The organism is Methylobacterium sp. SD274 (assembly GCF_017355285.1).
In the GTDB taxonomy this organism is placed as follows: Bacteria; Pseudomonadota; Alphaproteobacteria; order Rhizobiales; family Beijerinckiaceae; genus Methylobacterium.
This window is the reverse complement of the sequence record NZ_JADIJP010000006.1, coordinates 168,400-224,009: the sequence shown is the minus strand read 5'-3', so window position 1 is coordinate 224,009 and position 55,610 is coordinate 168,400. Positions and strand designations below refer to the sequence as shown.

General features: G+C 65.9%; 57 protein-coding genes and 1 tRNA gene (2 of these 58 only partly in view). 27 read left to right on the top strand and 31 right to left on the bottom strand.

Annotated elements, in window-relative coordinates; all coding sequences use genetic code 11:
- From IPV08_RS08305 to IPV08_RS08260, 10 genes are all read left to right on the top strand, one after another.
- Positions 1–674, top strand: the 3' portion of a protein-coding gene (locus IPV08_RS08305) for a hypothetical protein (protein ID WP_246747858.1). It extends 73 nt beyond the left edge of the window; the window shows 674 of its 747 coding nt (coding positions 74–747); the start codon falls outside the window, past its left edge; it ends in the stop codon at positions 672–674.
- A complete protein-coding gene (locus IPV08_RS08300; RefSeq protein WP_091972204.1) occupies positions 671–913 on the top strand; it encodes a hypothetical protein in 243 nt (80 codons plus the stop codon). Before IPV08_RS08305 ends, IPV08_RS08300 begins: the two co-directional genes overlap by 4 nt.
- Entirely contained in the window at positions 910–1,128 is a 219-nt protein-coding gene (locus tag IPV08_RS08295; RefSeq protein WP_091972206.1) for a hypothetical protein, read from the top strand. Before IPV08_RS08300 ends, IPV08_RS08295 begins: the two co-directional genes overlap by 4 nt.
- Positions 1,129–1,139: 11 nt before the next feature.
- Positions 1,140–1,418, top strand: coding sequence for a hypothetical protein (locus IPV08_RS08290; protein ID WP_091972208.1), 279 nt, complete (start codon positions 1,140–1,142; stop codon positions 1,416–1,418).
- 80 nt (positions 1,419–1,498) lie between these two features.
- Positions 1,499–1,891, top strand: a complete 393-nt coding sequence (locus tag IPV08_RS08285) for a hypothetical protein (protein WP_143103755.1) — start codon at positions 1,499–1,501, stop codon at positions 1,889–1,891.
- A 30-nt stretch (positions 1,892–1,921) separates the two neighbouring features.
- Positions 1,922–2,242 carry a hypothetical protein gene (locus tag IPV08_RS08280; protein WP_143103756.1) on the top strand — a complete coding sequence of 107 codons (321 nt, stop codon included), beginning with the start codon at positions 1,922–1,924 and terminating at the stop codon, positions 2,240–2,242.
- A gap of 56 nt (positions 2,243–2,298) precedes the next feature.
- On the top strand, positions 2,299–2,502 hold the full coding sequence (locus IPV08_RS08275; protein ID WP_207411477.1) for a hypothetical protein: 204 nt from the start codon (positions 2,299–2,301) through the stop codon (positions 2,500–2,502).
- Position 2,503: 1 nt separating this feature from the next.
- Positions 2,504–2,848, top strand: a complete 345-nt coding sequence (locus tag IPV08_RS08270) for a hypothetical protein (RefSeq protein WP_091972213.1) — start codon at positions 2,504–2,506, stop codon at positions 2,846–2,848.
- Complete coding sequence (locus IPV08_RS08265; RefSeq protein ID WP_207411476.1) at positions 2,845–3,072, top strand: hypothetical protein; 228 nt, start codon at positions 2,845–2,847, stop codon at positions 3,070–3,072. The genes IPV08_RS08270 and IPV08_RS08265 overlap by 4 nt, the downstream gene beginning before the upstream one ends.
- Before the next feature lie 113 nt (positions 3,073–3,185).
- Positions 3,186–3,389, top strand: a complete 204-nt coding sequence (locus tag IPV08_RS08260) for a hypothetical protein (protein ID WP_342029857.1) — start codon at positions 3,186–3,188, stop codon at positions 3,387–3,389.
- Here the strand turns inward: IPV08_RS08260 and IPV08_RS08255 are convergent.
- The 15 genes from IPV08_RS08255 to xseA form a co-directional block, all read right to left on the bottom strand.
- Positions 3,386–3,559, bottom strand: a complete 174-nt coding sequence (locus tag IPV08_RS08255) for a hypothetical protein (RefSeq protein ID WP_177232403.1) — start codon at positions 3,557–3,559, stop codon at positions 3,386–3,388. The genes IPV08_RS08260 and IPV08_RS08255 overlap by 4 nt on opposite strands.
- 251 nt (positions 3,560–3,810) lie before the next feature.
- Positions 3,811–4,365 (bottom strand): hypothetical protein, encoded by a 555-nt coding sequence (locus IPV08_RS08250; RefSeq protein ID WP_091972219.1) that lies wholly within the window; start codon positions 4,363–4,365, stop codon positions 3,811–3,813.
- Positions 4,366–4,690: 325 nt separating this feature from the next.
- Positions 4,691–4,767: transfer RNA gene (locus IPV08_RS08245), tRNA-Met, on the bottom strand.
- Between the two features lie 116 nt (positions 4,768–4,883).
- A complete protein-coding gene (gene trpB / locus IPV08_RS08240) occupies positions 4,884–6,125 on the bottom strand; it encodes a tryptophan synthase subunit beta (protein WP_056433223.1) in 1,242 nt (413 codons plus the stop codon).
- Between the two features lie 136 nt (positions 6,126–6,261).
- Positions 6,262–6,906 carry a phosphoribosylanthranilate isomerase gene (locus IPV08_RS08235; RefSeq protein WP_207411475.1) on the bottom strand — a complete coding sequence of 215 codons (645 nt, stop codon included), beginning with the start codon at positions 6,904–6,906 and terminating at the stop codon, positions 6,262–6,264.
- Positions 6,907–6,921: 15 nt separating this feature from the next.
- Positions 6,922–7,293: a LapA family protein gene (locus IPV08_RS08230; RefSeq protein WP_207411474.1), complete on the bottom strand. Its 372-nt coding sequence runs from the start codon at positions 7,291–7,293 to the stop codon at positions 6,922–6,924.
- Between the two features lie 39 nt (positions 7,294–7,332).
- Complete coding sequence (locus IPV08_RS08225) at positions 7,333–7,653, bottom strand: integration host factor subunit beta (protein WP_056433233.1); 321 nt, start codon at positions 7,651–7,653, stop codon at positions 7,333–7,335.
- Between the two features lie 78 nt (positions 7,654–7,731).
- The gene (gene sppA, locus IPV08_RS08220) at positions 7,732–8,712 is read right to left on the bottom strand and encodes a signal peptide peptidase SppA (RefSeq protein ID WP_056433234.1); all 981 of its coding nucleotides are present in this window, start codon (positions 8,710–8,712) and stop codon (positions 7,732–7,734) included.
- Between the two features lie 433 nt (positions 8,713–9,145).
- On the bottom strand, positions 9,146–10,876 hold the full coding sequence (mqo, locus tag IPV08_RS08215) for a malate dehydrogenase (quinone) (protein WP_246747857.1): 1,731 nt from the start codon (positions 10,874–10,876) through the stop codon (positions 9,146–9,148).
- A 696-nt stretch (positions 10,877–11,572) separates the two neighbouring features.
- Entirely contained in the window at positions 11,573–13,303 is a 1,731-nt protein-coding gene (rpsA, locus tag IPV08_RS08210) for a 30S ribosomal protein S1 (RefSeq protein WP_056433243.1), read from the bottom strand.
- A 283-nt stretch (positions 13,304–13,586) separates the two neighbouring features.
- Positions 13,587–14,165 carry a hypothetical protein gene (locus IPV08_RS08205; RefSeq protein WP_207411496.1) on the bottom strand — a complete coding sequence of 193 codons (579 nt, stop codon included), beginning with the start codon at positions 14,163–14,165 and terminating at the stop codon, positions 13,587–13,589.
- A 156-nt stretch (positions 14,166–14,321) separates the two neighbouring features.
- Positions 14,322–15,032 (bottom strand): DUF1013 domain-containing protein, encoded by a 711-nt coding sequence (locus tag IPV08_RS08200; RefSeq protein ID WP_056433259.1) that lies wholly within the window; start codon positions 15,030–15,032, stop codon positions 14,322–14,324.
- A 269-nt stretch (positions 15,033–15,301) separates the two neighbouring features.
- Positions 15,302–16,246 (bottom strand): ribose-phosphate pyrophosphokinase, encoded by a 945-nt coding sequence (locus tag IPV08_RS08195; RefSeq protein WP_019903469.1) that lies wholly within the window; start codon positions 16,244–16,246, stop codon positions 15,302–15,304.
- 125 nt (positions 16,247–16,371) lie between these two features.
- A complete protein-coding gene (locus IPV08_RS08190; RefSeq protein WP_056433705.1) occupies positions 16,372–16,599 on the bottom strand; it encodes a DUF4170 domain-containing protein in 228 nt (75 codons plus the stop codon).
- Between the two features lie 271 nt (positions 16,600–16,870).
- On the bottom strand, positions 16,871–18,496 hold the full coding sequence (xseA, locus tag IPV08_RS08185) for an exodeoxyribonuclease VII large subunit (RefSeq protein WP_207411472.1): 1,626 nt from the start codon (positions 18,494–18,496) through the stop codon (positions 16,871–16,873).
- A 577-nt stretch (positions 18,497–19,073) separates the two neighbouring features.
- Between xseA and purD the strand changes: the two genes are divergently transcribed.
- A complete protein-coding gene (gene purD, locus IPV08_RS08180) occupies positions 19,074–20,357 on the top strand; it encodes a phosphoribosylamine--glycine ligase (protein WP_207411471.1) in 1,284 nt (427 codons plus the stop codon).
- A gap of 84 nt (positions 20,358–20,441) precedes the next feature.
- A complete protein-coding gene (locus tag IPV08_RS08175) occupies positions 20,442–20,612 on the top strand; it encodes a hypothetical protein (RefSeq protein ID WP_207411470.1) in 171 nt (56 codons plus the stop codon).
- A 9-nt stretch (positions 20,613–20,621) separates the two neighbouring features.
- On the opposite strand, the gene IPV08_RS08170 is transcribed toward IPV08_RS08175, so the two are convergent.
- Positions 20,622–21,632, bottom strand: a complete 1,011-nt coding sequence (locus tag IPV08_RS08170; RefSeq protein WP_207411469.1) for a glucokinase — start codon at positions 21,630–21,632, stop codon at positions 20,622–20,624.
- 126 nt (positions 21,633–21,758) lie between these two features.
- Positions 21,759–22,511, bottom strand: a complete 753-nt coding sequence (gene otsB / locus IPV08_RS08165; protein WP_056433270.1) for a trehalose-phosphatase — start codon at positions 22,509–22,511, stop codon at positions 21,759–21,761.
- 235 nt (positions 22,512–22,746) lie between these two features.
- Between otsB and IPV08_RS08160 the strand changes: the two genes are divergently transcribed.
- The 3 genes from IPV08_RS08160 (at position 22,747) to IPV08_RS08150 (ending at position 25,401) form a co-directional block, all read left to right on the top strand.
- Positions 22,747–23,241, top strand: a complete 495-nt coding sequence (locus tag IPV08_RS08160; RefSeq protein ID WP_207411468.1) for a DUF427 domain-containing protein — start codon at positions 22,747–22,749, stop codon at positions 23,239–23,241.
- A gap of 183 nt (positions 23,242–23,424) precedes the next feature.
- Entirely contained in the window at positions 23,425–24,666 is a 1,242-nt protein-coding gene (locus IPV08_RS08155; RefSeq protein ID WP_246747856.1) for a serine hydrolase domain-containing protein, read from the top strand.
- Between the two features lie 57 nt (positions 24,667–24,723).
- Complete coding sequence (locus tag IPV08_RS08150) at positions 24,724–25,401, top strand: IS1595 family transposase (protein ID WP_207411467.1); 678 nt, start codon at positions 24,724–24,726, stop codon at positions 25,399–25,401.
- An 864-nt stretch (positions 25,402–26,265) separates the two neighbouring features.
- Here IPV08_RS08150 and IPV08_RS08145 read toward each other — a convergent pair.
- From IPV08_RS08145 to gyrB, 6 genes are all read right to left on the bottom strand, one after another.
- Positions 26,266–26,517, bottom strand: a complete 252-nt coding sequence (locus tag IPV08_RS08145) for a hypothetical protein (RefSeq protein WP_207411466.1) — start codon at positions 26,515–26,517, stop codon at positions 26,266–26,268.
- Positions 26,518–26,707: 190 nt separating this feature from the next.
- Positions 26,708–28,777 (bottom strand): hypothetical protein, encoded by a 2,070-nt coding sequence (locus IPV08_RS08140; protein WP_210348279.1) that lies wholly within the window; start codon positions 28,775–28,777, stop codon positions 26,708–26,710.
- A 704-nt stretch (positions 28,778–29,481) separates the two neighbouring features.
- Positions 29,482–30,120 (bottom strand): DUF2147 domain-containing protein, encoded by a 639-nt coding sequence (locus IPV08_RS08135; RefSeq protein ID WP_207411465.1) that lies wholly within the window; start codon positions 30,118–30,120, stop codon positions 29,482–29,484.
- Positions 30,121–30,481: 361 nt separating this feature from the next.
- Positions 30,482–30,691: a hypothetical protein gene (locus IPV08_RS08130; RefSeq protein ID WP_056433285.1), complete on the bottom strand. Its 210-nt coding sequence runs from the start codon at positions 30,689–30,691 to the stop codon at positions 30,482–30,484.
- A 372-nt stretch (positions 30,692–31,063) separates the two neighbouring features.
- Positions 31,064–31,384, bottom strand: a complete 321-nt coding sequence (locus IPV08_RS08125; protein ID WP_207411464.1) for a hypothetical protein — start codon at positions 31,382–31,384, stop codon at positions 31,064–31,066.
- A gap of 24 nt (positions 31,385–31,408) precedes the next feature.
- Positions 31,409–33,871 (bottom strand): DNA topoisomerase (ATP-hydrolyzing) subunit B, encoded by a 2,463-nt coding sequence (gyrB, locus tag IPV08_RS08120; RefSeq protein WP_246747855.1) that lies wholly within the window; start codon positions 33,869–33,871, stop codon positions 31,409–31,411.
- A 250-nt stretch (positions 33,872–34,121) separates the two neighbouring features.
- Between gyrB and IPV08_RS08115 the strand changes: the two genes are divergently transcribed.
- Positions 34,122–34,490 carry a type II toxin-antitoxin system RelE/ParE family toxin gene (locus tag IPV08_RS08115; protein WP_207411463.1) on the top strand — a complete coding sequence of 123 codons (369 nt, stop codon included), beginning with the start codon at positions 34,122–34,124 and terminating at the stop codon, positions 34,488–34,490.
- Positions 34,487–34,864: an XRE family transcriptional regulator gene (locus tag IPV08_RS08110; protein ID WP_207411462.1), complete on the top strand. Its 378-nt coding sequence runs from the start codon at positions 34,487–34,489 to the stop codon at positions 34,862–34,864. Before IPV08_RS08115 ends, IPV08_RS08110 begins: the two co-directional genes overlap by 4 nt.
- 22 nt (positions 34,865–34,886) lie before the next feature.
- Here the strand turns inward: IPV08_RS08110 and IPV08_RS08105 are convergent, their stop codons facing one another.
- Positions 34,887–35,531, bottom strand: a complete 645-nt coding sequence (locus IPV08_RS08105) for an MBL fold metallo-hydrolase (protein WP_207411461.1) — start codon at positions 35,529–35,531, stop codon at positions 34,887–34,889.
- Positions 35,532–35,926: 395 nt separating this feature from the next.
- Here IPV08_RS08105 and IPV08_RS08100 point away from each other — a divergent pair, with 395 nt between their 5' ends.
- Complete coding sequence (locus IPV08_RS08100) at positions 35,927–37,561, top strand: AarF/UbiB family protein (RefSeq protein ID WP_056433296.1); 1,635 nt, start codon at positions 35,927–35,929, stop codon at positions 37,559–37,561.
- A gap of 19 nt (positions 37,562–37,580) precedes the next feature.
- On the opposite strand, the gene IPV08_RS08095 is transcribed toward IPV08_RS08100, so the two are convergent.
- On the bottom strand, positions 37,581–37,880 hold the full coding sequence (locus IPV08_RS08095; RefSeq protein WP_027173961.1) for a HigA family addiction module antitoxin: 300 nt from the start codon (positions 37,878–37,880) through the stop codon (positions 37,581–37,583).
- A gap of 19 nt (positions 37,881–37,899) precedes the next feature.
- A complete protein-coding gene (locus tag IPV08_RS08090; protein WP_207411492.1) occupies positions 37,900–38,181 on the bottom strand; it encodes a type II toxin-antitoxin system RelE/ParE family toxin in 282 nt (93 codons plus the stop codon).
- 244 nt (positions 38,182–38,425) lie between these two features.
- Here IPV08_RS08090 and IPV08_RS08085 point away from each other — a divergent pair, with 244 nt between their 5' ends.
- Together IPV08_RS08085 and IPV08_RS08080 are read left to right on the top strand one after the other, a co-directional pair.
- Complete coding sequence (locus IPV08_RS08085) at positions 38,426–41,464, top strand: transglycosylase domain-containing protein (RefSeq protein WP_207411460.1); 3,039 nt, start codon at positions 38,426–38,428, stop codon at positions 41,462–41,464.
- A 136-nt stretch (positions 41,465–41,600) separates the two neighbouring features.
- Positions 41,601–42,572 carry a hypothetical protein gene (locus IPV08_RS08080; RefSeq protein ID WP_246747864.1) on the top strand — a complete coding sequence of 324 codons (972 nt, stop codon included), beginning with the start codon at positions 41,601–41,603 and terminating at the stop codon, positions 42,570–42,572.
- A 215-nt stretch (positions 42,573–42,787) separates the two neighbouring features.
- Here the strand turns inward: IPV08_RS08080 and IPV08_RS08075 are convergent, their stop codons facing one another.
- Entirely contained in the window at positions 42,788–42,994 is a 207-nt protein-coding gene (locus IPV08_RS08075; RefSeq protein ID WP_207411458.1) for a hypothetical protein, read from the bottom strand.
- Positions 42,995–43,196: 202 nt separating this feature from the next.
- Here IPV08_RS08075 and IPV08_RS08070 point away from each other — a divergent pair, with 202 nt between their 5' ends.
- From IPV08_RS08070 to uvrA, 4 genes are all read left to right on the top strand, one after another.
- Positions 43,197–43,478, top strand: coding sequence for a hypothetical protein (locus tag IPV08_RS08070; RefSeq protein ID WP_311274099.1), 282 nt, complete (start codon positions 43,197–43,199; stop codon positions 43,476–43,478).
- Between the two features lie 279 nt (positions 43,479–43,757).
- Positions 43,758–44,558 (top strand): Crp/Fnr family transcriptional regulator, encoded by an 801-nt coding sequence (locus IPV08_RS08065; RefSeq protein ID WP_207411491.1) that lies wholly within the window; start codon positions 43,758–43,760, stop codon positions 44,556–44,558.
- A gap of 277 nt (positions 44,559–44,835) precedes the next feature.
- Complete coding sequence (locus IPV08_RS08060) at positions 44,836–46,719, top strand: PAS domain S-box protein (RefSeq protein ID WP_207411457.1); 1,884 nt, start codon at positions 44,836–44,838, stop codon at positions 46,717–46,719.
- Between the two features lie 384 nt (positions 46,720–47,103).
- Positions 47,104–50,106, top strand: a complete 3,003-nt coding sequence (gene uvrA, locus IPV08_RS08055; protein WP_207411456.1) for an excinuclease ABC subunit UvrA — start codon at positions 47,104–47,106, stop codon at positions 50,104–50,106.
- Positions 50,107–50,113: 7 nt separating this feature from the next.
- Here the strand turns inward: uvrA and IPV08_RS08050 are convergent, their stop codons facing one another.
- A complete protein-coding gene (locus IPV08_RS08050; RefSeq protein WP_207411455.1) occupies positions 50,114–50,416 on the bottom strand; it encodes a hypothetical protein in 303 nt (100 codons plus the stop codon).
- Between the two features lie 175 nt (positions 50,417–50,591).
- Here IPV08_RS08050 and IPV08_RS08045 point away from each other — a divergent pair, with 175 nt between their 5' ends.
- Together IPV08_RS08045 and IPV08_RS08040 are read left to right on the top strand one after the other, a co-directional pair.
- The gene (locus tag IPV08_RS08045) at positions 50,592–51,563 is read left to right on the top strand and encodes a transporter (RefSeq protein WP_207411454.1); all 972 of its coding nucleotides are present in this window, start codon (positions 50,592–50,594) and stop codon (positions 51,561–51,563) included.
- Between the two features lie 382 nt (positions 51,564–51,945).
- Complete coding sequence (locus IPV08_RS08040) at positions 51,946–52,458, top strand: fasciclin domain-containing protein (RefSeq protein ID WP_246747863.1); 513 nt, start codon at positions 51,946–51,948, stop codon at positions 52,456–52,458.
- A gap of 117 nt (positions 52,459–52,575) precedes the next feature.
- Here IPV08_RS08040 and hflX read toward each other — a convergent pair whose 3' ends face one another.
- Positions 52,576–53,985, bottom strand: a complete 1,410-nt coding sequence (hflX, locus tag IPV08_RS08035) for a GTPase HflX (protein ID WP_056433336.1) — start codon at positions 53,983–53,985, stop codon at positions 52,576–52,578.
- A 372-nt stretch (positions 53,986–54,357) separates the two neighbouring features.
- Here hflX and IPV08_RS08030 point away from each other — a divergent pair, with 372 nt between their 5' ends.
- The gene (locus tag IPV08_RS08030; RefSeq protein WP_156467924.1) at positions 54,358–54,942 is read left to right on the top strand and encodes a hypothetical protein; all 585 of its coding nucleotides are present in this window, start codon (positions 54,358–54,360) and stop codon (positions 54,940–54,942) included.
- Between the two features lie 88 nt (positions 54,943–55,030).
- On the opposite strand, the gene hfq is transcribed toward IPV08_RS08030, so the two are convergent.
- Together hfq and IPV08_RS08020 are read right to left on the bottom strand one after the other, a co-directional pair.
- On the bottom strand, positions 55,031–55,285 hold the full coding sequence (gene hfq / locus IPV08_RS08025; protein WP_003600267.1) for an RNA chaperone Hfq: 255 nt from the start codon (positions 55,283–55,285) through the stop codon (positions 55,031–55,033).
- A 166-nt stretch (positions 55,286–55,451) separates the two neighbouring features.
- Positions 55,452–55,610 carry the 3' portion of a sigma-54 dependent transcriptional regulator gene (locus IPV08_RS08020; protein ID WP_207411452.1) on the bottom strand. The gene runs 1,212 nt beyond the window's last position, so the window shows 159 of its 1,371 coding nt (coding positions 1,213–1,371); its start codon lies off the right edge, out of view; its stop codon occupies positions 55,452–55,454.

Genomic DNA, 55,610 nt, shown 5'->3' with positions numbered 1-55,610 from the left:
CGATCTACCCGGAGAACGTCATCGTCGTCCGGTACCCGGAGGCGAGCCTGTCGCTGCTGGCTGCCTACTTCGCCAACGGACGCGAGATGCCATCCGACGTCCTGGACATGGTCGGTTTCGTGATCGGGTTCCCCGTCGCAGCGCGCCACGCCTTCGCCAGTCTGGCGGAGATGGTCTCGACCGCGACGGACCTGCCCCGCGACCGCGAGGGCTTCGTGATCCGCTTCGCAGACGGCACCAGGGTCAAGGTCAAGGGTAACGCGTACAAGAGCATCCACGGCCTGATCAGCCGATGCACCCCTCTCGCGGTGTGGGACGTCATGGCCGCCGGCGGGGATCTCGAAGAGATGCGCCGGGACCTGCCCGAGGAGTTCTGGGCCGACTTCGACCAGATCGCCAAGATCCTGCAGGCGCGGTTCATCAGGTTGGCCGCGAGCGTCTGCCATGCCGCCGAGGATGCCGCCGGCCTCACGGACAAGGAGCTCGGCCTGCGCCTGTCCGAGGTGCCCGATCCGATCCGCCCGTTCCTGTTCCCGTTCCGGAAGGCCACCACCGACGAGACCCGGGAGAAGCTGCGGCTTGCCATGCTCCGGACGATCCGTCCGAACGGGAACGTGCTGGATGGCTACGTGCCATCTTACGCGATGGGCCGCGTCATGGATGACGCCGCATGACCCGCCGCGCGCTCCACGGCCTGCCACGCCCGGCCGCCGCCGCGTTCCGCCGGAACGTGACGCTGGCCCGTGCCGGCGAGGCTTCCCCCGAACTCGCGGCCGCCTTCGAGGCCGTGGGGGTCACCAACTTCATGCGGCCGTCCGTGACGGTGTTCGACGACGTGGCCGATGTGCTGCCCCTCATGAGAGCGGGTGAGCGCACCGAGGTCGAGGCCGCCCTGTTCGGAGGCCTGCAGTGAGCTGGGATCCATCACCCATCAAGCTGACCTACGGCGACCTCGACCGCCCCTACGAGGAGGGGGCCGCCGAGTACCAGGATCTTATGGAGAAGCAGGTGCGGCTCTGGATGCTGGAGCGGTGGCGGGCATTCCAGGCGGTCCAGGCGATGAAGGCCGCCCCCGAGGCGGAGAAGACCCCGGCGGGCGAGCTGCCGGCGGTGGCGAGCTTCTGGTGAAGGAGGGGACGATGCTCAGCACAATCGGGAAACTGGACCGGAAGGCGGGCCGCTGGGCCACGCGCGGGAAGCCCTGGCGCAAGAAGCTCGTGCTTGGGGTGTCGATCGGCATCGTCGCCGGTGGCTTCGGCGCCGTCATCCTCGGTCCGGCCTACGGCATTGCGGCCCTAGGCTGCCGGGGTGACTGGAGCGACAGCGGCCGCGAGTGGCGGTACCGCGCCGTCGGAGGCTGTCAGGTCAAGGACAAGGGCGGCTGGATCCCTGCCAGCAACGTCAGGGCGGTGGACTGAGCCATGGGCGCGATGACCACCATCCGCATGGCGATGAGCGGCCCCCCCCCGGCGCCCGGGGGGTGTTCGAGACGGCGCACGTGATCCCTGCCCCGGACGGGACGCACTCGATCGACTTCGCCACCCTCATCCCGATCGAGGGCGAACAAACCTGGGAGGCCATGTACGCCGCCTGGGGCTGCCGGTCCCTTGGATGGGACTACCGGGTCGTCTCTGACGTCTCGGATGTCTTCGAGTTCACCTTCGAGGTGAAGGGGACCAACGCCTCTGCGAAGCCAATCCTCGCGGAGATCGCCCGTCGCTACCCGAGCTTGGTCGCCGCCTTCCGCATGGTGTCCGACAGCGAGGGGTTCGCCGCCACGGGCGTCATCGCGGGCGGTGAGCTCACCTTCGCGGAGTACCCCTGGTCGGAGGCGTTCTTCGCCCTCGTCGAGGGCCACCCCTACGGCGAATGGCCTGAGGAGGCCGCCTGACATGACGACCCTCTGGCACAAGGACCGCCTGTGGCCGTCCGAGACCTCCCCCATCACGGGCGGTCCCCTCCCCGGCGCGATCCCGCCCGGCATCTACGCCGAGAGCGTCAAGGACTGGGAGCGCCTGCGGGCGAAGAGCTTCCCCCCGGGCTCGACACCATCCGCAAGGTCGGCGTCTCGAAGGTCGCCGGCATCGCCCCGGCCGCCCTCATGATGAACGTCGCCACCCCGGACCAGCTCGCCTGGCTCAAGGCCAACGAGAAGGTCGAGATCCCGGCGCCGGTCGAGCCGGCGGTGCGGCTGGCGGTGTTGGCCGGGGCGCCGTTCGCCATCCTGGGGAGGGCATCCTGATGCGCTGGGTCGAGACGGGTCCCGGAGGACGCCAGAGGTTCAGCGGCGAGAAGCCCGTGGCCCACGTCCTCACCTTTCATCCGCGAGACCTGCGCCCGGGCAAGCCCGCCTGGGAGTGGGGACTGAACCTGCCGAAGGTGCCCGGCCTCGAAATGGAGGGCACCTCGGCGACGGAGGCCGAAGCCAAGGCGGCCGTCGAGGTCGTGTGGACCGCATGGCTCGAACTGCTCGGGCTGCAACCGATCCCGGGGAGAACCTGACATGACGACCATCTGGCTCAAGGCCGCCTACACCCGCGAGGACCGCGACCCGAAGACGGGCGACTTCCTGCCCGGCGCGGTCCCCCCGGGGATCTACTGCGCCGACGAGGCGTCCTTCGAGGCCTTCAAGGAGGGCGTCCGGGCGAAGGGCAAGGTCCTCTCCCCGGGACTGGACGGCCCCGGCTACGAGGGCCTCTCGGTCCGGATCGCCACCCCCGAACAGGTCGCCCTGTTCACAGTGAGCGCCGTCGACGACCCGGGCCGACGTCCGCAGCGGCCGCCCCAGGTGGCGGGCAACCGGCAGGCGAAGCGGGCGGCCGAGGCCAAGGCACGGAGGCGGGCATGATGGATCGAGACGTCATCCACGAGGCGGGCCACCACTACGTCGTCCGAGTCCCCAAGCACCCGGGGCGTCCCGAGCGGTACGAGATCCGCCGGTCGGGGATCGTCTCGGACAAGACGCTAGTGCGCATTTCCGGACAGGACGCATCGGAAGCTGCGATCGCCTACGTCGACCGCCTCGCTCTGGCTGACCGGATCGTACGCTTGCAGAAGGCGGCTTTGGCTTGAAAAAAGCCGGGACACCAAGGCCCGAAACCCCCACGAAATGACGCGTCCAGGGATCGACTCCTCCACGAATCAGTTCTCTATCTGTTCTCATGAGCGAATCGGTGGAGCGGATCTTGGACGAGCTGGAACGGACCTACCTGGAGGCCTCGGACGGTGACGCGCGCGACGCCCTGAGGCGGGCGCTCGGGGACGCCCTGACGGAGATGGCCACCATCTCGGGACAGGTCTCCCGGGGCTTCGTGCGGGCGCAGCGACCCGCCGACCTGGCGCGAAAGCTGGGTCCGGAGCGCCGGGCGCGTGAGGCGTCCCGGGGCTAGGCGTGGTGGTCGGGATCCTTCTGAGGAGGGATCGCCCTCAGGTCAGCGAAGCACTGGTAGGGCCGCGTGAAATCCCGATCGCCGGCGCCATACATCACGCTGCGATCGACGCGGCGATCCTGCATGATGAACGCGCGGTCGGCCTGCAGCTGTGTGACGGCGTCGGCCATCGTGAGTCCCTCCACGTAAGTGTAGAGGGTGGGGCGCTCGAAGATCTCCTGCAGCCGGACCCGTCTCTCCGGAGGGGTCGGGTCCTTCCGAAGCGCGAGGTAGCAGAGGTCGTGGACTTGCTTCCAAAGCGCGTGATTTTCGGCGGAGACGAGTGGGGTCGGATGCCTGCTCATCCAGCCACGATGACAGACGCGCGTTCAGGGAGCCCTAAGCCGGTCCGTCGCATTCGACCGATCGGCCGGCACGCCCCTCACATGGCGGCATGCCGATCGCACCGGGTCCGCCCTCGCCCGTCCCGCCGCAGCGTCCCGGGTGCCCCGCAGGCCTCGCAGGTCCGGAGCGCGGCCTCCTGCGCTGGCGCCTTGATCTCCCCGACGCTGTCGAACTCAGCCTCGATCCACCGGCCGGTCGGGTAGACCTTGGCGTCGAGGCCTCCGAACTTCTCCCGCACGAGGGGCACCACGACCGACATGCCGGCGAGCCGATCCAGCAGGGCTTCCAGGAGCAGCTGCCAGCCCACGCCGACGGTGACCTCGGCGTCCCCGGCGAGCACCGGGTACCGGGCCTTCAGGTCCTCGACGTCGACCCGGCGCATCAGGATCTCGGCCTCGATCGCGGCGGCCTCCGCCTCCCGGTAGGCAGCCTCTGCCGCGGGCGCGTCCGGAGCCCCGGCGGCGGCCAGGTCCCGCGCCCGGCGGCCGAGGCTCCAGACCTCCACCGCGGCGCGGTCCTCGGGGGAAAGCCGCGCGAGGCGCTCATCGCGGGACGGGCGGGCTTCGGGCGGGAGGGTGGTGTCGTCGGGCATGCACCGAACCTCGCGCCGCCGTAGCCCGAGGGCAAGCCCGGGCGGGTGCGCAGGGAGGGCGAGTAACTCATGGGTGAGGCAGTTCGCGCCCATCCGGTGGATCTGCCTCGTATATGAGGCAATCTGGACGGGGCCCGGGCGGGGCTTGGCACTGACACCTGTGGATGGGATCGTTGGGATTGAACGCGTCCGGATCCTGAAATCGCGGCGCGAACCTCCGGAAGGATTTCAAGGGTCGCAGCCCGAGAACAGCCCGAGAACCAAAAAGCCCCGGACCAGGGGTCCAGGGCTCGAAGGCTAAGTCGCTCTAGCGACTAGGGAAACTTGGTAGCGAGGGAGAGATTTGAACTCCCGACACAAGGATTATGATTCCTCTGCTCTAACCAACTGAGCTACCCCGCCACAACAAAGGAACCCGCGCGGTGCAGGCGCCCCTGAAGAGATCGGCGGTATAAAGAAATCCGCCTTCGGGTGTCAACGGGGAGTTTGCCACTTGCGAGCTCCCCGTTGCGGTTTTCTCAGAGGCGGGTTCCTAGGATCTCGGCCACCTGCGGGATGTCCTTGTCGCCACGGCCCGAGAGATTGAGCACCATCAGGTGTTCGGCCGGCTTCGTCGGCGCGATCTCGAACACCTTGGCGAGGGCGTGAGCCGGCTCCAGGGCCGGGATGATGCCCTCCAGCATCGAGCACAGCTTGAACGCTTCCAGCGTCTCGGAATCCGTCGCCGAGAGGTAGGTGACGCGCTTGGCCTCGTGCAGCCAGGCGTGTTCGGGGCCGATGCCCGGATAGTCGAGGCCGGCCGAGATCGAGTGGGCGTCGGCGATCTGGCCGTCCTCGTTCTGCAGCAGGTAGGTCCGGTTGCCGTGGAGCACGCCCGGCTTGCCGCCGGAGAGGGAGGCGGCGTGCAGGCCCGAGGAAATGCCGTGGCCGGCGGCCTCGACCCCGTAAATCTCCACCTCGCGGTCGTCGAGGAACGGGTGGAACAACCCCATGGCGTTGGAGCCGCCGCCGATACAGGCGATGAGCGAGTCGGGCAGTCGCCCTTCCATCTCCAGCATCTGCTCCTTCGTCTCCCGGCCAATGATCGACTGGAAGTCGCGCACCATCGCCGGATAGGGGTGCGGGCCGGCCACCGTGCCGATGCAGTAGAACGTATCTGCGACGTTGGTGACCCAGTCGCGCAACGCCTCGTTCATGGCGTCCTTGAGGGTCTTGGTGCCGGATTCCACCGGGATCACCTCGGCGCCGAGCATCTTCATGCGGAAGACGTTGGGCGCTTGGCGCGCCACGTCGACGGCGCCCATGTAGACGACGCATTTCAAGCCGAAACGGGCGCAGAGGGTGGCGGTGGCGACCCCGTGCTGCCCGGCGCCCGTCTCGGCGATGATCCGGGGCTTGCCCATGCGGCGGGCCAGCATGATCTGGCCGAGCACGTTGTTCACCTTGTGCGAACCGGTATGGTTCAACTCCTCGCGCTTGAAGAAGACCTTGGCTCCGTGACCCGGGGCCGATGCCGCGCGCAGGTGCTCGGTCAGGCGCTCGGCATAGTAGAGCGGGCTCGGACGGCCGACATAATGGGTCAGATGGCCGTTCATCTCCTGCTGGAAGGACGGATCTGCCTTCGCTTCCGTATAGGCCTTCTCGAGATCGAGGATGAGCGGCATCAGCGTCTCAGCGACGAAGCGTCCGCCAAAGATGCCGAAGCGGCCGCGCTCGTCCGGTCCGTTGCGGAACGAGTTCGGAGAGGGGGCGATGGTCACGGTCAGTCGTCCTTCACGTCGTCGGCTGGCGGATCGCCGCCGGGCCTGTGCGTTCGGTATGGGGTTGCGCCAATGCCTAGACCCGTGCGGGGGGCGGCTACAATGCGGCGAACGCGTCGATTTGTGAAATCGGACGCTATTCGCCAGTCCGAACCGCCGCAATGAAGGCTCCGATGCGCTCGGAACTCTTTTCTCCCGGCCGGGTCTCGACCCCCGAAGAGACATCGACGGCGCGAAGGCCCGTCCGGCGGAGGGCCTCGGCAACATTGCCGGGAGCGAGGCCGCCGGACAGCATCGTCCCCGCCGGCAGGTCCAGCCCCGCGAGGATGTCCCAATCAAAGGCAATGCCGTTGCCGCCCGGCAGGGCCGCGTCGGGCGGAGGCTTCGCGTCGAGGAGAATGCGGTCGGCCGCTTCATAGGCGAAGAGAACGTCGAGATCCGAACGCGTCGAGACGCCGAGCGCCTTCATCACGGGGCGATTGCTGTGGGCACGGATGGCGGCGACCCGCTCCGGGGTCTCATGGCCGTGGAGTTGGATCCAATCCGGATCGACGGCCCTCAGTGCCGCATCGATCAGAGCATCGTCGGGATCGACGAGAAGGATGACCCGCTCCGCCCTGCCCTTCGCCTGTTCCGACAGCCGACCCGCAGTCTCGAAGTCGACATGACGCGGGCTCTTCGCGAAATGCACGAGGCCGATCAGGTCAGCCCCTGCCAAGAGCGCTGCGTCGAGGGCCGCAGGGGTACTGAGCCCGCAGATCTTGACGCGGATCGACGACATGACTGCGCTTGGCCTCTAGCGCGGGGCTGGGAGCGCGACGCGGCCGTCCTGGTCGGGATAACGCTCGGCCGGCGTGGGCTCGCTGGCCGCGACGCGGGATTTCAGACGCTCGGTCTCGCCCTCCAGGCGACGGATCTCGCGGCGGCGGGCGGCGCTCGTGCGCCGGGTGCCGGACTGGCCTAGCCAAGTGCCGATACCGCCGCAGAGAATGCCGATGGCGACAGACGCGAAGATCAGGACGTAGAGCGGCAATGGCAGGCTGAAGGCTGGCGTGTCCGCCGTGAACGGATCGAAGGACAGGCGGACGACCTCCCGGTTCGCCACGGCCAGGGCCACGACCACGATCGCGACGGGAAGCAGCACCAAACCCTTGAAGAAGCGGATCATCGAGACACTCCGGTCGGTAGGACGAGGCTTTGCATGGGCTCAGGATTCCTCATTCTCGGAGGGCTCCTCTGCGCCGATGCCGGCCTCGTTGAGTCGCTGGCGCATCTCCTTGCCCGTCTTGAACACGGGGATGGCCTTCTCGGAGACGGCAACGGGCTCACCGGTGCGCGGGTTGCGCCCGCGGCGCGCATCACGACGCTTGACCGAGAAAGCGCCGAAGCCGCGCAACTCGACCCGGTCGCCGCGTGACAAGGCTTCCGCGATCGTGTCGAGGATCGCCTTCACGAGGGTTTCCACGTCACGCTGGTAGAGATGCGGGTTCTGCTCTGCGATCCTGAGCACGAGCTCCGACTTGATCATGCGGCGGTCTTCCCTGACTTCATGCGGTTCCGGCACCCCTGCGGACGTGATCCAGGCAGGCGTGATTCGGCGTCGCCCTCAAGGCGCATCGGTTGAGGCCGGACGCCAGAGAGCCAGCATTCCCCCTTGCGCGATGCTCGCCGTCTCGTCGCCGACCTGACGGAGGCGCGTCGCAAGACCGCCCATGCCAAGGAGATCGGCGCCCGTGCCGAGAGCCGACCAGAGTTTGAAGTCGCTCTCGGATTTGGGCTTCCAATCACGGATGGGCAGGCCCTTGGCGACGTTGCGCTCCGCCTCGAGCCAAGTCACCGCCTGACGCTCGCCGCCGACGCTATCCACCAGCTTCAACGGAACGCTCTGGCGGCCGCTGAAGACGCGCCCGTCGGAAACGGTCGCCAGTTCCTTCTCGGAGAGTTTGCGCCGCTCGGAGACGAGGCCTTTGAACCAGGCATAGGTGTCGCCCACAACGGAGGCCAGGGCGGCCCGTGCCTCGGGCGAGGTCGGGGTGAAGCCGGATGGCTCGGCCTTCAGGGGCGACGACTTCACCGACTCGACCTTGACGCCGACCTTGTCGAGCAGCCCGGACAGATCGGGATATTGGAACAGCACGCCGATGGAGCCGACCAGGGCGGTTTCCCGAGCGACGATATGATCGGCCGCGATGGCGGCGATATAGGCGCCGGAGGCCGCCGTGCCATCGACGAAGGCGACCATCGGCTTCTTCTCGGACAGCGAGCGCAGGTTGCGGTAGAGTTCCTCAGACCCGGTGGTTGTGCCGCCCGGCGAGGAGATCGAGACGATGACGCCCTGCACCGCGCTGGCATCGCGGACGCGCTCGATCAGCTTCGTCGTCGATTCGCTGCCGGCGATGAAGCCACCGATGGAAATTCGCGCGATCTGTGGTTTCACGGCTGGGAAACCGAACCCGTCATTGCCCCGGACACGGTAGCCCACCGCACCGACGGCGACGATCAACCCGCCGATTCCCACGACGCGCCAGAGGGAGAGCTTGCGGCGCAGGCGCCGACGATCGATCAGAAGTTCGGCGTCTGCAGCCATGCGATCGTCCCGTTCCCTTAACGTTTCCGCCCGTTTCGGCCGGTTCTTCGCTCATGGGCAAGGAGGCGTGCAGCCATGGTGCACCCCTCCGCCCGTCAAGACTTGTTTCACACCCGCCGGTGGTTTGCACCAAACCTTTGGGAGCTCACACGTCCTTCCGCCGGAAGGTCGCCGAAGCCCGGGGGGACGCGAAAGCAGGGCCGTGTTCTAGCGCTCCCTTCTGCGGACCGGCAAGAGCACTCGTTGGCCGGACGCGCGGCGTCAGGACACTGCCTCGAGGGATACGGGGCCCGATGGGTGGTTTAGGATCGGTCGAAGCCGAGGCGTCGTGCCGGCGCGGCGACGGGTTTTCGCTTCGATCGTTCAACCCAAGCAAAATCCTCCGATGGCGAACGGGCGACATCGGAGGATTTCGGCGCCTGGCTTCGCTCGTTCAGGGAGCGAGGTCGTGGACCGGCTTTGTCGTGGTGGTAGGGTTGCTGTTGAGGACGGTGTTGCTGACCGGCGTCTGCTTCAGTGCCTCGACGTCGATCTGCGGAGGAGACGGCAGCTGCAACTGCTCGCTCGTATAGGCCCAGGCCTGCGCGACCCGTTCCGGATCGTCGTTCAGCTTCAATCCGTAGCTCGGGACGATCTGCCGAAGCTTCGACTGCCATTCAGGGGACGAAACCTTCGAGGCGAACACCTTCTCCAGCACCTTCAGCATGATCGGAGCGGCCGTGGACGCGCCCGGGGAGGCGCCGAGCAGCGCCGCGATGCTGCCGTCCTTCGCGCTGACGATCTCCGTGCCGAGTTTCAGAACGCCACCCTTGTCCTTGTCGCGCTTGATGATCTGCACGCGCTGGCCCGCCTGCCACAGGCGCCATTCTTCCTTCTTGGCCTTGGGGAAATACTCACGCAGGGCGGCGATGCGGTCATCGTCCGAGAGCATCAGCTGACCGGCCAGATACTCCACCAACGGATATTCATCCACGCCCACGCGAACCATCGGCCAGACGTTGCTGGTGGTCGTCGAGGAGAGGAGGTCGAAATAGGAGCCCTCCTTCAAGAACTTGGTGGAGAAGGTCGCGAAGGGACCGAACAGCAGGACGCGCTTGCCGTCGAGGACGCGCGTGTCCAGATGCGGAACGGACATCGGCGGCGAGCCGACCGAGGCCTTGCCGTAGGCCTTCGCCAGATGCTGCGTCGTCACATCGGGATTCTCATTGACGAGGAACGAGCCGCCGACGGGGAAGCCCGCGTAATCCTCGCCTTCCGGAATGCCGGATTTCTGCAGGAGATGCAGGGATCCGCCGCCAGCGCCGATGAAGACGAACTTGGCGTCGATACTCTGCTCGGACCCGTCCTTGAGGTTCCGAGAGACCACGCGCCAGGAGCCGTCGGGGTTCTTGTCGATGGTCCGGACCTCGGACGAGGCCTGCAGGTCGAAATTCGGCTGGCTCTGCAGATGCGCGACGAACTGGCGGGTGATCTCGCCGAACTCCACGTCGGTACCCAAAGAGGTCCAGGTGGCTGCGATCTTCTGCTTGGGATCGCGGCCCTCCATCATCAGGGGAACCCATTTCCGGATCTGCTCGGGATCGGTCGAATAATCCATGCCGGCGAAGAGGGGGCTCGCCTTGAGCGCGGCATGACGCTTCTCGAGAAAGGCGATGTTCTCGTCGCCCCACACGAAGCTCATATGTGGGGTGTAGTTGATGAAGGAGCGCGGGTTCTTCAGGACGCCGTTGCGAACCTGCCACGCCAGGAACTGGCGGGTGACCTGGAAGGCCTCGTTGATCTCGACGGCCTTGGCGATCTCGATCTGCCCATCTTTCTTCTCGGGCGTGTAGTTGAGCTCCGCGAGGGCGGAATGACCCGTGCCGGCGTTGTTCCAGCCGTTGGAGCTCTCCTTCGCCACGCCATCGAGACGCTCGATCATCTGGATCGACCAGTTGGGTTCGAGTTCGCGCAGCCAGACGCCGAGGGTGGCGCTCATGATGCCGCCGCCGATCAGAAGGACATCAACCTTCTTTGCTGGAGGGGCAGCGAGGACCAGGGAGCCGGGCATTGCCACGGCCGCCATTCCGGTCAGGGCCGTGCCAAGAATCTGCCTGCGGTTCAGGGCAGGCGTGGTGGAGGAAGCGCCGTTGGACGGGCTCGTATCGTTATTATCGGCGCTCATCGCCATACCTCGTTCTGCAGAACACGTCCGGAGGACCCTCATCGGACGTCTGTCCGTCCAGGGCATCGGATCGAGAGGATCGGAGGAGCGCTTCTTCCCATGGGCATTCTTGCCCGGTGTGCTGGCTTGACCAGTCTGCCGGATCGATGCCTCGCTGACCCTGGTCGGTAAAGGGATCGGCGATAGTCTTCCAGCTATTATTTATCAGTCTCGTCGAACGTTTCGGTGTTCCGATTTTCTCTCTGGAACACTTATAGAACAGGCCTCGATGCGACGTCTTGAGATGGGGCTATGTGTCCAAGGCCCGAAGAGGTCCGAATCATGGCGAGCCGGCACGAGCTTATGGCCGACCACCGCCGATGAAACGTGAGTGCTGTTTTCAGCTGATTAAAGTGCGACCCGAATGTCATACGTGGCTGCCACTGCAGACGAGTGTCCGGCACCGGCTATGTCTCGAAAAGTGGCGTGTGCAGTTCGAGCCGTTTCTTCGGTCGCCCGGTTCCTAGCCGATGGGCCGGCGGTCAACAATCTGCAGGATGCAGCAATCCGTTCAAACGTCGCGTTTTGAAACCGTCCTGTGATGAGGTCTCGTACCAAGACACGAAAACGCCCGCGCGAGAGACGATCCCGCGCGGGCGTTCCGAGACATGGCGTCCAGCTCGAACGAGCTGGACGCCATTTGTATCTGCGCGGGGCTTAGTCCTGCGCGTCGTCCTTGTCGTCGCTGGTGCGGGCCTTCTTAAAGGCAGCACCGAGGATCTCACCGAGGGAGGCGCCGGAATCGGCGGAGCCGAACTGGGCCATCGCCTCCTTCTCCTCGGCCATTTCCAGGGCCTTGATCGAGAGCTGGACCCGACGCGCCTTGCGATCGAACTGGATCACGCGGGCATCGAACTTCTCGCCGGCGGCGAAACGCTCGGGACGCTGGTCGCCACGATCGCGGGCGAGTTCGGCCCGGCGGATGAAGGTGGAGAGATCGGTGTCGACGATCTTAACTTCGACCCCCGAATCCTTCACTTCCACCACTTCGCAGGTCACGATCTGACCCTTCTTGAGTTCGCCGGCTTCCGTGAAGGGGTCGCCGCCGAGCTGCTTCACGCCGAGCGAGATGCGCTCCTTCTCGACATCGACGTCAAGAACCTGGGCGCGAAGCATGTCGCCCTTCTTGAACTCTTCGATGACCTGCTCGCCGGGGCGGTTCCAGTCGAGATCCGACAGGTGAACCATGCCGTCGACGTCGCCGTCGAGACCAATGAACAGACCGAACTCGGTCTTGTTCTTGACCTCGCCCTCGACCTCGGAGCCGACCGGATGCTGCTCGGCAAAGGCCTCCCAGGGGTTCTGGAGGGTCTGCTTGAGGCCGAGCGAGATGCGGCGCTTGACCGGATCGACCTCGAGGATCTGCACTTCCACTTCCTGCGAGGTAGAGACGATCTTGCCCGGATGGACGTTCTTCTTCGTCCAGGACATCTCGGAGACGTGGATCAGGCCTTCGATGCCCGGCTCCAGCTCCACGAAGGCACCGTAATCGGTGATGTTGGTGACACGGCCCTTGAGCTTGGCGTCGACCGGGTAGCGCTGGGCGATACCCTCCCACGGATCGGCGAGCAGCTGCTTGATGCCGAGCGAGATGCGGTGGGTCTCGTGGTTGATCTTGATGATCTTGACCTTGACCGTCTGGCCGATGGTCACGACCTCGGACGGGTGGTTCACACGACGCCATGCCATGTCGGTGACGTGGAGCAGGCCGTCGATGCCGCCGAGGTCGACGAACGCGCCGTACTCGGTGATGTTCTTGACGACGCCGTCGATGACCTGGCCTTCTTCAAGGTTGGCCACGAGCTCGGAGCGCTGCTCGGCGCGGCTCTCTTCGAGGACGGTGCGGCGCGACACGACGATGTTGCCGCGGCGACGATCCATCTTGAGGATCTGGAACGGCTGCGGGGTGCCAAGGAGGGGCGTGACGTCGCGCACGGGACGGATATCGACCTGCGAGCGCGGCAGGAAGGCCACGGCGCCATCGAGATCGACGGTGTAGCCGCCCTTGACCTGATTGAAGATCGCGCCCGTGACGCGCTCATTGGCCTCGAAGGCCTTCTCGAGCTTGACCCAGCTCTCCTCGCGGCGTGCCTTATCGCGCGAGATGACGGCCTCGCCGAGGGCGTTCTCGATGCGGTCGACATAGACCTCGACCTCGTCGCCGACGGCGAGTTCGCCTTCGCGGCCGGGGCCGTTGAATTCCTTGAGGGCGACACGGCCTTCCGTCTTGGCGCCGATGTCGATGACGGCCACGTCCTTTTCGATCGCGACGACGCGACCCTTGACGACGGACCCTTCGGTGATCTCGTGCTCGAGGAAGCTCTCCTCGAGGAGAGCCGCGAAGTCGTCGCGGCTCGGGCTACGCTGCAGGGCGTTACCAGCGGTCATTCTGTCTCCTGACAGGCCTCTCGTGCGAGGCCGGCGTCGGCGGTTCGTGTGACGGGGCACCCTCGGCGATCACCGCCCGCGGCCCCTGATGGGATCCGACAGGCTCACCCCCCGTAGGAGGGCCAACGCAATATGAAGCGATGGTCGAGGGCCATTCTCCAACGGGCCGGTGACGGGACGAGACGCCCGCGCGCAGTCGAATCCGATTGGAGGACGGCGCTCCCATACCTGATCTCGTGCGTTTCGGCAACATAACGCTTCGGATCGTTGGTGGGTGGGGCGATCAGGTGAGCATCCAGCGAGGCGTCTCGGCGTGGCGCAGCCAGATCGCGGAGGCGATCGAGAGTGCCTCGAGTGGAAGAACCACATCGCCCCGGCCCTTATCCCAGAGTTCGATGCCGGAAAATCCAACCTTGCGGATCGTAAGCCAAGCGCCGAACGGGAATGTCGCGTCGGTCCCCTCGCCAGGGCCGAAACATTCTTCGAAGGCGAGCGGATCAATCATCATCTGATCGTATTTCCGCAAATGCTCGGCCATCGAAACCTTGGATCGGAACAGGATGCGATCCCGGCTATACGACGAAAAACACGGCTCATATTCCGTCAGCGTCATCGAGAGCTTGCCGCCGATGCGTAAGTAGGGCGGGTTTGGGCCAGTCTCGTCGAAATTCAGCGGGCTCCAGCCCTCCTCGCTCATCAACGACTCCGCCAGGGTCACAGGCTCCGACGCTGCCATGCGCGAGACAACATCCCCGGTCGCCGCGTCAGGGAGTGATCCTGTCACTAGGATGTCCGGTCCGAATCCGTGGCTGCCCGGCTGGTGCTCCGCCACATCGTGTCCTGTCTCGCGAGAGGCCATTATCCGCCCCGAAAAAGTGTCCCCGTGGATCGAGGAAGATCAATATTACTCATTTTCTTATGGTTGGCGATCATGCGGTGCACCAACACGAAGAAGGGCGCTGCAACAGCAGCGCCCTTGGGATGATTCGAATGGATTGTGGTGTCGTCGAGGTAACGATTATTCCTCGTCGTCATCCTCAGTGTTGCGCATGCCCTTGAGTTTGGCGAAGACCGAATCCGCGTTGAGCTTCTCGTCGCGCTCGTTGCGATGATGCTCGTCCGCCTCTTCGTAGCTGCCTGCGGTGGACACCTCTGTGGGCAACAGGGTCGCGCCGGCATCGGTCGGCAGAACGGCCGGTCGGTCCTTGGCGGCGCGCTGAACCTCGAAATCGAGATCAATCTGCGTGCAGAGACCAAGGGTCACCGGGTCCATCGGCTGCAGCGAGCTCGAATTCCAGTGAGTGCGCTCACGGATCTGCTGGATCGTCGATTTGGTGGTGCCGACGAGGCGGATGACCTGCGCATCCTTCAACTCCGGGTGGTTGCGGAGCAGCCAGAGGATGGCGTTCGGCCGGTCCTGGCGCCGTGACAGAGGGGTGTAGCGCGGACCCTTGGTGGTGCGCTTGACCTCCGGCAACTTCACCTTCGAGACGGCAACCTTCAGCTTGTAATTAGGAGATTTCTGCGCTTTCTCGATCTCGTCGCGGGTAAGCTGACCCGTGGTGATCGGGTCGAGGCCCTTGATCCCGGCAGCGACTTCGCCGTCGGCAATACCCTTCACTTCGAGCGGGTGAAGCTTACAGAAATCGGCGATCTGCTCGAAGGCGAGCGAGGTATTCTCGACCAGCCAGACGGCGGTCGCCTTCGGCATTAGCGGACCTTGGGACATGCTCTGTGGCTCCGACGTTAGCGGGGAACGGGCGGCGCCGGGCATCGGTCCGCAGGCTCCGGATGAATCGATCCGGAAGTCCCGTCTCACGCTCTCAAAAGGGGATCAGCGTATATAGGCGGCGGCAGAAGAGCGCGCAATTGCCTTCGCGTCCAGTCACCGCCGACGGAGGACCCGCGCGACGCGAGGTCCCTGAGATTTTGGCGTCGAGCGCCGTAACTTGGCCAGCTGACGATGACCGCTGCCGTATCGGTCAGGCATCGGGCCAATCAGACGAACAAGCTCGACACACTCGATTCTGTCGCGGTCCGACCGATGGCCTCGCCGAGCAGCGGCGCGATGGTGGCCACGCGAATATTGCGGGCGAGCTTGACCGCCTGTGTCGGCTGGATCGAATCGGTAATCACCAGCTCTTTCATCCGCGAAGCCGCGATGCGGGAGACGGCGCCGCCCGAGAGCACCCCGTGGGTGATGTAGGCTGACACATCCTTGGCGCCGGCGTTCAGTAGGGCTTCTGCGGCGTTCACGAGCGTACCGCCGGAATCGACGATGTCGTCGACGAGGATGCACGAACGGCCCTCGACCTCGCCGATGATGTTCATCACTTCCGATTCACCGGGGCGCTCGCGGCGTTTGTCGACAATGGCCAGCGTCGCGTCGATGCGCTTGGCGATGGCGCGGGCGCGGACCACACCACCGACATCGGGCGAGACCACCATCCATTCCTTCGGGTCGAGACGCTCCTTGATGTCGCGCACGATCACCGGCGCGGCGAAGAGGTTGTCGGTGGGGATGTCGAAGAAGCCTTGGATCTGGCCTGCATGGAGGTCCAGTGTCATCACGCGGTCGGCGCCGGCTTCAGTGATGAGGTTGGCGACAAGCTTAGCCGAAATCGGGGTGCGGCCGGAGGTGCGCCGGTCCTGTCGAGCATAGCCGAAATAGGGGATCACCGCCGTGATGCGCCGCGCCGAGGAGCGCCGCGCCGCATCGATCATGATGAGCAGCTCCATCAGGTGGTCATTGGCGGGGAACGAGGTCGATTGAACGATGAATACGTCCTCGCCGCGGACATTCTCCTGAAGCTCGACGAAGATTTCCATGTCCGCGAAGCGACGGACCATGCATTTGGCCAGGGGAAGCTCGAGATAGGCGGAAATCGCCTCCGCAAGCGGACGGCTGGCATTTCCAGCGATGATCTTGATCGAGGACTTCATGCCGCCGTCTTCATCTCACATTTTCCAGCCGCGCCAGATACCGGCCCATCGGCGCGGCACCCATTACAACCCCCGCCCCGGCGTCACAATGCCTTCACTTATGATTGGGGGATGCCCTGCACAGATCATGGCTCCAGCAGGCGATGGAGATGGACGATGAAATAGCGCGTCTGAGCGCTGTCGACGGTGGCCTGTGCCTTCGATTTCCAGGCGCTCTGCGCGGAGGCATAGTCCGGAAAGATTCCGACGATGTCGAGCCCCTTCACGTCACGGAAGTTGACGCCGTCGAGGTTCTCGAGCTCGCCGCCGAAGACGAGGTGTAGCTTCTGTCCGCTGTCGATCGTGGTGGTCATCGTCTCTCCTTGGCCAGCCTGCGCAGGGCCGATACGGGCGGTGCTGAGGTCGTGTTTCGACGCGCCGCCATGCATTTCAACCGTTTCTGAGGAAAATCCCTCCGTTGGCGGCTTTGCTCCCCAGCGGCGAGACTTCAGCGGATGCCTTTAGCGGTGTTCTCGACGGCTTGCGAGCCACGGCGGGCCAAGACGCATCGCTCGCGCCAAGGTTCACGGCCATGCCATGCGTCTGCGGCAGGACTTGTTCGACAGGACCTACGGCGTGATCGGGTCATAGCTCGAACAGGGATTGCTGCGGCGGTGTTTCCACCGTTTTCCGCGACTGCCGTTTACGCTTCGGAGGCTCTGCTCCTCCCGGCGTCGGAGCATCCGAAGCCTCCGTCCGGGCGAGAAGCGTGCCGTCGGCGAATTCGAGGCTCAGGCGCTGGCCCGACATAGCCGATGCGGCGGCGCGGACCGGTGCTCCCTCCTCGTCGCGCACGAGGGCAAAGCCTCGGGCAAGAACCGCGCGGTAGCTCAATGACCCGAGGAGCGATGCGAAACTGGCGAGCCGGTCGGCGCGCCGCTCGATCAGGCGATTGGCTGCCTGTCCCAGGCGAGCGTCGAGCGCGCCGAGCCGCTCCTTTCGGCGAACAGCCTCCGAGCGAGCACGCACGAGGGTCTGCTCGCGGGCGACCACGAGGCGGCGGCCGAGATAGGCTAGGGCCTCTCCTTTGCGCGCCGCATAGTTCCGCAGGGCCGAGTGGGGACGATCGGCCACCAGGGCGAGCCGACCACGCGCCTGAGTCAGGCGCAATTCCGGCGGATGACGCCCGAGCCTGTCGAGCAGGCGGCCGAAACGAACCCGGTAATCGCGTGCATTGCCAGCGAGCGCCGGCATAAGCCGGGCCTCGGCAAGGTCGAGGCGTTGGCGTTTTGCCGACAGGAACGCATCCGCGCCCGGCATGGCGCGGAGAAGCGCGCGCAGGTCTGAACCCTCACGGTCGAGCCTGCGCTGGACGGCTTCGCGTTGACGATGACCAAGGTCGCGGATCTCGGCGATGAGATCCGCGCGAACGGGAACGGCCATCTCGGCAGCTCCGGTGGGAGTCGGCGCACGTCGGTCCGAGACGAAATCGATGAGGGTGGTATCGGTCTCGTGGCCTACCGCCGAGATCAGGGGAATGGCGCTTTCCGCGGCGGCACGGACCACGATTTCCTCATTGAACGCCCAGAGATCTTCGATCGAGCCGCCACCTCTGGCGACGATGAGCACGTCCGGCCGTGGGATGGCGCCGTTCGAGAGAAGCGCATTGAAGCCGCGGATGGCGGTCGCGATTTCCTCGGCCGCGCCCTCCCCCTGGACGCGTACGGGCCAGACGAGGACCGGCCTCGAAAAGCGGTCTTCCAGCCGGTGAAGAATGTCCCGAATGACGGCGCCGGTCGGCGAGGTCACGACCCCGACGACCCGGGGTAAGTAGGGAATCGCGCGCTTGCGCTCGGCCGCGAACAGCCCCTCCGCCGAGAGGACACGCTTGCGCTCCTCCAGCAAGGCCATCCAGGCACCGATCCCCGCCGGCTCGAGGGTCTCGACGACGATCTGGTAGGAGGACTTACCGGCGAAGGTGGTGATGCGGCCGGTGGCGACCACCTCCAAGCCTTCCTGCGGCCGTTGGCGCAGGCGGTTGAAAGTCCCCTTCCACACCACCGCGTCGATCCTGGCGGTCCCGTCCTTCAGCGAGAAATAGGCGTGGCCCGAGCCATGCTGGCCGCGATAGCCGGAAATCTCGCCGCGCAGCCGGACATGACCGAACGCGTCCTCGAGCGTTCGCTTCAGGGCCGAGGCGAGATCCCCCACCGACCATTCGGGAGCATTGGAGATCGGCGGAGACGTTGATGGAGGAGGAACGAGGGCCATGTCGCGGCGGACGCTAGGCTCGGCACGGACGCGGGTAAACCCCGGAGCGAGCAGGCAGCGTCAGAAGATCAGGGCCAGGAGTAGGATGCCCGACAGCACCGGCGCGACACCAATAGCCACGGCCCAAGGCCAAAACGCCGGAATATGGGATGGACGATTGTCATTGGCAGCCTTGACGGTGACACGACCGCTTTGAAGAAACTGCGACAAACGCACTCCCGACCCCGGCGTCGGGGCCATTGGCGGGGAAGCGGAGTGGCGACATCCTGGCATGACGATATTCAACTCGGGGACAGCCGGCATCGTTCCTCCGATTATCATCGATCATATGCGGTTGGGGAATGAATTTCGTGCGTGCCAAGCATCCTCGAAATCACGGGAATCCGCGACCGGGACCGTGGCCGGGATTTTCCATCCCCTGCTTTTCGGGGGAAACGCCATGCCGGGATGCTTAGGGGGCGGCGCTGCGAGGCCGGGACAATGCTATGGTGGAGAGCCATTCGGCGCATTGTGCAGGCTCTTGTCCATACCGGTTCGGCATCTCGCCATGCCTTCCTTGTCCTTCGAAGCGTGACTTATGAACATCCTCCTCATCGGCTCCGGCGGACGCGAACATGCGCTGGCTTATGCGATCGCCAAAAGTCCGCTTTGCACCCGCCTGTTCACGGCTCCGGGCAATCCGGGGACGGCGGAATATGGCGAGAACCGTCCCGATCTCGCTGTCGCCGATCATGAGGCGGTGAAGAAGTTCTGCGAGACCGCCGGGATCGGCCTCGTGGTGGTCGGGCCGGAAGCGCCGCTGGTTGCGGGCTTAGTCGACGATCTCCAGGCGGCCGGTATCCGTGCCTTCGGACCCACCAAGGCCGCGGCGCAGCTCGAAGGCTCGAAGGGATTCACCAAGGATCTGTGCACGGAACGCGGCATCCCCACCGCCGCCTTCGCCCGGTTCACCGATCAAGATGCCGCCCTCGCCTATCTGGCGCAATCCGGTGCGCCCATCGTGGTGAAGGCCGATGGGCTCGCTGCCGGCAAGGGCGTCGTGGTGGCGGAGACCTTGGATCAGGCGGAGAACGCTGTCCGCTCCATGCTCGGCGAGCCGGGCGCCGAGATCGTCATCGAGGAGTGCCTGTTCGGTGAGGAGGCGAGCTTCTTTGCCCTCTGCGACGGGACGAACGCCGTGCCGATCGGAACGGCGCAGGACCATAAGCGCGTCTTCGACGGGGATCGCGGCCCGAATACCGGCGGCATGGGCGCCTATTCCCCGGCCACTATCCTGACGCCCGCCCTCGAACGGGAGGTGATGGAGACGATCATCGCCCCGACCCTGGCGGGAATGCGCGAGCGCGGGACGCCCTTCACCGGCATCCTCTATGCCGGGCTGATGCTGACGGCCGATGGCCCTAAGCTCATCGAGTACAACACCCGCTTCGGCGACCCCGAGGCGCAGGTGCTGATGCCCCGTCTCGCTTCCGATCTGGTGCCGGCCCTGCTCGCCGCCTGCGAGGGCGACGTCACCGGCATCGCGCTGCAATTCGATGCCCATCGCGCCGCACTGACCGTCGTGATGGCGGCGGCCGGCTACCCCGGCGCGGTGATGCGCGGTTCGACGATCCGGGGGATCGCCGAAGCCGGCGCCAACAACGCGGTCATCGTGTTTCAGGCCGGCACGCGGGCGGAGAATGGCCATATCGTCGCCGATGGCGGCCGGGTGCTGGCTGTGACGGCCACTGGCGACAGCATGATGGAGGCCCAGGCCCGCGCCTATGCGGCGGTGTCGCGGATCGATTGGCCCGAGGGCTTCTGCCGCCGGGACATCGGCCGGCGGGCCGTGGCCCGCGAAGTGGCGGGGGATGGCATCTGACGAAGCCGCGCCCTTGAAATTCCGGGCGCCCGCTCATCTTGCACGGTGACGGCCGGTATCGCGCCGGCGCGGAGGAATCGACCGATGGGCTACGTCTCGAAGACCGTGATGGAAGAGGGCAAGTCCGCCAAGATCGCCGGCCAAGCGGATGCATCCAACCCCTACCCCGCCGGATCGCAGAACAGCGCCGACTGGCTCGAAGGCTACACCTACGACGAGGCGGAGCAGAACGTCGACAACGAGTCGGACGAGTAGCCGCCCGGATCAGTCCTCGGTCCAGACCTGCCCGTGATACACGAACACCTCGGGCCGGTTGGCCAGGGCGGCGAGACCGGAAAAGGCTGGATCCTGGACGGAAATCACGCTGGTGGGGATCGCCTCCATCTGCGTGACGAAGGGCGGCTTGTGCTCAAAGGACCGCCGGAAATCGCCCTTTTTCAGGATGGGCAGGATTCGCGGGGCGATGCCGCCGCCGATATAGACGCCGCCCGTGGCGAGGAAGGTCAGGGCGAGGTCGCCGCAGACTCGGCCGAGCAGCTTGGCGAACAGTGTGACGGCCTCGGCCGCAACCGGGTCGCTGCCGTCGATACCCGTATCGGTCACTTTGGCGGGCTCGGCGTCCACCGCCTCTTGGCCGGTGCGGGCGAGATGGATGGCCTTGTAGAGCCGCGCGAGGCCGGGTCCCGAGAGCAGCGCCTCCACCGTCACCCGCCCCTCGATACGCTCTACATGCCGCCAGATCTCTTCCTCGGCCGCATCTGTGGGGCCGAAATCGACGTGGCCGGCCTCGGTGGAGACGATGGCGAGACGGTCTGCGTAGGGGATGACGGCCGCCGCGCCGAAGCCGGTGCCGGGGCCGAGGACGAGCCTCGTCCCCTGGTCGCCCTTCAGCCCGCCATCACGATAGGGGCCGATTGGCGTCAGGTCGGTGGGGGCGATATCCACGGCGCCGGCGGCGACGGGGACGTAATCGTTGACGACCACCGCCCGCGAGAGGCCGAAATCCCGGCCGATCCGCGCGCCTTCGATGACCCAGTTCGCATTGGTGAGACGGACGGCGGGGCCATCGATCCGGGCGGCGACCGCCAGGATCGTCGAGCGCGGCGCCGGTCCGTCATACTTTTCGAGAACGGAGCCGATCGCGGCGCTCGGGTCGGGGAAGGCGTTGGTCGGGACATGGCCGACGATCTCCGCCCCGGCGCCCGCCTCCGGCACGAGTGCGAAGCGGGCATTGGTGCCGCCGATATCGCCGACGAGGACCGGGAACTCGAACATGCGTGCGGTTGTCCTTCGCGCTGGAATCCGGGATTTCACATCTCGCCCGCCCTCGATGCGGGTGCGGGGCGTCACGGTCTGGTCTGCGGCACCGGCCCCGATGCGGGATCGCGGCCGGTCGCGCCCTCAGGCGGGCGGCAGGGCGTCGGGATCGATCGGCGCGCCATCGGCCCAGGCATAGATCAGCGCGCGCACCGCATCGGGATCGGTGAGGCGCCGCGTGGCGATGGTGTCGCTGCCGCCGATGCGGACGCTCACCCCACCCTCCTCGTTGACCACGGCGAAGGCCTTCTCATCGGTGAGGTCGTCGCCCAGAAACATCGCACGGCGGCCCGCATAGGGCGGCGCCTCGGACAGGGCGCGGATGGCATGGCCCTTGGTCGCGGAAGCCGGGACGATCTCGCCGACCGCCTTGCCCAGCTGCAGCCGATAGGCGTCACCGAGATCGGCCGCGGCCGCCTTCACGGCCTCCTCCGCCTGCGCGGCATCGGTGGGCGTGGCGAGGCGCCAATGCACCGCGACGGAGGCGCCCTTGTCCTCGATCAGCACGGATTCGAGGTCGCGCACGGCGTCCTTGAGCCCCGTGATGCGGGCGCGCAGGGCAGGATGATCCTCGGCGCTGCCTCCCGACACCACCCCGTCGACCCGCCGCTCGACCCCGTGAAGGCCCGCCACATCGAACCTGGCGGGCGAGAGGAAGTCGTCGATCACCGCGATGGGGCGGCCGGTGACGATGGCGAGCGCCCCGCCGAGCCGGTCCCGCAGGCGCAGGAGCGCTGGCGCGAGCTCCGGGGGCACCACCACCTGGTCCGGGCGCGGAGCGATCTCCACGAGGGTGCCGTCGAAATCGAGAAAGAGGGCGAAATCCGTCACAGGCATTGTCCCAGGGTGTCTGGCTCGGGATGGCCGGCTCACCGAGACGGCCGATCCATCGGAGCGGCCGAATTTCTATCATCCGCGTCGCGAGCCGGGCTAGCATGGCCCGCGCCACGCGCAAACGCCGTGTCTCGAATATCGCCTGCGCGCCGGCCCCCATCGCGAAAACGGTCTCCCGTTTCCGGAAGGGTGTTCTCCCGGTAACCCATTGATACGCTTTCGAAGTTGGATGATTCCGATGCACCCCACCCCCCTGCCCTTCGGCCCCGGCCAGGAAAGCGTGTGGAATTATCCGCGCCCGCCGCGGCTGGAGCGCGTGTCCCGGCGCCTGCGCGTGGTGTTCGCCGGTACGACCGTCGCCGACACGGTGGCCGGGTACCGCGTGCTGGAGACCAGCCATCCGCCGACCTATTACCTGCCCCCCGGCGATGTGGCCGATGGCGTGCTCGGGCCGCCCATCATGGCGGGGATCTGCGAATGGAAGGGCCGCGCCGTCCTCCACGATGTCCTGGCCGGCGGCCATCGGGCGCCGGGCGCGGCCTGGGCCTACCCGGAACCCACACCGGATTTCACGGCCATTGCCGGCTACATCGCCTTTTATGCCGGGGCGATGGAGGCCTGTTTCGTCGGCGACGTGAAGGCCGAGCCGCAGCCCGGCGGCTTCTATGGCGGCTGGATCACGCCGGAGATCGTCGGCCCGTTCAAGGGCGGACCGGGCAGCATGGGCTGGTGAGTGCCACGTCCCGCGCTTTCCATGCGTTACGCGACGGCCCTTCGATGCGCCATGCGACGGCTCTTCGGCGTTTGACCGACAGCCGGCAAATACCGGTACCCATGGCGCCGAACGATGCTCTAAAGGCCGGGCTCAGGTTCGACGAGACGGCCGCGCGAGGGCGGTGAAGACGGAGAAGCGCGCATGCAGGACACCCCGGTACAGGACTTGCCCCTAACCGACCCGAAGGCCCTCGGCCTCTGCCCCGAGCGGCTCGAGCGGGTCGACGCTTGGATGCGCAGGCTGGTGGAGGAGGGCAAGCTCGCCGGCCTCTCGGTGATGCTGTCGCGGCGGGGTGAGACCGCCTTCTTCCGCGCCCATGGGCTGGCCGACATCGCGCGGGCGACGCCGTTTGCCGCCGATACGATCACCCGCATCTACTCGATGACGAAGCCGCTGACCTCGGTGGCGGTGATGATGCTCTACGAGGAAGGGCGCTTCCAGCTCGACGACCCGATCACCCGCTTCCTGCCCGAATTTACCGACATGCGGGTTTTCACCGGAGGCAACCGGGTGAAGGCCGAGACCGTGCCGGCCCAGCGCCCGATCACCATTCGCGACCTCCTCACCCATACGGCGGGCTTCACCTACGGCTTCATGGAGGCGACCCTCGTCGATGCGCTCTACCGGCAGAACGGCGTCGATTTCGGCGAGAACCAGGATGCGAGCCTCGCCGAGGTGGTCGCCCGGCTGGCGCGTCAGCCCCTCCTCGCCCAGCCCGGCGCGGAATGGAACTACAGCGTCGCCACTGACCTCCTCGGCCACCTCGTCGCGGTGGTCTCGGGCCAGGATTTCGGCGATTTCCTGAAAACCAGGGTCATCGACCCGCTCGGCATGGTCGATACGGATTTCTACGTGCCCGCCGACAAGGTCTCCCGGCTGGCGGCCAATTACAGTCTGTTCCGTGATCGCAGCCTCAAGCTCTACGACGACGCGGTGGGAAGCCGCTTCGCCACCAAGCCCGCGATCGCCTCCGGCGGGGGCGGGCTCGTCTCGACCGCATCGGACTACATGCGCTTCTGCCGCTTCATCCTCGGGCGCGGCGCCCTCGACGGCGTGCGGCTCCTGGGCCGCAAGACGGTGGAGCTGATGCTGATGAACCATCTGGGCGGCGACCTCGCCTCGATGGGCCAGCCGCGCTTCTCGGAATCCTCCTATACCGGAATCGGCTTCGGGCTCGGCTTCTCGGTCATGCTCGATCCGGCGCGGGCGCAGATCGTCGGCACCCCCGGCGAGGTCGCCTGGGGAGGCTTGGCCAGCACCTCGTTCTGGATCGACCCGGCGGAAGACCTCGCCGTGGTGATGCTGGCCCAGCTCATCCCCTCCTCGGCCCTGCCGATCAGACGGGAATTGCGGGTGCTGACCTACGCCGCGCTGGTGGAGTGACGGGGCTTTAAGCGATGCGTCGCCCTGGACCTGAGATCCGGGGCGAGGCAGGCCGGCATGAACCGGCGTGACGATGGAACCGGCAGCAGGCCACTTGGCGTCTCCTACAAGCGCACCTTCGTCTTCCTTCACAAACTCCGCGAGGCCATGGCCGTGGAGTTGAAGGGCCATGTCTTCGGCGGCGAGGGTAGGACCGTTGAGGTTGATGGCGGCTACTTCGGCGGCTACATCAAGCCCGCCAATCACAAGGCGAGCCGCGTCGACCGACGCCTTGCCAGGAACCAGAATGGCAAGCGTGAGTGCGTCGTGATCGTCCGCGAGCGCGGTGGTAATTCGGTCCCCGACGTGTTCCGCACCGAAGGCGCTGCTCTAAGCTTCATCAAGGCCCACGTCGCCAAGGGCACCGTCATTCAGGCCGACAAGGCCGCTTCCTGGGATGCCCTCCACGCTCAGTACAAGGTGACGCGCATCAACCACCGCGAGGCCTACAGCGAGGACGGCGCCTGCACGAACATGGCTGAGGAGTACTTTTCCCGCCTCCGCCGCGCCGCGCAGGACCACCACCACATCGCTGGCGTCTACCTCCTCCGCTACGCGCAGGAGGCTTCATGGCGCGAGGATCACCGCCGCGAGGCCAACGGCGCTCAGTACGAGGGGATTGCCGGTCTGGCGATGAAGCGCGGCCCGTCCGTGGGTTTCTGTGGCTACTGGCAGCGGCCTCTCAGAGCTGCATGATTTGTCGCAAGCCGCCTACTCCGCTAGGGTTCTCGCACCATATCTTTGAAGCGAATAAAGTGCTTCTCAACCAAATCCTAAGCGTGTTGCCGCACATATGGGAGGTCGCTGTGCTCATTGGGATCACGCTTTTTCACGCAACGGGCTTTCTGGAATGACGTCATGACAATCTTTGCGATCCTGATGCCGAGCCCCCAGCCAAACTTGGCGCGCGTTATTGCGACCAAATTCCCGAATGACTCATTTCAGGTCGGAGAGACGCAGTGGCTAGTATCCACGAACAGCACCGTAATCGACTTGTGCGCGACGCTTGAGATATACGACGTTAAAGAGCCAAATAAAGTCCAGAGCGGTAACGCGATTGTTTTTGCGATATCATCTTATTTTGGCAGGGCTCCTAGTACGGTGTGGGATTGGATTAAAGTTAAACTAGAGGGAAACAGTGGCTAACTCTCTGCAGGATCAGGGGTCAGAGCCGCCGAAAGAACTCGCCAACGTTCCCCCTAACGTTTCGGCCGAGACTAGACAAACTCGCCTAATTGTTAAGGCCGTTGAAGATACGGTATCTGACATTAAAGGTGATATTAAGGATATTAAATCGTACCGACATTCGGATTTCGTCTATATAATAAGCATATTTGGAATTGGTTTCATGACATTGGCGGCTATGATTGTAGTCGCATACCTACGCATAGATGATAAACTTACTGCTATTAATAATAATGCTATAAGAACAGAAACAAAATTGGATGACCTTTTGAGAAGAGTGCCTCCGTCTCCGTTTCAGATACCAAGGCGATAATTAAATCACATACGATAGGGGGTGTGAACTTCGCAGACACCCTTTCAAATCGCCGTCTATACTTATTCCCTGGCGCTCCCCGCCTGCTTACTCTTCCACAGGCAGGCTCCGACGCGCTTCCGAATCATCTGCGCGACCTTGGGATCGTCCTTGTCGAGGCCACGCCCGACCATGACATGGTCCGCGATCTCCCGTGACGTGAGCGGCCCGTCACCGACGCGGAGCGCCCCCAGGACGAACCGCATCATCTCGCCATGGAAGGCGGCGTGAAGCGGCGGGTACTGGCGGTTCCCGATCTCTCCCACGTCTGCCACGGGATCGAAGATGCGGATGGCGCTGTTTACAGCGTCCAGTGACCTGACAAGCTTCAGAAGCTCGCCCTGAGTGTGTTCGATCTGGCCGGCGATCTCGGCCCGCTTGCGGTGTTTCGTCCTGATACCGGATGGAACCCTCCCGTCCGCGATCCGCGGACGGCCGCCCCGGTGTCGAGGTCGCGCAGAGAGGTCAGCGGCAGAGGCTTTGCCGCGCGAGGCAGGGCAGCAGGCTGTCTTCGGGGAAAGGCAGCGCCACCTCCCCTGTCTTGGATTCGAGCCTGGAGATCGCCCATTCTCCCTTCGCATCGGCGACAGGCTCGATGAGCCAGCGGAGGGCGCGGACCTGGTCGCGGCCTCTCTCGGCCGGGAGCCGCGCCTCGACATATTGCTTGGACCACCACAACATGCCGGAGGTGGGGAAGGTGACCGTGACCTTCTGCCTGGCCGCCTCGCAGACGAGCTGACGGACCCGGAAGCTGTTGCCCGGTGTGGCCTTCGGCCTGATCGCGGCTTCCAGCAGGCCGGAGCCGCCACCTGATGCCTTGAGGGCTTCCTGGCACCGGAGCTCGTCGCGCCGGGCGGCCAAGGCGCGGCTTCCTTCCTGGCAGGCCTGGACGAGGGGCCTGAGACTTTCATGCGACGGAATCGTGCCGCGCCCACATTGCAGGATGGGTGAGGCCGTGACGTCCGACACAGGATCGGCGGCGGCGAAGGCCCGATCGACTTCGCCCGTCGCAATGCGGACGGCCTCGGCTCGGGCGTCGGCGACCTTGCCGTTGAACTCCGTCACGAGGGCCGCCGGCGGATAGATCCCGCGCACATCGCTTGTGCCCATCAGGAACCAGTTATTGGCCTCCAGCCCTGCGAACGTCTTCGGTGCGGCCTCGATCCGCCCGACCTGCTCCTGGAAGACCTGCCGGACGCTTTTCGCCACGTAGTCTTCCGCCATTCCGGTGCAGGTCTTGTGGAGGCGCGACAGGGCATCGTTGCCCCATTGCGTGCCGACGAGCCGGTCGCATTGCGAGCGAGCCTCGTTGAGGGGGAGGCTCTTGAGGCTGTCGCCGCCGAACACCTCCTGAAGCTCCCGAGCGGCGGCCTGCTCCAGCTCGGTGCGACGGGTTTCGAGCGGGGCTCCGATGAAGCGGTCATAGGCCATTCGCGACACGTCGTTTCGGCGGAGTTCGTCCCTGCTGAGCTGCAACCCGTTCGTCTCACGGAACGACGTCAGGGTCAGGGGAAGGGCGAGGAGACGCTCCCGCTCCTCGCGCAGCCAGAGGGCGGCCTTCCGACGCTTCTCGATGTCGGGATAGGATTGAGACAGCAACCGCCCGATGGTCCTGCCGTCCTTGCAGGACTGGGCTTTCTGGAGAAGGTCCTCCGTGAAGGCACGGTCCCAGTATTCGACCGGTAGACCGACCGCCAGTTCGAGCCGCTCGACGTCGATAGAGCCGAACGTCGCCATTCGCTCGCACAAGGTATCCCCCGGGAGGGCTTCGAGCGGTCGCCCGCTCGCCGCGAGGCGGTCGGCGACGATGCGCAGGAAGTACAGGGCTGCCTGGCGGGCTGCCCCGTTTCGGTCGAGCGACCCTTCGGGCGCCAGCGTCAGGCTCGTCACCGCACGCATTTCCCCGACGGCCCGATCACGGGCGTCCGGCGGTTCGACGGGAAGTTCCGCGAGCCGCTTGCGTTCGGCGTCGTAAAAGCGCCTCCAGAAGCTCGGCGCGGCCTCGGCATAGCGCTGGCGATAGGCTTGCTGGTCCAGATCCGGCAGCAGGTCGATCGGCGGGAGTTTCTGCTGTTCCTCAGCGACGGTCCGCACCGTATCGACGGTCGGATGGGCCTCGCCAAGCAGACCGAAGAGACGATCCATGCGAGCCTTCGCGCTCTCGCTCCGGGAGAGCGTGAACGGCTCGCAATCGGATTGCGGCTTGCCCTGGCCGGTGAGCCACCGCCCCTGGAGGCTGTCGCCGTTCTGCCCGAATCGCACCGCGATCCAAGGGCGACCGCGCCGATCGACGAGGAGAAGACCACCATCCGTGTCCTGAGCGACCAACTCCAGCTTTTGGAAGGAAGACGCCGTCGTCTTGCGAAAGAAGACGTCGAATGACGATTCTTCCTGTCGGAATTCCCAGTCGTCCAGCGTCAACGCGCCGTTGCAAACATGGCTGCCATTGTAGAAGCCGGAATCGATTGCCTTGGTCTCCCCGGATAGTGCTCCGGAAATCGCAAGGATGACAAGGGATTTCAAGCTGAAATTCATGGATTGACTTGGATCTCCGCAATGCCGATCCATCGATCGACCCCTCTACAAAGGTCGACCGATGTCTTGGACAAGCAAAGTCTATGTCGAGCCTGCGGCGCACTCAACGTTTGGCCGAATGGGGCCCCGACCGATGGAAACAGACCGGCTCTGGGCGGTCGTTCCCGACCGGACGTGGCGCAGACGCGCAGCGTCCAGTGTCCCTCACACGATGAAGCCGGCCACGCGCACCGTCGGGCACTCGTGGGTGGCTTCGTTGTCGAGGGTCTTGGGGATCGGTCGAGGGTCTTGGGGATCGAACGTCGGAGGTGCGGCTCCGGTGTGGCTGCAGCCGGTCGGGCCTGCCGGAACCGCTACGCCGAGCGCCGAGTGATCCCGGTCGCCTCCTCCGCCGCGCGCCTGGTCCGGGGGACGTCCCCGGACGGCTCGAAGACGGTCAGGGGTGGCAGCTTCGCGATGATGCCGGCGGGCAGTGGCTCCCCGGCCAAGCGAGGGGCCTGATCCCAGGACGGGTCTTGATCCGCAGATAGGTCTTGTCGTGCAACCGGACTCCCGACGCCCGCTTACCGTGCGAACTCCCTGATCGTCAGGAGTTCGCACGGTAGCGGCACGATCCGGCCGTGCAGGACGTCATCGAGCGGATACGAGCGGCCGTCGATCATTCCAACGACCCTCGGCCGGATCGAACGGTTCCGGCCGTCGTGTTACTCGGCCGGCTTGGCTGCCGGCTTCGGTGCCGTGGCGGCCGGTTTGGCGGAGGATGCGGCAGGCGTGCCGGCTCCCCCGGCCGGCGCGGCCTTCGGCGCCCATTCCGGATCGGAGCGGGGGCCGCCCGGGCCGTTGGTCGGGCCGGTGATCTGGCCCGGTGCCGTGTCCGTCACCTTGGTCCAGGCCTGCGACATGCACATGAAGCGCAGCATGCAGCCGCGCACGGTGAGCTCGCCGGGCTTCTCGCTCCAGATCGTCACATCGTAGAACGACCCGTCCTCGGCGTTGTAGATCTTGCCCTCGTAATGGTTCTCGGCGTTCGGCTTGATGCCCATGATGAGCTGGTGGCCGAGGGAGGGGCGGGCCTGCTTCTTCGGGTCGGGATTCTTGAAATCGACCCGGGGTTGGCCCTTGTCGTTCAGCGGCACTTTCAGCCAGACGACGTAGCCGCAGACGTGATCGTTCTTGGCGCCGCATTTCTCGATGCGGACACGGGCTCGCCCGTCCTCGGTGAGCCAGGTGCCGCTCGGGTCGTTGGGAGCGGCCACGGCGAAGCCCGATATCGCGCTGAGCGCGAGGCCGGCGATCGGGGCCAAGAGGCGCCCGGCCATTGCCGAAATGGGTCGATACGTCATCCAGAAAAAATCCTTAACCCGCCCCGAAACGCAACCGCCCGTCCCTGTGCCGCCCATCCATACGGAGGCGTGACACAGGACGCGATGGCAGGAGCCGCCCATCGTCTGAAGGTCCCCGCTTCGGACGCGAAGGTGACCGGATCATGACCGGCTCGCGGCGTCCTAACGGAATTCGGGACGCGTGCGAGAGAATTCTTCGTGAGGTTCGGGAAGAGACGCTACCGTATTCGACACATGAGAAAGGGCCGGTGCTTCCGCACCGGCCCCGATCTCGCCCTTCGTGATGGAACCGACCTTGTGCCGAGCCTCTCTAAGCTTGACCGATCGGTCTCGCCTGACGGGTCCGGCGGGCGGCTGGAGCTTACTCGGCGGCGGTCATGCCGGAGGTGAAGTGACCGCACCAATCCTTCGAGGCCACCACCGGCCACAGGCCGGGCGACTTCGGCTCGGGCTGGCTCACCGGCGGGTTGTAGCGGCAGAGGCCCTGATCGGCGGCAGCCTGGCCGCCATTGATCTTGTGGTCGTCGAAGAAGCGGCAGGCCTCGCAAGCTGCGCTGGTGATCTGTGCCATGGGTCTCTCCAATATGTCCGGGCCGGTTCGGGACGCCCCCGATGCGCCTGCCCCTCAGTTGCTAATTAGAATAAGTCCAATCTGGCGTCAATGGTTCCTCGGACGACGGAAGGTCCGTTGCCGAGCGCTGCGCCGGTGGAAGCGCCTGTGCCGGCGGACGTGATTCAGCGGCCGCGCGGCGGAGCCGAGGCTCGGGAAGTGGAGTTGGTGCAGACGCTTACGCTATCGGCTGATCGGAAAGACGGGTCCTGCCAGCCGGCATCGCGCCCGGAGCGCGGGCTTCTTCGGCGGCGGTCGCTCGGAAGAGATGGGACATCCTGTCGCCTGCCTCGCACCGGCGATGGAGAACTCGGCCGGGCCGGAGGACCGGCCTCAGGCGATGCCTGGGGTGTCGTCGTCCTCGTCGATCAGGCTCAGCGTGCGGAGGATCGCGAGGGCGACCATCTCGGCATCCACCTCACCTTCGGCCGTGGCCGGCAGGATCGCCACGGTGCTGACTTCCTGTCCGGAGAGACGCCCGACGACGACCTTGTAGACCTCCCCGCCGGGCGCGTCGTCGTCGCGGACGAGGCAGACGCGGTGATCGCCGGCCTCCCCGTAGACGCGCTGCGTCGTGACCTCGACCCGGTCGTCGTCGCCGACGGGCTCGGGCCGACGCGGCTGACCGAAGGTCGGACGGATGATGTTGCTCATATCGACCCTCCCGGTCGCGTTGGCTCAGACGTCGAGATTGGCGACGCTGAGGGCGTTCTCCTGGATGAACTCGCGTCGCGGCTCCACCACATCGCCCATCAGCTTCACGAACAGGTCGTCGGCATCCTGGGTGTCCTTGATCCGAACCTGGAGCAGCGAGCGGACCTCGCTGTCGAGGGTGGTCTCCCAGAGTTGCTGCGGGTTCATCTCGCCGAGCCCCTTGTAGCGCTGGAGCTGCAGGCCCTTGCGCCCGAAGGCCATCACCGCTTCGAACAGACCCACGGGGCCGTGCAGCACGGTCTCCTCGCCCTTGCGGGCATAGGTCACCGGCTCGCCGTAGATCTCGCGCAGGGCCTCGGCCCGGTCCGACAGGCGGCGCGCCTCCTGCGAGGCGATGAGCGAGGCATCCAAGGTCACGACCTGGCGCACCCCGCGCAGGGTCCGGCTGAGAACGTAGCCGCCTTCGCTGACGGAGCCTTCCCAGCCCTGCTCGATATCGTCGGCGATGACGTCCATGCGCCGGGCGATCTCGGTGGCGCGCTTCGTCGCCTCGTCGGGGTTCTCGTCCACGTTGGTGCGGAAGGCCCCGGCGATCATCGCCTGTTCCACCGTGGCGCGGTCGTAGCGCGTATGCAGCGCCTGCATCAGGCCACGGAACTGGCGCGCCTCCTCCACCAGGGCCTTCAATTGCGGCCCGCCGAACTCGGCGCCCGATGCGAGCCGGAGCACCGCCCCGTCGACGCCGGCATCGATGAGGTAATCCTCCAGCGCCCGCTCGTCCTTGAGGTAGATCGCCGTCTTGCCCTTGGCGGCCTTATAGAGCGGCGGCTGGGCAATGTAGACGTAGCCGCGCTCGATCAGCTCCGGCATCTGCCGGAAGAAGAAGGTCAGCAGCAGGGTGCGGATGTGCGAGCCGTCCACATCCGCATCGGTCATGATGATGATGCGGTGATAGCGCAGCTTGTCCGGGTTGAAGCCCTCGCGGTCGGTGGAGGAGCGGCCGATGCCGGCGCCGAGCGCCGTGATCAGCGTGCCGATCTCGGCCGAGGACAGCATCCGGTCCGCCCGCACGCGCTCGACGTTCAGGATCTTGCCGCGCAGGGGGAGAACCGCCTGGAAGTGGCGGTCGCGGCCCTGCTTGGCCGAGCCGCCGGCGGAATCGCCCTCCACCAGGAGGATCTCGCATTTCGACGGATCGCGCTCCTGGCAATCGGCGAGCTTGCCGGGCAGCGAGGCGATGTCGAGTACGCCCTTGCGGGTCACGGTCTCGCGGGCCTTGCGCGCCGCCTCGCGGGCGGAGGCCGCGAGGATGACCTTGCCCATCACGGATTTCGCCTGGGCCGGGTTCTCCTCGAGCCAGTTGGAGAGGCCCTCGTTGAGGACGTTCTCGACGGCCGGGCGGACTTCCGACGAGACCAGCTTGTCCTTGGTCTGGGACGAGAATTTCGGGTCGGGCACCTGCACCGAGATCACGGCGGTGAGGCCCTCGCGGCAATCCTCGCCGGTGAGGGTGATCTTCTCGCGCTTGGTGATGCCGGTGGATTCGGCATAGCCGGTGATCTGCCGGGTCATGGCGGCGCGGAAGCCCGCCATATGGGTGCCGCCGTCACGCTGCGGGATGTTGTTGGTGAAGGGCAGCACGGTCTCGTTGAACGAGTCGTTCCACCACAGCGCGACCTCGACGCGGATGTTGTCGCGCTCGGCCCGCACGAAGACCGGCTTCGTCATGCCCTCGATCGGTTTGCGCGAGCGGTCGAGATAGCGCACGAAGGCCTCGATCCCGCCCTCGTAGAACAGCTCCTCGCGCTTGTGCTCGGCATGGCGCGCGTCGGTGAGGACGATGCGCACGCCGGAATTGAGGAAGGCGAGTTCGCGCAGGCGCTTTTCCAGCGTCGCGTAGTCGAACTCGATCATCGTGAACGTGTCGGTGGAGGGCAGGAACGACACTTCCGTGCCGCGCCGTCCGTTGCCGTCGCCCACGACCACCAGCGGCGACACCGCGTCGCCGTGGCGGAACTCCATCGCGTGCTCCTTGCCGTTGCGCCAGATGCGCAGGCGGAGCCATTGCGAGAGGGCGTTGACGACGGAGACGCCGACGCCGTGCAGGCCGCCGGAGACCTTGTAGGAATTCTGGTCGAACTTACCGCCGGCATGGAGCTGGGTCATGATGACCTCGGCGGCCGAGACCCCCTCCTCCTTGTGGATGTCGGTGGGGATGCCGCGGCCGTTATCGGACACCGTCACCGAGCCGTCGGCATTGAGGGTACAGGTGACGATGTCGGCATGGCCCGCCAGCGCCTCGTCGATGGCGTTGTCCACCACCTCGTAGACCATGTGATGCAGGCCCGACCCGTCATCGGTGTCGCCGATATACATGCCGGGCCGCTTGCGCACGGCATCCAGCCCCTTGAGCACGCGGATGGATTCCGCCCCATAGGCCGTAGCCGCCAGGTTGCGGGAGGTGTCGTCGTCGGTCATGTCGGACATCAAGTTCCCCAGGCAGGCGGGTCTTTGCTTGATTTTCGTGCCCCGGCTCGGTCCCCGGGTACGCCTGCGATTCGTTCAGTGGGCTATATATAAGCGGTGCGTCTTGAAAATGCACCGCATGAGCACGGTCAGTCCCCGTGCCGTCCCGACGATTCCCGGGCTTGCCGCCACGCTTGACCTCGCTGCACTCTCAGCCTGCATCGAGGGTCGTGCCGACCCTTTCGAAAACATACCATGCAGGGTATGAAGAATGGGCTGGCGGGTCGAGCTTCACCATGAATTCCGGCGCGAGTTCGATGCGCTGCAGGAGGCGGTTCAGGACGAGTTGTTGGCCATGATCGAGCTTCTGAAGGTCGCGGGCCCTCAATTGAGACGGCCTGGGGCGGATACGCTCAACGGTTCGAAGCATGCCAACATGAAAGAGCTTCGCTTCGAGGCTGACGATGGTGTCTGGCGGGTGGCCTTCGCCTTCGACCCTGCTCGAACCGGCATCCTCCTCGTCGCGGGGGACAAATCCGGTGTTTCGGGAAAGCGTTTCTACACCGCGTTGATCAAGCGGGCCGACGCTCGTTTCGACCAGCATCTGAAGGCCACATCCAGGGATGGGAGTTCCCGGTGACCGACGACCATCGCCCTGTTTCGGCGGACGACATCCTCGCGACGCTCACGCCGGAGCGACAGGCACGGATCAGAGCGCGCGGTGCCGAACTGATCGCCGAGGAGCTCGCGTTGAGTGACCTGCGACGCGCCGAGGAGATCACCCAGGCAACCGTCGCCGAACGGCTGGGTGGCCGTCAGGTCTATGTCTCGCGCCTCGAGAAGCGCGCGGACATGAAGCTATCGACCTTGCGTGCCTATGTGCAGGCGATCGGCGGCGATCTCCAACTCCTGGTGACGTTTCCGGAAGGCCGCTCCGTACGTCTGAAAGACATCGGTGCGGCCGTTCCTCGTGCCCGCAGAAGACCGGCCCGGAAGATCAAGTCCACCGAATGACATCACAGGCCGGTCTTCGGCTTCACTCCTGCAGGAACGGATTGGTCATCCGCTCCTCGCCCAGCGTGCTCGTGGGGCCGTGGCCGGGAATGAAGGCGATGTCGTCGCCCAGCGGCAGGACCTTGTCCTTGATGGCGCGGATGAGCTGGTCGTGGTTGCCGCCGGGCAGGTCGGTGCGGCCGACCGAGCCCTTGAACACCACGTCTCCCACCAGGGCGAAGCGCGCGTCGCGGCTGACGAAGACCACGCTGCCGGGCGAATGGCCTGGCGCGTGCACGATGTCGAAGCCGAGCTCGCCCACGCTCACCGCGTCGCCCTCGGCGAGCCAGCGGTCCGGAATCACGGCGCGCGCACCGTCGATCCCGTAATTGGCTCCGGTCTCCGGCAGGGAATCGAGCAGATAGCGGTCCGCCTCGTGCGGGCCCTCGATCGGGACGCCGAGCCGCTCCCGCAATTCGTCGGCGCCGCCGGCATGGTCGATATGGCCATGGGTGAGCAGGATCTTCTCGATGGTGATGCCCTGGTCGCGGATCGCGGCCTCGATCCGGTCGAGATCGCCACCGGGATCGACGACCGCGCCGATCTTGGTCTCGTCGGACCAGATCAGGGTGCAATTCTGCTGGAAGGGCGTCACCGGAATGATACCTGCGCGGGGCGTGCCTGCCATCGGGACCGTGTCTCCGTTTCCGTGGAACTGCGTGTCTGAGGAGGCGCCCGTCCCCGCCGCGCGTTCGTTCGCGATCGGTGGGGCGCCCGTGTCCGGTCCGCGTGTTTAGCTCATTTTCACGCGGAGGGGATGCCTCGCGGCGGCGATGTGCGATTCCAGGGTCGCATGGGCTGAGAAGGCGTCTGGCGCCGGGCGTGTGGCGGCGCTAATCCCGTCGGAGGCTGCCGTTCTGGTCGAGGCTGCCGTCCTGGCAAATGCGACGGCGCTGCCAAATTTCGGCCTCGCCGGCACCCTAGACGGAGCCGCGCCGCAGATCGGCACGATCCGAACAGGCGGGCCGGCCTGACTTTTCAACGCGGCCACCTTCACGCCAGACGGGGCAGTCCCTTGCGCACATGCTGAAAACCGCCTTCGTCGCCGCTCGCGACAGGCAGCGCCTGAGCGAGATCGCCGCTGTCCTGATCGGATTCGGTGTCACCAAGGTCGTGGAGCGCCTCGGCCTCGGCCATCTGGCGCGGTTCGCCAAGCGCCGCCGGCCCCACGTGGACGTGGCCCGCCTGTCCCAGCCGCAGCGCGTGCGCCGCGCGATCGAGGCCCTGGGGCCGACCTTCATCAAGCTCGGCCAGATCCTCGCCAGCCGGCCGGACCTGCTGACGCCGGAATGGACGGAGGAGCTGGAGAAGCTCCACAGTCAGGTCCGGCCGATCGCCTGGGACAAGATCCGGCCGCAGCTGGAGGCCGATCTCGGGGCGCCGCCCTCGGAGATCTTCGCCGAGTTCGACACGGTGCCGTTGGCCGCGGCCTCCATCGCCCAGGTCTACCGCGCCCGTCTGATGTCGGGCGAGGAGGTGGTGGTGAAGGTCCTGCGCCCCGGCCTGCGCAAGATCATCGAGGCGGATCTGCGTCTCCTCGCCCATGCCACCCGCATCGTGGTCGACGAGTGGCCGGAATTCGGGCGCTACCAGCCCCAGGAGCAGATGCGCCACCTCGCCGCCGGTCTCTACGGCGAGCTCGACCTCGTCAACGAGGCGCGCAACTGCGAGACCATCGCGGCGATCTTCGCCGACCGGGACGACATCGTCATCCCCAAGATCCACTGGGAGTTCACCTCCGAGCGCGTCCTCGTCCAGGAATTCATCCACGGCATCCCGCCCAACGACCATCCCCGCCTCGACGCGGCCGGGATCGACAAGGTCAAGGTCGCCCAGAAGGGCACCGACGCCTTCCTGAACATGGCGCTGATCGAGGGCGTGTTCCACGCCGATCCGCATCCCGGCAACATGCTGGTGATGCCGGGAAACCGCATCGGCTTCATCGATTTCGGCATCATCGGCCGCCTCTCCGAGCGGCGCCGCACCCAGCTCCTCATGCTGATCGGCGCCATGCTGAAAGAGGATTCCGATGGGCTGATGGCCGTCCTCCTCGACTGGACCGGATCGAGCAATCCCGATCTCACCAAGCTCGAGACCTCGTCCCAGGCCTTCATCAACCGCCATGCCGGCTCGGTGCTGAACTTCGGCGACCTCCTCACCGATTTCATGACCATGGCCCGCGAGAACGACCTCGCCATGCCCACCGACCTCGCCATCCTGTTCAAGGGATTGGTGACCGCCGATGGCGTGATGCGCCATCTCGACCCGAAATTCGACCTCTTCACCGCCGCCGGCCCGACGGTGAAGAGCAAGCTCGCGTCCCAGTTCTCGATCAAGGGCATCAGCCGCAAGGTCGAGGCGGTGGGAGCGGGCCTGTTCGGAGCGGCCTCCGAACTGCCCACCCTCATTCACCTCATGCTGGTGCGCCTGAAACAGGGCCGCGTCACCGTCGAGATCGAGCTGAAGGGCATCGAGAAGCTCACCCGCGGCATCGAGCGCGCCGCCGCCCGCATCGCCGTGGCGCTCATCGTGGCGGCCTTCGCGACGCAGCTCGCCCCCCGCTTCATGGATCTCGGCACACCGGCCTTCATCACGGTGGGCGCGATGGTCTGTGTGATCGGAATCGGCTGGCTCGTGCTGCTGGGGCGGAACAAGTAGGCGGAGCTACGGCTCCCCTTTATGGAACCGGAACGGTCTGGGGTTCGCACGACCGGATGGCGGAATAGTCCATCGTCGCGCGTGCCTTGGACAGATCATGCGCGTTCTGGAGGTTGAGCCAGAACTGGGGAGATGTGCCGAAGCGGACACCGAGCCGGATCGCCGTGTCGGCACTCACGCCACGCCGTTCGCGGATGATCTCGGACAGGCGGTTGGGGGGAACACCGATCTCGGCCGCGACCTGCCGGGCGGAAAGCCCGAGTGGGGCGAGGTATTCTTCGGCCAGGACTTCACCCGGATGCGTGCGAATGCGAGACATGTCCCATCTCCTTCGTATCTCAATGGTAATCGACGATTTCTACCTGCTCCGGCCCTTGTACTGTCCATCGGAAGCAAAGACGCCACTGATCGTTGATGCGGATGCTGTACTGCCCCGCACGGTTACCCCTGAGGAGCTCCAGGCGGTTCCCGGGGGGAGTGCGTAGGTCGTCGAGAGTCGTTGCGGCATCGAGAATATCGAGCTTGCGTTTGGCTACGGCCTCGAAAGCACGCCAGGGCCTGTAGCTCGTTCCATCGTCGAACAAGGCTTCGACGCGTTTATCTGCAAAGCTTTGAATCATGCGCGCACTACGTGATACGTGACATGTATCATTCTCGATGCTGTCGAACAAGGCATGGCTACGAAATTCCGTTCGGTCCCGCCTTCCACAGCCGAGCAGTACCCTGGTCTCGGCGAGGCTTGATGACGGGCGTCTCCTTAAATCAGCCGCCTTGTGCATCCCATCTTGGGCCGTGTGCGTTGCGGCTGCCGATCCTGTCGTCCGTGCCCTGTGACGCGTCCTGGATTTCGGTGCCCTTCCCTCGATGAACATCATCCTGATCAAGCTGTTCGCGACGGCGCTGACGCTCAGTCAGGTGACGACGCGGCCGGATGCCGTGAAGACGCAGTTCGATCCGGTGGCCGACAAGGGCCAAGTGGTGCAGATCCTGCGCGACGGCTGCGCCCATATGCGGAAAGCCTTCGACATCGAGGACATCAACCTCGACGAGCTGATCTCCACCGCCATGGAGGACCCCTCGGCCATCGCCGGTGCCTCCGCGCCCAAGCTCCTGCACGGGCTCGATATCGGCGAGCTCAACACGAGCTACCGGCAGTTCTGCAAGGGCGAGAACCCGGCGAACTCGCCCTTCGACGCGGGTGAAGTGATCGCCTTCTACAACAAGGCCGTGGCCGACCTGCCCTCGGCCCAGGACCTGAAGGACCGCAAGCTGCCCGGCGCCAGCCTGATCCTCGACGGGGCGGGCAAGCGCTATGCCGAGGCGTTCGAGGCCAATGGGCGCCGCCTCAGCGTGCCGATCTCCGACGTGCCGGTGATGGTGCAGAAGGCGTTCGTGGCGGCCGAGGACAAGCGCTTCGAGACCCATAAGGGCATCGACGAGCGCGGCGTCATCCGGGCCTTCATCGGCAACCTCGCCTCGCCGGGGCGGCCGGCCGGCGGCTCCACCATCACTCAGCAGGTGGTCAAGAACCTGTCGGTGGGTGACGACGTCACCTATGAGCGCAAGATCCGCGAGATGATCGTGGCCTCGCGCCTGGAGCGGATCCTCGGCAAACCGCAGATCCTCGAACTCTACCTCAACGGGATCTATCTCGGCCGCGGCTCCTACGGGATCGAGATGGCCGCGCGGAGCTATTTCGGGAAATCGGTGGGGCAGCTCACCGTGCCGGAGGCGGCACTGTTGGGCGGCATGCCGAAGGGGCCGAACTTCTACAATCCGGACAAGTATCCCGACCGCGCCAAGGAGCGGCGCGCCTATGTGCTGGCGCGGATGAAGGACGAGGGCGTCATCACCGAGGCGCAGCTGACCGAGGCGGCCAACGCGCCCCTCGGGTTGAAGCCGATCGAGACCACGCGGCGGGATTCGGGGTTCTACTTCGTCGATCACCTCACCCGCGAGGCACGCACCTTCGCGGGCATCGACTCGCTCACCTCCGCCTCCCACGTGGTCCGCTCGACCATCAATGCCGGCCTCCAGACAGCCGTGGAATCCGCCCTGCAGGACGGGCTCGCCACTTACGAGCGCGCCACCGGGCGCCAGCGCTACGAGGGGCCGGAATTCAACCTCGCCGACAGCATCGCCAAGCTCGGCGGGGCGACGCCCGCCGTGGAGGGATCGGTCCAGTCGGTGCCGCTCGTCGTCGGCGGCGAGGCGAAGCCCAGATCGGCCACGGACAAGCCTGCTGCCGCGAAGTCCGCGCCGGCGGCCACCGGGCCGAAGCCGGCGGCGCAGAAACCCGTCTGGCAGCGCGCCCTGGAGAGCGCGCGGCCGGTGCTCTACGACGTGCATTGGCCGCTCGCCGTGGTGCTCGAATCCGGGCGCGGACCGGTGAAGGCGGGGCTCGCCGACGGGCGCATCGTCAGCCTCGATCCCGGCATCGCCAAGGGCCGACTGCAGACCTACGACGTGGTGCGGGTGAAGCTGCGCGACCCGAAGGCCCGGGTTCCCCGCGCGGAGCTGCGCGTGCGCCCCTCGGTCCAGGGCGCGGCCCTGGTGCTGGAGAACCGCACCGGGCGCATCCTCGCCATGGATGGGGGCTTCTCCTACCCGCTGAGCCAGCTCAACCGGGTGACGCAGACCGTGCGCCAGCCCGGCTCGACCCTGAAGCCGCTGACCTATCTCGCCGCGCTGAACGCCGGCCTGCAGCCCAATACCCTGGTGATGGATGCCAGCGTGACCCTGCCGCCCATCGGCGGTGTCGGCCAGTCCTGGAGCCCGAAGAACTACGATGGCGGCGGGTCGGGCGCGACGACCCTTCGACGCGGGCTCGAATTCTCGAAGAACCTCGTCACCGCGCGCCTGCTCCAGGGCGGCATCGCCGATACGCCGCCGGCGAGCCTCACCCGCGTCTGCGACCTCGCGCTCGAAGCGCAGCTCTATGCCGAATGCGAGCGCTACTATCCGTTCGTCCTCGGCTCGCAGCCGGTCCGCATGGTCGATCTCGCCGCCTTCTACGCGGCGGTGGCCAACGAGGGCGCTCGGCCGGCGCCCTACGCGCTGGAGACGGTGGAGCGCGACGGCACGGTTCTGTACAAGCGCGAGCCGAAGGAGCCGGTGCGGATCGGCTCGGCCGACAGGGTGGCCTTCTATCAGCTGAAGACCATGCTGCAGGGCGTCACCAACCACGGCACCGCGGCGGCCCTCGCCCGCTTCTCCGGCTCGATCGCCGGCAAGACCGGCACGTCCGAGAACGAGAACGACGCCTGGTTCGCCGGTTTCACCAACGAGATCACCATCGTGGTCTGGGTCGGCTACGACAATGCCGACGGCACCCGCCGGACCCTGGGACGCGGCCAGACCGGCGGGCATCTCGCGGTGCCGATCGCCGGCACCATCCTGCAGGCCGCCTGGGCCAACGGCGTGGCGCGCACCCCCCTCGCCCCGCCCTCCCCGGAGGCGAAACGTGACCTCGCCGACCTGCCCATCGACGCCCGCAGCGGTGAGCGTGTCGCGGGTGGCGGCTTCCTCGAGCATTTCCGGCTGAGCAACGGTCGCGTGGCCGACACGCAGTACCAGTTGTTGCCGCGCGAGGTGCAGACCGCCATGCGGCCGGATTCCGAGGACGGCGACACTGGCGGCCTCGACGACGGCGCCGACGTGGTGGGCGACCTGTACGGCAACCTCACCACCCGGCGCGGGGCCGAGCCGGACCCCCTCGACCCCTTCGGTGAGAGGCCGGCGCAGCCGCGCGGCCGCCGGGCGCAGGGGGATGGCTATGGCTACGAGGGGTCGCGGAGCCCGGCATGGCCCGGCACCCAACGCTCGCCCTTCGGCGAGGACGAGCCGCCCCGCGCTCGCCGCCGCGATCCCGACTACCTGTTCGGCGACGACCCGCGCTACTGAAGGCGCGGATCCCCCCTTCATCAGCAATCGAGGCCCCGACGTGAAGACGCAGCTTCCGGCGACACGTGTCCTTGTCCAGATTCTCGGCCTCCTGCCCGTCCTGGCGCTCGGCCTCCCCGCCTCCGCGCAGGAAGGGATGAAGGCCCAGGTCCCTGCCGACCGGATCAAGGAGGTTCCCGCCATCGAGCCGTCGGGCCTTGCCGCCCTCAAGCCCGGCACGATCCTGTTCACCGACCACCGGGACAATCCGGCCAACCCCGAGAGCGGCCTGACGCCCTATCTCGAATGGCGAAAGCTGCGCCCGGCCGAGCAGGCGGCCCTGGCGCCCTACCCCGCCTATGCCGAGCCCGATTACAGCGTGACGCTCAACGGCGTCTCGAAGCAGCGGCACGAGACCCTGAAGGTCTATGTGGCGCAGGGGCGGTTCGTGGTGGCCAAGCCCGCGGAGTCCATCGACCTGTCGGCCTTCGCCAATCTCGGCTTCGTGTCCAAGATGGACCCCGTCATCAAGCACAAGACCCTGAGCCCCGCCGAGGTGACGCCGACCAAGGACCCGGCCGCCGCCTTCGCCCGCCGCCCGGACCGGGCCTGGTGCGAGGGCGCCGCCGCCTGCATCGAATCCCGCTACGACCTCGAGGGCAAGCTGCCGCTGGGCGTGAAGCTCGCCAACAAGCTGGAGGACGGCGCCTCGAAGAAGGTGGCCGAGTTCGTCTCGTTCCAGAGCGAGTTGCGGACCCTGCCGGCGGCCGAAGCGGCTTCGCTCGCTGCGCTCACGCGGGTCGACACGCCGGTGGCCGGCGGCCTCGAACAGACGATCTTCTGGGTCAACCAGATCCTGCGCTTCGGCAAGTTCCTCGCCGTGTTCCAGCCGATGCCGAACGACCCCGGCAAGACGGTGGTGACGACCTACATGGCGCTGGCGATCAAGGCCGATGTCCTCGACCGCAAGCAGGAATATGCCCGCGTGCCGGTTCTGAAGAACCTGCTTCCGGCCCAGGTGCTGATGGGCAATTCGTCCTTCAACACCGGCACGTCGATCAGTGCCGGCCTGCCGACCTATGCCCGCAACCGCATGATCGCCTTTGCGGACGCCCTGGCCAAGAACTGAGTGGCGAGTGTCGGAGCCTGTTCGATTGGATTTTTCGACGGATTTCCATTCCAGGATCGATCATCCAATCAGAACTCCTCATCCTGATGTGCCCGCATCAGCGGGCCTCGAAGGAGCCCTCCAGTGCTCGCGTGATCCCTGGAGGGCTCCTTCGAGGCCGCTCCGCGGCACCTCAGGATGAGGTAAGGCCTTGGACAAGCAAGGCGAGCAGGCTGTCAGTTGCCGCGGCTGACGATGGAGGGCATCGACGGGGCGGTGTAGGCGCGGTTCACGTCGCGGCGGGTCTGCGTGCCGTTGGTGTCGTTGGAGCGGCGGAAATTCTCGGTGCTGAAACTGTCCGAGAAGCCGCTGCGGTCGGCGCTGTTGCAGGCCCCGAGGGCACAGAGCATGCCGACGGCGAAGAGGACGGGGATGGGACGCATCGGAAGTTCCTGGGAGTCTGGTCCGGTTGGACCGATCGGGTCTTTCGTGGTGCCGGGTTGGCCCTCGCGTCAAGCACAAGGATAACGAACCGTCTCACCTTACGGGCAGAGTGATGTTCTCGCGCCACGAAAACGCTCACTACGCTTGACGGCTTTCGGGCATGGGGGCCGCAATCACGCGGATTTAGCCTCCTTGGATCTGGTGCTCGGGCCGGCCTTGGGCGACACCTTGTCCAACATGAGCAACGTGGTCCCCTTCTCCCGCCCCCCCGCCGCCGCACCACAGATCTCCAATGTGGTCGCCGTCGCCGACGATCTGTTCGCCGCCCTGGAGCTGCTTCAGGGCGTCGCCCACCGTGCCGCCGCCATGGGCCGTCCCCGCAGGGAGATGGAGCTCACCGTCCGCAACCTGCGCGAAGCGGTCAGCGCCGTGGAACGGGCCCTCGACTGCATCGGCGAAGGCGACGAGGCCGGCCAGGGCTGAACCGACACCGCGCCCGAGCGTGATGCGCGCGGGCGCCGTCTTGCCTACGGCTACGGCATTCTACATTTTTCGCGGGAAGCGCCGTCCCGCCCTGCTCCCCCTTGTGGGGAGGAGTTGGAGGTGGGGGTGGTTGGGTGACCCTGATGCTGCGGAGGCTGGCGGAGCCACACTCGAATCCGCCGCGACGACAAGATTTTTCGCTACCTTCGTCAACTAGTGGACAGACGCCTTGGCGGTGATAAGCTAAGCGCGAGACAGAAGGTGAACACAGCGCATCAGATGCTCCCGTCGACAGAGTCCTTCATCGAAGGCAATCTCCTGCTGAAGGCGCTGTCCCGGGAGGATCGCGGGCTTCTCATGCCCTATTTCGAACCGACCGTCGTTCGGCGCGGGGAGGTTCTGTTCTCCGTCGGGTCCCGGGTCTCGTACATCTCCTTCCCTTGCGATCAGACGGTCATCAACCTGATCGTCTCCATGCGTGACGGCCGGAGCGCCGAGACGGCCACGATCGGCCGGGAGGGCGCCGTGGGCGGCGTCGTCAGTCACGGCAGCCTTCCGGCATTCAGTACGGCCCTAGTGCAGATCGGCGGACCGGTCCTCAGGCTCGATGCCGCGAAATTGCAGGACGCCAAGCTTCGCTCGACCACGCTGCGCAACCTGTTCACCCGTTACGCCGATTGCCTCCTCGGCCAGGTGCTGCAATCCGTGGCGTGCAACGCCCTCCACCCGATCGAGGAGCGATGCCTGCGCTGGCTGCTGACGCTGCAGGACAGGATCGGCACCGAAACGCTTCCCGTGACCCACGAACTCCTGGCCAACATGCTGGGCGTGCAGCGGACCTACCTGACCCGGATCCTGCGCACCCTGCAGGTGCAGGGGCTGATCGAGGTGGGGCGCGGCCGTATCACCATTCTCGACCGGGCCAAGATCCAGGAGGCGGCCTGCGAGTGCCATGGCGCCGTGGTGAGCCATTTCGAGACCGTGCTCGGGGCCGTCTACGATGCCGACGGGCGGATGCTCTTCGTCGATCCTCCGACGCAGCCGAGCCAGGACGATCCCGTCCCGGCAGCGGCTGTCTGAGGCGGCATCGCTCGATGTCCGCTCGGGGGGACGAGGCTTTCCGATCCCGGGCCCAGGTGCCGGGTCAAGTCTCCGATCCGAGTTCGATACGCTGTGGGCGGGGAGGATCTCGCGAAATCTCGTGGCGAGACTTGTTCGTTGCGAGGTCCGACTGCATTTCATGTGATGGCGATCGACGGAATCAGACCCGCATCCGATGACCACTGCGAATGTACCTCCACCCCTCCGAGGGAGTCGTCGCGATCTTCCTTCGCCGGTAAGGACGGCGGCCGGTGGTATGACCGACGGTGCCGTTGGTATCGGCGATGGTGCCGCCTCCCTCGATCGGTGGTCGACCGACGAGCGCTATCGCCTCGTGGCCAGGGCGACCAACGATGTCGTCTGGGATTGGGACCTGCTGCGCGACGCCATCCTGTGGAACGAGGCGCTCGAGACGTCCTATGGCTGGCGGCCTGCCCATATCGGTCCCGGCTCCGACTGGTGGCTCGGCAACATCCATCCCGATGACCGCGCCATCGTCTCCGCCGGGCTGAATGCCTTTCTCGACGGAGGCTCGGACAGGTGGAGCTGCCAGTACCGCTTCCTCAAGGGAGACGGGGCCTATGCCGATGTGCTGGACCGCGGATATCTCGTCCGCGATGCTTTGGGCGCGCCGGTGCGGATGGTCGGCGCGATGCTCGACGTCACCGTCAGAAGCCAGTTGGAGGCACAATTCCGCGCGGTCTTCGAGGGTGCCAATATCGGGATCGTCCAGTTCGATCCCCGCAGCGTCCTGGCGCTCAGGGTCAACGCCAAGCTCTGCGAGATCTGGGGTGCGCCGGAATCCGAGATCGTCGGTCGCTCCCTCGCCCAATGGACCCCCGCCGAGGATGCGGATGCGCGCGACGACCTGCATCGCCGCCTCGCCACCGGCGAGACCCTGCAGGACCGGTTCGAGAAGCGCTACCGGAGACGCGACGGCCGGATCATCTGGGCGAGGGTGAACCTCGTCTCCCAGACCCTGGGTGACGCCGTTCACGCCATGGCGATGATCGAGGACATCACCGAGGAGAAACGCGCGGATGCCCGTCGCGAGGCGCTGATCAGCTTAGGCGACCGCCTGCGTGAATTGCGCTCGAACGCCGATGTCGTGGCCATGACGGCGGAGATCCTGGGCCGCGCTCTCGGGGCGACGCGGGCCGGCTACGGCATGGTCGACCTTCCGGCGGGGCTGGTGACGGTAGCGCATTCCTGGTCCTCGGACGGACAGACTTTTCCGAGCCGGACCCTGCGGCTCGAGGAATTTCCCGCCAGTATCGCCGGCCTGCGGCGCGGCGAGATCCTCGCGGTGGACGATCTCGCGACCTCCCCCGACCTCGATAGCGATGCGGAACTCTACATCGCGGAGGGTGTGCAGGCGGTGATCTCCGTCCCCCTGCTCCAGCGCGGTCGCCTCGTCGGCGTGCTCTATGCGACGGAGGCCTCGCCGCGCTCCTGGACGCCGCACGAGATCGCCTTCGTCCGCGAGGTGGCGGAACGGGCCTGGAGCAGCCTGATCCGGATCGAGGCGGACGAGCAGCAGCGGATTCTCAACCGCGAACTCAGCCACCGCATGAAGAACACCCTCGCGATGGTTCAGGCGATCGCCTCGCAGAGTCTGCGCAACGTCACCGATGTGGAAGCGGCCAAGCATGCCTTGGCCGCGCGCCTGATCGCCCTCGGGAATGCCCACGACATCCTGCTGACCGGAGAGCGCGAGAGCGCCGCCATCTCGACGATCCTGCAGAGCGCCCTGTCCCTTCACGACGACCAGCAGCCGGGGCGGTTCGATCTGTCGGGGCCCGAGATCGTCATCGGCTCCAAGGCGGCCCTGTCGCTCGCCCTGATGATGCACGAACTCGCCACCAATGCCGCCAAATACGGCGCCCTTTCCAGGCCGGACGGCCGCGTCGTCGTGGAATGGCGGGTGGTCGTGGCGGGAGACGACGACTCGATCCACCTCACATGGTCCGAGCATGGCGGGCCACCCGTGAACCCCCCGACACGGAAGGGCTTCGGCTCACGGCTCATCGAACGCGGGCTCGCCGGCGCCGTCGGCGGCGAGGTCTCCCTCGCCTACGAGCCCGATGGGCTGATCTGCCGGGTCGTCGCGCCCCTCGGCGGGTTTCAGACGAGCGTCTAGGGCGTTCTGCGCCGAAGTGGTTGCCGGTTCGGCGAGCAGGAGCGCGGCAAACGAAGGCCTGGAAATGCTCGCCGACCCATCGCGGTCGGGGGCCGCCCCAGCAGAGGAGCGCGTCCCACTTCCATGGTGCGTTCGGCCGCGAGAGCTTGGCGAGCGTCCGCCCGAGCGCGGAATTCAGCGCCGATATTGTAGCTGTACGCTTTTTGTTCTAGCTGGGTGGCGGATATGCGTGGCGTGCGTCTTGCCCGCCCGGCCCGTGCGCCCGACATGGCGACCGGTGGCGGGACCGTTGTCTTCGACCTCGCCGCATGACGTCCCGGAGACGATCCCCGCGCGTCGTCGCCGATCCTCCTTTCCGCCAAGTCCTGCCGCCGAAGAGACCCAATGGCCAAAGCAAAAGCCGCCGCCAAGACGCCACGGGGCCTGAAGAGCCAAGCGGCGCAGGCACAGGAAGAGAGCGTCGAGGCGCGGATCGAGAAGCTGTTCGAGGGTAGCCCCGACCGTCGCGTCATCGCCGTCCGGGGCGCGCGCGAGCACAACCTCAAGAACATCGATCTCACGATTCCACGCGACAAGCTCGTGGTCTTCACCGGCCTGTCGGGGTCGGGCAAGTCGTCGCTCGCCTTCGACACGATCTATGCGGAAGGCCAGCGCCGCTACGTCGAGTCGCTCTCGGCCTATGCCCGCCAGTTCCTCGAGATGATGTCGAAACCCGACGTCGATCAGATCGACGGGCTCTCGCCGGCCATCTCCATCGAGCAGAAGACGACGTCGAAGAACCCACGCTCCACTGTGGGGACCGTCACCGAAATCTACGATTACATGCGCCTGCTCTGGGCGCGGGTCGGCATCCCCTACTCGCCCGCCACCGGCCTGCCGATCGAGAGCCAGACCGTGAGCCAGATGGTCGACCGGGTGCTGGCCCTGCCGGAGAAGAGCCGGCTCTATCTCCTCGCCCCCGTGGTTCGGGGCCGGAAGGGCGAGTACCGCAAGGAGATCGCCGAGTTCCAGAAGAAGGGCTTCCAGCGTCTTCGCATCGACGGCGAATACTACCCGATCGACGATGCGCCAAAACTCGACAAGAAGCTCAAGCACGATATCGACGTGGTGGTGGACCGTCTCGTGGTGCGGGCCGACATCGCCGCGCGTCTCGCCGATTCCTTCGAGACCGCCCTGGAACTGGCCGACGGCATCGCGCTGATCGAATTCGCCGATCCGGCCGAGGGCGAGACCATCACCTTCTCGTCGCGCTTCGCCTGCCCGGTCTCCGGGTTCACGATCGCCGAGATCGAGCCGCGCCTGTTCTCGTTCAACAACCCGTTCGGCGCCTGCCCGACCTGCGGCGGCATCGGCCACGAGATGCGGATCGACCCCGAACTGGTCATCTCCGACGTCAAGCTCAGCCTCAAGCGCGGTGCCGTCGGCCCCTGGGCGAAATCGACCTCGCCCTATTACGGCCAGACCCTGGACGCCCTGGCGGGGCATTACGGTTTCAAGACCACGTCGCCCTGGTCGGACCTGCCGGAGACGGCGCACAAGGTCATCCTCTACGGCTCCGGCCGCGAGTCGATCCGCTTTGCCTATAACGACGGCATGCGCGCCTACGAGGTGAACAAGCCGTTCGAGGGCGTCATCCCGAACCTGGAGCGGCGCTACAAGGAGACCGAGAGCGACGCCTCGCGCGAGGACATCGCCCGGTTCATGAGCGAGACCCCTTGCGCCTCCTGCGGCGGCAAGCGCCTCAAGATCGAGGCTTTGGCGGTGAAGGTCGCCATGCAGGATATCGGCGACGTCACCGCGCTTTCCGTGCGCGAGGCGCATCGCTGGTTCTCCGAACTGTCGGAGAAGCTGACGCCGAAGCAGAACGAGATCGCCTTCCGCATCCTGAAGGAGATCCGCGACCGGCTCACCTTCCTGGTCGATGTCGGCCTCGACTACCTCACCCTCGCGCGCGGCTCGGGCTCGCTCTCGGGCGGCGAGAGCCAGCGTATCCGCCTCGCCTCGCAGATCGGCTCCGGGCTGACGGGGGTGCTCTACGTCCTCGACGAACCGTCCATCGGCCTGCACCAGCGCGATAACGAGCGCTTGCTCGGCACGTTGAAGCGCCTGCGCGACCTCGGCAATTCCGTCATCGTCGTCGAACACGACGAGGATGCGATCCTCCAGGCCGATTACGTCGTCGATGTCGGCCCCGGTGCCGGGATCCATGGCGGGCAGATCATCGCCCAGGGCACGCCGGAGGAGGTGCTGAAGAACCCCGCCTCGCTCACCGCCAAGTACCTGACGGGCGAGATGAGCGTGCGCGTGCCCACAGCCCGGCGCAAGACGAAGAAGGGCAAGCTCACCCTCGTCGGCGCGCGGGGCAACAACCTGAAGGATGTGAGCGTCGAGATTCCGCTCGGGACCTTCACCTGCGTCTCGGGCGTCTCGGGCGGCGGCAAGTCCACCCTCATCATCGACACGCTCTACAAGGCGGTGGCCAAATCCCTCAACGGCGCGATGGAGCACCCGGCCCCGTTCGAACGCCTCGACGGGCTCGAGAATCTCGACAAGGTCATCGACATCGATCAGTCGCCGATCGGGCGCACGCCGCGCTCCAACCCGGCGACCTATACCGGCGCCTTCACCCCGATCCGCGACTGGTTCGCCGGATTGCCGGAGGCGAAGGCGCGCGGCTACCAGGCCGGCCGCTTCTCCTTCAACGTCAAGGGCGGGCGCTGCGAGGCCTGCTCGGGCGACGGCGTCATCAAGATCGAGATGCACTTCCTGCCGGACGTCTACGTCACCTGCGACGTGTGCAAGGGCCGCCGCTACGACCGCGAGACCCTGGAGGTGAAGTACCGCAACCATTCCATCGCGGACGTGCTCGACATGACCGTCGAGGAGGCGGCGGACCTGTTCAAGGCGGTGCCGACGATCCGCGAGAAGATGGAGACCCTGGCGCGGGTCGGCCTCGGCTACGTCAAGGTCGGCCAGCAGGCCACCACCCTGTCGGGCGGCGAGGCCCAGCGGGTGAAGCTGTCGAAGGAACTCTCCAAACGGGCCACCGGCCGCACCCTCTACATCCTCGACGAGCCGACCACGGGCCTTCACTTCCACGACGTCGCCAAGCTCATGGAGGTGCTCCACGAACTCGTGGACCAGGGCAACACCGTCGTGGTGATCGAGCACAACCTCGAAGTCATCAAGACCGCCGACTGGGTCATCGACATGGGCCCCGAGGGTGGCGATGGCGGCGGAATCGTCGTGGCCGAGGGGACGCCGGAGCAGATCGCCAAATCGAAGGCGAGCCATACCGGCCGGTTCCTGCGCGACGTGCTGGCCCGCCGGCCGCTCGCCGAGGCGACCGCCAGCGTGGTTGCGAAGGGCCGTAGCGCGGCGGAATAGGCAGTCTTCACGCGCCGGCCGAGCGTGATTCGTCCGGCGCGGGGAATCGGGGCTCTGTTGCGGCGCACAGGCTGCCTGCGATCAGGGATTGCGATGCGCAAACCGCCTCCCGCGGTTGCGCAATCGTCCCGTTGATACGGTCGCTCGCAACAGCTTGATGGCCCAGCGTTATTTTGCCGATGCGTTGCTCAATGCGACGCCATGCCCAAGACAATTCTGCCGAGAAAGTTAACAAAACCTTGCGCTGCAGCGCGCCCAAATTGCGGCTTTTCCGCAACGGTGGATTTGGAACTGCCTCGATCCGAAGCATTGGACTGTCATTCCGATCCGACCTGTAGAATAGTTCTCAGCGTTGAGACACGAATTCGGGCCGCAAGGGGGGCCCTACGCACAAAAAGCCAGGAAGCCGCAAGAATGCGGCGCTCGGCAAGATGGTGCGTAGGTCTGCGCGGCGAGTGCCTGAAATCCTTGGGAAGGACTAGAAAATGACGAAGAACTGGCTCGCCACCGGCGCACTCGCGCTGACCATGGGCATGACCGCCTCGGCTTCCTACGCACAGACCACGACGATCCCCGGCGAGCAGGTCGGCCTCGCCACCGGCGCGCCGCTTCCCGAGGGCATCTACGCCCTGAACACCTTCGTCTACCAGTCGCGTGACAACTCGGCTCTGGACGTCGGGATCAACATCCCCGTGCTGGTCTGGTCGACCCCGCTGGTTCCGCTCGGCGGCCGCATCGAGCTCCTCGTCGCTCCCCCGACCGTGTTCGCCTTCGGCAACCGTGGCGGCTCGACCGGCCTGCGCGATCTCTCGATCAACGTCGGCACCTTCGTCGGCGGCATCTGGGCCTTCGATCTCGGCAACAACTTCGGCGTTAGCTTGCTCGGCGGTGTCTACCTGAACGAGCTCAACGGCGACCGCGGCGTTCTCGTCCAGAACAATGGTGTCGTTGCCTCCACGGCAGTGCTGCCCCAGCTCTCGTCGAACACCTACCGCTTCGGTGTCGCCGGCAGCTACACCGGCGATGGCTACAACCTGACCGCCAACCTGACCGCCAACATCTACGACTCGCCGTCCTCCTTCGGCGGTGGCCGTGACCCCAACCGGGCTGGCTTCTCTACCGTTTACTCCCTCTCCGACTCCCTCAATCTCGACCTGACCGCGACCAAGAAGTTCGGCAAGTTCGAGATCGGCGCCATCGCCTACGGCACCGTCAACTTCGACACCGGCGCCAAGGCTGGCGGCATCATCAACGCCGCCCTCAACGATCGTGGCCGGTTCCTGATGGGTGGCCTCGTCGGCTACGACTTCGGCTTCGCCACCGCGCAGGTCTACGTCGCCCGCACCGTCGCGACCACCAGCTTCGACAGCACCGAGATCTCGGGCCGCCTGATCGTGCCGCTGTACTCGCCGACCCCGGTCGCCGCTGCTCCGGCCCCGATCATCCGCAAGTACTGATCTCGAACTCAGTGGCGAGGGTTGTCCTCGCCGCTGCTCGGATCACGAAAGCCCGTCCGACCTCCTGGTCGGACGGGCTTTTGCTTTGGAGCAGGTGCTCGCTTCCCGCCGTATCTGGAGTTGCGCCCGACCACGTTGGGTCGGGGCACATCTCCAGGTCTTTGTTCTGCCGCGTTCTTTTTCGCCGAACCGGCATCCACTTCGGCGGAGAGCGCTATAGCGCGACCACGACTTTCTGCAGCTTTCCCGAAACTTTCCTCTTCCGGGCTCCGTAACGAGCGATGACCCCCTCCGAAGGGGCATGACTCAAGAGGAACGCTCCATGACCAACGCCCGTCGCCCCGTGGCCTCCACCTTCGCCGCCGTCGCCCTCGCCTTCACCATGGGCGCCGCGTTCCCGGTGGCCGCCCTCGCCAAGAACCCGATGGTCGGCGGCGCTCCGATGTATGCGTCGAAGACCATCGTCGAGAACGCGGTGAACTCGAAGGATCACACCACCCTCGTCGCCGCCGTGAAGGCTGCCGGCCTCGTCGAGACCCTCTCGGGTCCTGGCCCCTTCACCGTCTTCGCGCCCACCGATGCCGCCTTCGCCAAGCTGCCGGCCGGCACCGTCGAAACCCTGGTGAAGCCCGAGAACAAGGCGACGCTGACCGCGATCCTGACCTACCACGTCGTGCCCGGCACCCTGACCGCCAAGGACCTCATGAAGATCGCCAAGGATGGCGGCGGCGAGGGCCAGATCAAGACCGTACAGGGCGCGCCGCTCGTGGTTCAGACCAAGGGCAAGGCTGTGTTTCTCACGGATGCGAAGGGCAACACCGCCAAGGTGACCATCGCCAACGTGATGCAGTCGAACGGCGTGATCCACGTCATCAACAGCGTGCTGCAGCCGTAAGACGTTTCTTCAGACCCGAAACTGACTCCCTCCCCCGGCTCGATGAGAGCCGGGGTTTTTTATCGAGTCCGCTCGCGCTGAAACGTCCCGATCAGGACGCGAGTACTGAATGACCGGCTACTCTGCCCGGCTCAGCTTGCGTGCACTGGCGAAGCGGTTGAGGAAGCGCGGCTCTTTCTCGGGTGCCACGCGGATGGCCAAGTGGATCGTGCCCGCCTCCTCGGCGCGCCGGTCGAGGACCTCGGCATTCTCGTACAGCCAGTTGAGCGCTGCCCCATCCTCCGGCGCCAGGGTCACGGCGAAGGTGGAACGACGCTTGGCGATCCGCGCCTCGATCCGGCCGGACAGGGCCGCCAGACCTTCGCCCGTGAGGGCGGAGACCAGGATCGGTACGTCGCTGTCCCGGTCGTTGCGCCCCTGGGCGCTGAGGTTGAGGAGGCGTGTCCGCTCCGAATCGTCGAGCAGGTCGGCCTTGTTCCAGACCTCGATGATTCGTTCGGCCGTCGTCTCGATTCCGAGTTCCCGCAGGACCTCGCCGACATCCTCGGCCTGCGCTTCCGAATCGACGTGGCTGACATCGCGGACATGGAGCAGGATATCGGCTTCGATCACGTCCTCCAGCGTGGCGCGGAAGGCAGCGATGAGGGCGGTGGGCAGTTCCGAGATGAAGCCTACCGTGTCCGAGAGGATCACCGTCTCGCCATGCGGCAGCTTCGTCGCGCGCGCGGTCGGGTCGAGGGTGGCGAACAGCATGTCCTTGGCCATCACTTCGGCCTTGGTCAGCGCATTGAACAGGGTCGATTTGCCGGCATTGGTGTAGCCGACGAGGGCGACGATCGGATACGGCACCCGCGCGCGGCTCTCCCGGTGGAGACCGCGCGTGCGCGTGACGCTGTCGAGCTCGCGCTCGATCTTCGTCATCCGCTCCTGGATCATCCGGCGATCGGCCTCGATCTGCGTCTCGCCGGGGCCGCCGAGGAAGCCGAAGCCGCCGCGCTGCCGTTCCAAGTGGGTCCAGGACCGTACGAGCCGGCTCCGCTGATAGGCCAGGTGGGCATGCTCGACCTGTAGCGTGCCCTCGCGGGTCGAGGCACGACGGCCGAAGATTTCGAGGATCAGGCCGGTGCGGTCGATGACCTTGCAGCCGAACGCCTTTTCCAGGTTGCGCTGCTGCACCGGCGAGAGTGCGCAATCCATCACGACGAGCCCGATCTCCTCGGCCTTGATCCGCCCGGCCAGTTCCTCGACGCGGCCCTTGCCGAGATAGGTCGAGGGGCGGATGCGGGAGACGGGCGCGATGATCGCCTCGGTGACGTCCAGCTCGATGGCCACGGCGAGACCCGCCGCCTCGTCGATCCGCGCCTCGCTGGAACGCATCGGCTCCTGAGTCTGGCTGCCGTTCCTCGAGAGAGAAGTACGGGTGAGATACGGCCCCACGACGAGCGTATGGGTTGCTGCCGCGATGTCTCCCTCGGGGGCGGCCATCGCCTGCAGCCGTGCCTCTCCGGGAAGCATAGGTTCGCTCATGAAGTTCCCTTGCCCATCGGGCTTAGAGCGCTCTCCGCCGACGGGGATGCCGGGTCGGCGAAAAAAGCGCGGATCTCGTGTCTCTCACAAAACTCCCGCTGCGCCATCCTGCTCGGAGGAGAAGCACTCACTCATCGCGAGTGTCATGAGATCTACTCATATGGGGGAGCCTGGGCTCCATTGACAGTGTCCGGGCGGGGCGCGGGAATGCCGGCTCGTCGCCCACGGAACCTCAAGGGCGGCGCCATCCGATCCGTGGGCAAATATCAATGTAGGGGCATGTATAAGGATCGCATTAATCGGATCGTAAGGGCCAACGCGGCTTATCGACCGGCCTGAGGCAGGCCTGTCAATATTACCGAAGGTTAGCATATGAAAACTATTTCTCTTTTGGCGGCCGTGGCGTTGTCGATCCTCGGCACCGCAGCGCAGGCCCAGCCTGTTCCGGATGCGAAGTCCGATACCAAGATCGCCATGCCGGCCGCGAACTGGCTGTTCGTCCAGACCGCCGATTCCGTGACGTTCGAGGGCAACACCCTGACGCTCAAGGGTGTCGCGCCGCAGACCCTGATGTTCACCGACCGGCCGGAGCGCATGACCGGCGACGCGGCCACGGCGAAGTTCGTCGACTATTGGACTTCCGGAAAGAGCGACTTCCAGAAAGATCCGCCGAACGCGACGTTGTCGGTGGATGTCAACGGCGAGGCACAGCTCTCCGTCGTCGAACTCACCGATCCGAAGCTCAACGGCGACACCCTCACCTACACCGTCAAGGTTCTCGGCGATAAGCCGCCCGTTTCGGGCAAGAGCGCGAGCCTCTTCATCGACTGGTGGTACGGACCCGGCTGGGGCCCGCGTCATTTCTGGCATCCCGGCCCATGGGGCGCCTATGGCGGCGGCGCCTGCTGGCGCGGTCCGTATGGCGGCCTGCATTGTCGTCCGGCATGGGGCTGGTAGGCCCGTCTTGCGCCTGATCCCGTCGTGAGATGCGAGCCCGGTTCGACGAAGGTCGAGCCGGGCTTTTCCGCCCTACCGCACGGGAAGGTCAGGCTTTCTCGGGCGCCGTCTCGTCCGGCTCGAACAACTGAACCGGGTGGCCGGGCATGATCGTCGAGATCGCATGCTTGTAGACGAGCTGCGAATGACCGTCCCGGCGCAGGAGGACGCAGAAGTTGTCGAACCAGGTCACGACGCCCTGGAGCTTGACGCCGTTGACGAGGAAGATCGTGAGCGGGATCTTGTTCTTGCGGACATGATTGAGAAACGTGTCCTGCAGGTTCTGAGCGCGTTCGCCCGCCATTTTTTATTAATCCTTCTTATAAACCTGCCGCCCGCCGTGACTGGCGGGTTCTTGTTGGTTTGAATGCGTAGCAGACCGGTGAAAACAGACAACCTCGACTATTACACGTTCATTGTCACGCACATGCAAGGGGCACGTACATGTAAGGTGAAGGTCGCCCGGGCCCTCAGGGGCCGATGCCGAGCGACTTCAGCTTGCGGTGCAGGGCCGAGCGTTCCATCCCGATGAACTCGGCGGTCCGCGATATGTTTCCGGAGAATCGCGCGATCTGCGCGATCAGATATTCGCGCTCGAAGATCTCGCGCGCCTCGCGCAAGGCGAGGCT

What these genes read in the sequence shown, in the direction of transcription:
- IPV08_RS08300 (WP_091972204.1), top strand. Translation starts at nt 671, where the DNA reads ATGACCCGCCGCGCGCTCCACGGCCTGCCACGCCCGGCCGCCGCCGCG.
- IPV08_RS08290 (WP_091972208.1), top strand. Translation starts at nt 1,140, where the DNA reads ATGCTCAGCACAATCGGGAAACTGGACCGGAAGGCGGGCCGCTGGGCC.
- IPV08_RS08270 (WP_091972213.1), top strand. Translation starts at nt 2,504, where the DNA reads ATGACGACCATCTGGCTCAAGGCCGCCTACACCCGCGAGGACCGCGAC.
- IPV08_RS08265 (WP_207411476.1), top strand. Translation starts at nt 2,845, where the DNA reads ATGATGGATCGAGACGTCATCCACGAGGCGGGCCACCACTACGTCGTC.
- IPV08_RS08255 (WP_177232403.1), bottom strand. Translation starts at nt 3,559, where the DNA reads ATGGCCGACGCCGTCACACAGCTGCAGGCCGACCGCGCGTTCATCATG.
- IPV08_RS08250 (WP_091972219.1), bottom strand. Translation starts at nt 4,365, where the DNA reads ATGCCCGACGACACCACCCTCCCGCCCGAAGCCCGCCCGTCCCGCGAT.
- IPV08_RS08235 (WP_207411475.1), bottom strand. Translation starts at nt 6,906, where the DNA reads ATGTCGTCGATCCGCGTCAAGATCTGCGGGCTCAGTACCCCTGCGGCC.
- IPV08_RS08230 (WP_207411474.1), bottom strand. Translation starts at nt 7,293, where the DNA reads ATGATCCGCTTCTTCAAGGGTTTGGTGCTGCTTCCCGTCGCGATCGTG.
- IPV08_RS08225 (WP_056433233.1), bottom strand. Translation starts at nt 7,653, where the DNA reads ATGATCAAGTCGGAGCTCGTGCTCAGGATCGCAGAGCAGAACCCGCAT.
- sppA (WP_056433234.1), bottom strand. Translation starts at nt 8,712, where the DNA reads ATGGCTGCAGACGCCGAACTTCTGATCGATCGTCGGCGCCTGCGCCGC.
- mqo (WP_246747857.1), bottom strand. Translation starts at nt 10,876, where the DNA reads ATGAGCGCCGATAATAACGATACGAGCCCGTCCAACGGCGCTTCCTCC.
- rpsA (WP_056433243.1), bottom strand. Translation starts at nt 13,303, where the DNA reads ATGACCGCTGGTAACGCCCTGCAGCGTAGCCCGAGCCGCGACGACTTC.
- IPV08_RS08200 (WP_056433259.1), bottom strand. Translation starts at nt 15,032, where the DNA reads ATGTCCCAAGGTCCGCTAATGCCGAAGGCGACCGCCGTCTGGCTGGTC.
- IPV08_RS08195 (WP_019903469.1), bottom strand. Translation starts at nt 16,246, where the DNA reads ATGAAGTCCTCGATCAAGATCATCGCTGGAAATGCCAGCCGTCCGCTT.
- IPV08_RS08190 (WP_056433705.1), bottom strand. Translation starts at nt 16,599, where the DNA reads ATGACCACCACGATCGACAGCGGACAGAAGCTACACCTCGTCTTCGGC.
- xseA (WP_207411472.1), bottom strand. Translation starts at nt 18,496, where the DNA reads ATGGCCCTCGTTCCTCCTCCATCAACGTCTCCGCCGATCTCCAATGCT.
- purD (WP_207411471.1), top strand. Translation starts at nt 19,074, where the DNA reads ATGAACATCCTCCTCATCGGCTCCGGCGGACGCGAACATGCGCTGGCT.
- IPV08_RS08175 (WP_207411470.1), top strand. Translation starts at nt 20,442, where the DNA reads ATGGGCTACGTCTCGAAGACCGTGATGGAAGAGGGCAAGTCCGCCAAG.
- IPV08_RS08170 (WP_207411469.1), bottom strand. Translation starts at nt 21,632, where the DNA reads ATGTTCGAGTTCCCGGTCCTCGTCGGCGATATCGGCGGCACCAATGCC.
- otsB (WP_056433270.1), bottom strand. Translation starts at nt 22,511, where the DNA reads ATGCCTGTGACGGATTTCGCCCTCTTTCTCGATTTCGACGGCACCCTC.
- IPV08_RS08160 (WP_207411468.1), top strand. Translation starts at nt 22,747, where the DNA reads ATGCACCCCACCCCCCTGCCCTTCGGCCCCGGCCAGGAAAGCGTGTGG.
- IPV08_RS08155 (WP_246747856.1), top strand. Translation starts at nt 23,425, where the DNA reads ATGCAGGACACCCCGGTACAGGACTTGCCCCTAACCGACCCGAAGGCC.
- IPV08_RS08150 (WP_207411467.1), top strand. Translation starts at nt 24,724, where the DNA reads ATGAACCGGCGTGACGATGGAACCGGCAGCAGGCCACTTGGCGTCTCC.
- IPV08_RS08140 (WP_210348279.1), bottom strand. Translation starts at nt 28,777, where the DNA reads ATGAATTTCAGCTTGAAATCCCTTGTCATCCTTGCGATTTCCGGAGCA.
- IPV08_RS08135 (WP_207411465.1), bottom strand. Translation starts at nt 30,120, where the DNA reads ATGACGTATCGACCCATTTCGGCAATGGCCGGGCGCCTCTTGGCCCCG.
- IPV08_RS08130 (WP_056433285.1), bottom strand. Translation starts at nt 30,691, where the DNA reads ATGGCACAGATCACCAGCGCAGCTTGCGAGGCCTGCCGCTTCTTCGAC.
- IPV08_RS08125 (WP_207411464.1), bottom strand. Translation starts at nt 31,384, where the DNA reads ATGAGCAACATCATCCGTCCGACCTTCGGTCAGCCGCGTCGGCCCGAG.
- gyrB (WP_246747855.1), bottom strand. Translation starts at nt 33,871, where the DNA reads ATGTCCGACATGACCGACGACGACACCTCCCGCAACCTGGCGGCTACG.
- IPV08_RS08115 (WP_207411463.1), top strand. Translation starts at nt 34,122, where the DNA reads ATGGGCTGGCGGGTCGAGCTTCACCATGAATTCCGGCGCGAGTTCGAT.
- IPV08_RS08105 (WP_207411461.1), bottom strand. Translation starts at nt 35,531, where the DNA reads ATGGCAGGCACGCCCCGCGCAGGTATCATTCCGGTGACGCCCTTCCAG.
- IPV08_RS08100 (WP_056433296.1), top strand. Translation starts at nt 35,927, where the DNA reads ATGCTGAAAACCGCCTTCGTCGCCGCTCGCGACAGGCAGCGCCTGAGC.
- IPV08_RS08095 (WP_027173961.1), bottom strand. Translation starts at nt 37,880, where the DNA reads ATGTCTCGCATTCGCACGCATCCGGGTGAAGTCCTGGCCGAAGAATAC.
- IPV08_RS08090 (WP_207411492.1), bottom strand. Translation starts at nt 38,181, where the DNA reads ATGATTCAAAGCTTTGCAGATAAACGCGTCGAAGCCTTGTTCGACGAT.
- IPV08_RS08085 (WP_207411460.1), top strand. Translation starts at nt 38,426, where the DNA reads ATGAACATCATCCTGATCAAGCTGTTCGCGACGGCGCTGACGCTCAGT.
- IPV08_RS08080 (WP_246747864.1), top strand. Translation starts at nt 41,601, where the DNA reads ATGAAGGCCCAGGTCCCTGCCGACCGGATCAAGGAGGTTCCCGCCATC.
- IPV08_RS08075 (WP_207411458.1), bottom strand. Translation starts at nt 42,994, where the DNA reads ATGCGTCCCATCCCCGTCCTCTTCGCCGTCGGCATGCTCTGTGCCCTC.
- IPV08_RS08065 (WP_207411491.1), top strand. Translation starts at nt 43,758, where the DNA reads ATGCTCCCGTCGACAGAGTCCTTCATCGAAGGCAATCTCCTGCTGAAG.
- IPV08_RS08060 (WP_207411457.1), top strand. Translation starts at nt 44,836, where the DNA reads ATGACCGACGGTGCCGTTGGTATCGGCGATGGTGCCGCCTCCCTCGAT.
- uvrA (WP_207411456.1), top strand. Translation starts at nt 47,104, where the DNA reads ATGGCCAAAGCAAAAGCCGCCGCCAAGACGCCACGGGGCCTGAAGAGC.
- IPV08_RS08050 (WP_207411455.1), bottom strand. Translation starts at nt 50,416, where the DNA reads ATGCTTCGGATCGAGGCAGTTCCAAATCCACCGTTGCGGAAAAGCCGC.
- IPV08_RS08045 (WP_207411454.1), top strand. Translation starts at nt 50,592, where the DNA reads ATGACGAAGAACTGGCTCGCCACCGGCGCACTCGCGCTGACCATGGGC.
- IPV08_RS08040 (WP_246747863.1), top strand. Translation starts at nt 51,946, where the DNA reads ATGGGCGCCGCGTTCCCGGTGGCCGCCCTCGCCAAGAACCCGATGGTC.
- hflX (WP_056433336.1), bottom strand. Translation starts at nt 53,985, where the DNA reads ATGAGCGAACCTATGCTTCCCGGAGAGGCACGGCTGCAGGCGATGGCC.
- IPV08_RS08030 (WP_156467924.1), top strand. Translation starts at nt 54,358, where the DNA reads ATGAAAACTATTTCTCTTTTGGCGGCCGTGGCGTTGTCGATCCTCGGC.
- hfq (WP_003600267.1), bottom strand. Translation starts at nt 55,285, where the DNA reads ATGGCGGGCGAACGCGCTCAGAACCTGCAGGACACGTTTCTCAATCAT.